Below are 57,671 nucleotides of genomic sequence, written 5' to 3' on the forward strand. Positions count from 1 at the left end.
GCCACCCGCTATGACAAGACCCGCGAGTCCTACCAGGCCGCCGTCACCATCGCCTCGATCCTGCTCTGGATCTGATCTTTGAAGACGATCTCTAGGAGGGCCACCCGTGCCCAGCACCACGTTCGCGTCCCTCACCACGCTGCGACTCGGGGGCCCCGCCGAGCACGTTCTGACGATCTCCACCCCCGCCGACTGGGCCGACGCCGTCAGGACGATCGGGCAGCGCCACGAACAGGCACCCGTGGTGCTGGGCCACGGCAGCAACGTCATCGCCTCCGACGCCGGACACCCCGGCACCGTCGTGGTCATGAACACCCGGGGCATCACCGCCACCCGCGCGGACGACACCACGGTCGACGTCACCGTGCAGGCCGGACACCCGCTCACCGACCTCACCGCCTGGGCCGCCACCGAGCACCTGGCCGGGATCGAGTGCCTGGCCGGGATACCCGGCACCACCGGCGCCGCCCCCGTCCAGAACGCCGGCGCCTACGGTCAGCAGATATCCGACACCCTCGACCACCTGACGGTGTGGGACTGGGAGATGGGCCGCATGCGGACCCTGCCCGCCGAGGCGTGCCGCCTGCGCCACCGCGACAGCCGGTTCAAGAGCAACCCCGGCCGCTGGACCGTCCTCACGGCGACGTTCCACCTCACCCGCTCACCAGCTGCCCCCATCGCCTACCAGCCGCTCGCGGATGAACTCGGCGCCTCCATCGGCACCCGCCCGCCCGTCGCCGAGGTGACGGCCGCCGTCCTCGCCAACCGCCACCGCCGCGGACTTCTCCTCGACCCCCACGGCCCCGCCGCCCGCCAGGCCGGATCGGTCTTCCTCAACCCGCCCGTCACCGCGACCCAGGCCACCCGCCTGTCCACCACCGGCTGCCCTACCCACGCCGACAGCGACGGACAACTCCGGGCCAGCGCCGATTGGCTGCTGGAACACATCGGCTACCGCCCCGGCTACAAGATCGCAGACGGCATCCGCTGCTCGGAACGCCGCACCCTCACCCTCACCGCCCACGACGACGCCACCGCGACAGGCTTCGCCCAGGCCCTCACCGAACTCTCGGCCCAGGTCGGAATCGCGACCGGCATCGCACTGCAGCTCGAGCCAGTAATGGTCGGCGCCTGGGCATAAAGGTCCTGTGGGAGCCGAGGCCCCCGCGTACTGCCATCAGTCGCCACGACAGCGAGTACCAGCGCTTACGCCTGGGCAACCGCCGACAACCCCAACAGACTAAGGAGACCAGGTGATCGAGGTACGGCCCAGCCAGCAGATGCAGTCCCTCGGCGTCGTCCAGCAGGGCACCCCCATCCTCAACCGCCCTGCTGAGCCCCTCGACCTCCCGGCCGAACGGGCAGCCGCCCAAGCCGTGATCGACAAGCTGTTCGCCGCCGTCGAGCGGATCGGCCAAGTCCACTCCTTCGCCAAGGGCATGGGCCTCGCCGCCCCGCAGATCGGCATCCCCCGCGCTGCCGCCCTCGTCCTGCCCCCGACCACGGGCGCCGAACCGATCATCCTGCTCAACCCGAAGATCACCGCCGTCTCCGACGAGGCCGACGAACAGTACGAGGGCTGTCTCAGCTTCTTCGACGTCCGGGTCATGGTCCCCCGCCCCCTCCGTATGGACGTCACCGCCACCGTCCTCGACGGCACCATCACCACCGTCACGTACGAGTTCAGCCTCGCCCGCCTCATCGCCCACGAGATCGACCACCTCGACGGCCTGCTCTACACCGACCGCATGCGCCCCGACGTCCACCCGATCCCGGTCGAGGAATACCGAGGCACAGGGTCAACCTGGGCCTACTGACCAGCCAGAACACAACCCATACGGGCAGGGGATGGCCGTCCAGGTCCGATGCCCGACACAAATGATCAATTGGCCCGCGAGCCCATACGGTTGGCGATCGCAGTTGCGGCTTCCTGCGACACAAGGATCACCTTGCGCTTGAACATGCGCTTCACGACGAAGAATCGAGCACCAGCGCGGTCATCACTGCGAACTCGCCACTCGTACAGTCCATTCTCCGGAACAGCCCATCCCCATGGCGGACCGGAGCGTGGCAGAAAGTCGCGGGCAAGCCCATACCTCGGGTGCGTTCCACGGATTCGGGCAAGTGTGCCCACTCTGCTCTCCTGCGTGACGAACCGGGGCGTGACTGTTACCCCGGGGGCGATCTCTATGAGGTCCACGACACAACCGTAGAGCCAGCGAAGGCCGGCAAGTGCGAGAGCCGGGCGCGCGTCACCACTCCACCAAGGGTCGCTCGGCCCTGGGGTGTTGGCTCTCACGCCGAACCCGTTACGAACACAGTCGGCGTGCAACAAGCCGGGCAGTCCAGACGGTTCACGCCCGCAGGCTGAGGGCAAGCTCTGCCACGATCCACTCGGGAGGAGAGTGCGTGAACAGGGACCCGGATCTCATCCGTCACGAGGACGGCATTGTCTGGAGCGAGAGCATCGGCAACCTCGACTACGTGCGCGAACATCTGGAGGTGACGGCTGGCACCCGTCGCGGCCCTGTCCGTTGGAACGGGCCTGGCCGGCGGGTGGGGTACTCGGTGCTCAAGCCGGACGCTCCGGCTGGCGAAGCGCCTTTTCGGTTCGCCCGTCGCGTCTTCTGGATCAAGGAGCATGACCGCTCAGAGCAGCCAGATGGCGTGTACAAGGACTGCGCCCCATCCGAGGGCGTAGATCCCCGCACCATCGCCGCCGGAGTGTGGGGTGAGCTCACCGAGCGCGCTTGGGGAGGACCGCTGCCAACCGCCGGCACGCGATCGGCCACCACCTCCAAGTCCGGACCTCAACAGAAGTTGATCAAGGTCGGCGAGTCGTTGGCGAGCGGCACTGCGTTCATTGGGGTGGCGCCGACCAAGCGAGGTCTCGTCGACGTCTTCATCGACTGCGCGAGCGGGAGCCAGCTCGGCGACGGCAGCCATGTGGTCTCGGAGCTGCTCCCGCCTGACCAGGCGCGCCAGCTTCTCACCGAGATCATCAAGACCACCCCCTGGCTCCAGGAAGCCCTTGCACTCTCAGTGGTGGATGGGTGGCTTGCCGGCGACTTCCCGAAGTAGGCCCCTCGGCCGCCATGGTCTGCCGCCGCCGGTCTCCTGGGCAGACGAAGACCCCAACCACAGTGCGGTCGGGTCTTCGTCGTCTGTGTTGCGCCCGCTACGACGAGCGTGGGCTACGCGGCCACGCATTCACCGCTTCTTCAGGGGGGTGTCGCTGCAACCACTTGCGCGCAGCCGCCTCCCCGAAGCCGCGCGACCGAAGCAGGCCAAGGGCGAGAGCGCGGATCTCCCGCGTATTGTCCACGAGGTCAAGGTGAGCCTTCATGCGCGCCACCACCTCGGCCTGCTCGACGTCGTAACGGCCATTGACCTTCTGCGCGAACAGGGGCAGAAGCTTGTAGTAGCGACGTTCGCTGATCCCAACTTGAGTCCATGGGTAGCGGTCCGGCGCCTCGCGTTTCTTGTGCTCTTTGATCGCGATGTTTGCCTTCCGGCGCACGTAGCGGCGGGTTGCCTCCGCGCCTTGAGCCGGGTCGAAGCCGGGACGGACCAGTTGTTCAAGCAGCGTCGCTGCTGCTGACGTTAGGTTCGGAGCGCGGGTCTCGCGCTTGATCCGCTCGACCTGCCGCCGGTACGCAATGGCGAGGGCGTTGGCCAGGGCTGGCTCATCACCGCCGATATAGCCATGCCAGTACCCCTTCAGAAGCAGCTGGCAAGCGATCTCGTACGGAGTCGAGGCGGGGTCGAGGGTGACGGTCGGTATCCCGTTGCCGTGAATGGCTTTGGCGATCTTGACCCAGGGCCGGTTGATGGACTGCTGAACCCCTTCGGTCCAGACGCGCGCGGTGAATGCCCACTCGGCTGGTTGCCGTGTCATTGGAGCCATGATCAAAACTGGCTCAGTGGCAACGAGCGGGATCGGATCGCTGCCGGTTACCTCTTCGTCCAGCAGCAGTTCGACGAGCCGTCCTTCATCCTCGGTCTCGCTCGTCACCCATATGAGGCGGCGGGAGATCTGGATCCACCAGCCACCGACAGCAACACCGAGGATCGGGATGCTGAAGCGAACTGCAGGGTCCATTGCCCGCCGCATGATCTCCATACGCTGCTCAGCGTCCACTGCGCCGAGCCCACTCAGGACGAAGCCTCTGGAAAGGGAACCCCTTTGCGACGCCTCCGCAAGCAACTGGCCAGAAATCCAGAGCGCATCAGCGACGGGCGCGGCAGTCGGGGCTGGAACGGGCAGCGATGCCACCTGCAGGACAGCCGCAAGCTCTGGGTTAACCGGATCGGGGATCGGCCACACTCCGTCCACTGGATCCATCGAGCCGACCCGCAGGCCTGGGACTTCGACGAACGGTAGGCCGTTGGGTTCGAAGGTCGATGTCGTCCGACGCACCGCGTGGAAACTGCGGCCTGAGAGCGTGTCTATCTCACGACCGACCCGGCCGAGTATCTCCACGATTCGGCTGCGGTCAGGGTTGCCGCCGACCTGCCGGGAAACCTCGCCTACAAGGCTCTCGGACCAATGTCCCATCTGGGCAGTATACGAGGGCATGGAAAACACTCACAGGCACACCGAACACCAAACGCTTTGCCCTTCTTGCCGCGTTGCGCGGGATCAGGAGCGCAGCGATTGGGCGGCGATCACCAAGCGGGGGCATGCCTACGGATTCTGGGCCCTGGTCCTTACGCTTGCAGCAGTCGTGACGCTCGTGGCACTCGGCCAGCCTTGGGTGGCTGGCATCGTGACCACCACGGCGGTGCCGACCATCCTTCCGATCTTCGCGGCCAGCGGCTGTCGTCACGCTCCAGCCGCCTGGGCGGGCCAGATGCCCAAACCTGCTGTGCAGGAGCCGCCTGGTTCGCCCCCTCTCCCCGAAGGCACCAACGGGTAGGCATATGGCGGCCCCAGCCCGTGGCGGAGTGCACGTCAGTGGCGTACAACGCCTTGTGCGACAGACTGAGCGTGCAGCTATGCCGAGGACGTTCCGTTCGGTGTCAACGAACAGCCGCTCTGCCGCTCTTTCCGGTGATCACCACCCAGATCGACACCGCAGAGGCCGGGGTATCGCAACACTCGTCGAGTGGCCGACCCAACAACTCACGCAGCGGGCGAACCCGGCCAGCCCCGGGAAGACCAGCTCAGACCAGTAGGAGACGTGGCCGCTGGCGTCGCCCGTGTGCGGTTCCCCCTCACGCGCTGGATCCTCGCGCCTCGGACGACATGGCGCGCCCGCCACTTGGCCGCCGATTTCGGGGCTGGGATAGATGCGCGTACCGCTTGGGTGATGGCGCGGCTGGCACGACACCCGGAGGAGTACGACTACGCGATGGCGCACCTGGACGGCGAGGAGCAGACCGACTGAGACTGCGGCGTATCACCGGAGTTGAGAAGGTTCTTCGACGTGTCTACTCGGCCAGTGAAGCTGATTCGTTGGCTGGGCGCTCGACGAGACCGCTGAAGAGGATTTCTGCGAGCCGCCGCGTCTTCCACTCCGGCCACTCTTCGTTCTCCAAGTGGACCTCAGTCTCGCCGTTCTTCCAGCAGTTGTACTGGCCTACGGACGTCCCCTGAGGGTGGTCGCACCCGGCTGGCTCCTTCGTCATTCCTGGAGCATCGCACAGCCCAGGTCTCGGGATCAGAGGATCAACTGAACGCAACCCGTTGCGTTCACGGGTTCCGGTAGCGGGCATGGGCATATCTGCCGTACGGAGGAACGCCCGCCAAGCACCGCCCCAAAACACACGACATCGGGCACACCGCCGTGACAATCGCCGCTATGACATCCATGACAGCAACCTTCCACCAGGCCCTGCAGACTGCGCTGGCCAGCCGGGAGGCGGTGAGCATCCGCAGGACCCTGATCGAAATGCTCGAACGGGAGCCCTCCAAGTCAGAGATCGGGGCGGCCAGCAGGGTGGCCCGAAGGATCGCCGAGAGCGGGGACGCGGTCCTCATCTCCCTGCTTCCCGACCAAGCCGGTGCCGACGCGTACGTACCCACGGCCCGGGGAAGCGAAAGGCGTGCATCGAACTACCTGACTGTGGACGAGAAGATCATCAAGGACCTGCCCTGCCGCGTCGAGCTCGCCACCGAGAAGTGGGACGCCGTCATCGACGAAGGCATGCGGTCCACCCAGCAGATGATCGAAAGCAACCCGCTTCTGTCGAGGTTCCTGCCCGGTTGGAAGGCCGAACCACGTGCTGAGGAGCGGGCTCGCCTCATGGCGGAGGCGGCAGGAGCCAGCTGACCAGAGATGTCGCGAGCAGGGGATGTCGGGTCCGGTGAGCGGAGCCAGCTGGTCTCAGTTTTGGTCTCATTCACCCTGGTCCAGGCGGGTCCGGCCACTGCTCAGCGTTTCGCTTCGCCGCAGTTCAGGACGGGTGCGGACCCCGGCGGACGGGGTTCGGGAGAATTGGAAAGCGTGTTGAGGTAACCCCTCGCGAGTCCGGACCTCCCTACCTGGCCTGAGCCCAACGTCGCGTCTGTAGGGAGCCCGAGTCGGCCTCGGGGAGGGGAACAGGTGCTGGCATTCCGCCGCCTTGTGGGTCGGATCGTGTCACGATGGCGGTCGGTCACCACGGGGGAGCCATGCGGGACGCACTTGTCGAGGACTTGGATGCTCGGCTTGCCGAGTACGCCTACCAGTCGGAGACAGAAGCGCTACTCGACGAAGCGGGGCGCGAGTCTGCCATGAGACTCGTGGCCCTCCTCGCCGAGGAGGTTCAGGGGTCACGCCACGTTGACACCAAGGCTCTGTACACAGCGGCTGCGTTCCACTGGGCGCGAGCAGTTGTGCTTGGCGATGGTGACCGTGCGCAGATGGAGCACGAGATGGCGATCCATCTCTTCGGTCTGCTATTCCTCGCGGACCGCAGGAAGGTCCCGCGTGAGCTCTGGCCCAGGCTGGTGCAGGAGACCAGGCACGACCCGTGGGCCGATCCGCTTGAGCATGCGGCTGACCTGGTGGTGGACTTCGAGGAACAACAGGACTGGGCTGCTCTGGACGAGGCTCTTGGGCTGCTACACCGCATTCCCCGGGGTAGGGACTGTGCGTACCAGGACACCCTGCTGGGTCTGGCGTACCAGTACCGTGCGACAGCGCTAGCTCGGGACGACCGGGCACGGCTGGCCGACGTGGACCAGGCCGTTGAGCTGTTGAGTGCCGTGGCGGCGCTGCCGGCGCAGTCGGCTTCGCGGACCGCCACGCGTCTGTTGACCCTAGGCAGTGCCCACGTCGGCCGCTACGAGCTGACTGGACTCCCGGCGGATCTGGCTGATGCCGAACGCTTGTACCGTCGCACCCTGGAGCTGGCACAACCGGGGTCTACCGAGCAGGTGTCAGCGATGATCGGCGTAGGGACGGGGTTTGGCCGCCGGGCCGAGTTGCCGGGCACCGAGCGGAGCGACGTCGTCGCCCAGTTGCGGGAGGCAGTCGACTGGCTGCGTCGGGCAGCGGACCTCGACCTGGAGCACGGTCGGCGGCCCGACCGTACGAACCTGGCCAAGGCGACCGGGCTGTTGCTGGAGCACACACTCCGACTGGGGCGCGACAGCGACGCCGTCACCGGCCGGGGCACACAGGACGCGCCAGCTCCAGCACCGCCACCGACCGAGGCCGAGGCAGCGCAAGCACGTCGCCTGATCGCGCTCGGCGACGAGGTGGACCAACAGGTCGTCACCGAGCAGGAGGCACTGCGACGGGTCAGCGAGTCGGGCAGCGAACTGTCGGAGGCCGCCGTACGGATCGTGGTGGCGGTGGCCGTCGACGTGGTCAGGATTGGCACGCCACGGCGGGCGGTTGCCGTGCTGGCCCTGACCCTGGCGGCGGCCGAGCAGCGTTGGGGGACCGATAGGGACGGCCCATGGTGGTGGGTGGCGGACACCTTCGTCGAGGCGGCCCGGCTGACCCTGGCTGAGCAGCCGGACGCGGTGCTGTTCCAGCACGCGCGTGAGGTGGCCGGCCGACAGATCGACGAACTACGTGGCCGTGACGCCATTCAGGACGTCGCCGAACTCGCCGAGACCCTGTTCGCAGACAGCCTGTTGTGCCTGACCCCTTACACCGGGGGGTTAGTGGACCTGTCATTCGCCTCAGCCCAGAAACTCCGGCGCGACCGCGAGGCCCGGTACATGGGCGTCCACACCGTGCGGTGGGAGGGCGTCACCATGCCGGACCTGCGGCATGCGATCGAGGAGGCCGTGGCCCGGCTCGGGGAAGCGGCAGCGCTTGCCACCGGCCACCAGCGCGGCCGAACGCTCAAGGCCCTGGTCGAGGCCCTCTCCATGCTCGCCGGTCTGACCGGGACCTCGTACGACCAGGAGGCGAGGGCGGCGGCCCGGGAGGCAGTCGGGACCCTGGACCCGTTCCGCGATCCGCTCGGCTACCTGTACCTGCTGAAGATCCTCGCCTTGCTTGGTGAACTGGTCCTGCCCCACGAGCTGGACGGCCTGCTGCCAGTCCCGCTCGACGAAGTCCGCGAGCGCCAAGGCGAGCACGAGGCGGCGAGCCTCTTCACCGAGGCACTGGCCCTCGCCACCGAAACGGGGCACCGGGATCTGGAGGTCGCACTCATTGAGGCCGCTGACGGGGCGGGTCTCCGGCTCCGGAAGCCCGACCAGCAGCGGGTGCGCTGGGCCAGCGAGGTACACCTGCTCCATGAGGACACGCTCGACTGCCCGGTGCCGGGCGGGGTCCGGGCCGCGATGGAGGAGCTCACCACAGAACCTTCCCGGAAGCCGGCCGAGCAGGCAGCGGCACTGGTCCACCTCGCCGCGCATTGCGGTGAGGACGACGAGCAGGCCCTGGGCCGAACCCTGCTTTTGGAGGCCGCCCGATCGGCTCCGGACTGGGTGGACCAGCACGTCGAGATGGTGGCGCACCTGTACGGCCGGTTGTCCTACGACTTGGCCGTGCGCGCCGACCGCGCGGGGGACTGGGTGACGGCGGCCGAGTGCTTCGCCGTGGCCGGCGCGCAGTACACGATGGCCGACCAGGAGGATCTGGCGCTGGACGCATTCGAAGCCGGGTTGGCCAGCGTCGGGCGCTGTGACCATCCGGCGGCGAGCGGTGCTGCCAACGCACTGCTCAGCAGAATGACTTCGCTCCGAGCGAGCACCGACGAGGGAATCGCCTGGAAGCTCCGAGAGCTGTGCCTCACCCTCGGCAACCTCCTGTCTGCGCATGCCCGTGTCGATGCGAGCACTGTTCTCCTGCTGCACCAGGTGGCCAAGGGCATGGACTTCTCGATCGCAACCGAACGCTCTGGTCCGTTCACACCATCACGTGCGCTCGCCGCCGCGATCGACCGAGCGAGCCTCGACGCCGCCCAACCTCCGCCTGCGGAAGCCACGCTGAGCCCGGACGACGCCATCCTCTGTTACGTCGGAACTGGCGAGGCCGAACCCGAGAGCGATCCTGACGCCCGGCAGCGCAACCTGCAGCGGGCCGTCGACCGCCGGATCAGCATGGAACTCCACCTGAGCCGGAATCTTCCGCGTAACGCCCTCCTGGATCTGGACGAAGTCCAGGCGCTGCTCCCGGAGGACACGGTGCTGCTGTCGTTGTTCCTCGGGCAGTTCCCGGGACCGAATGCGACCGGCCTCCGTACCGGGACGGTTGGCCTGGCGGTGACTCGCGAGGAAGTCCGCCTGCGGACCGTCGCGTTCAACGATGTCGGCGGCGATCTGCTTCGCCTCACCCGCGGTCTCCACACGATGCTGATCCACCCGGTGGCCAGCCCCGTTTCCGTGCTGCGACAAGCCGTTACTGCCGATCCGCTGCACCGCCCGGTGAGCCGGGAGGCGGGCACCGCTCTGGACCACGCTGGCGCACAATGCCTGGCCGGTTTCACGGAGCTGATGGGGCGCTGGCAGGACGAGGGCAAGCGGCATCTGTGCATCTGGCCGAACGGGCCACTCCACTTCGTCCCCTTTCCGCTACTTCCTGTCGCAGACGGGCTGGTGGCGGACGACTGGACCGTGACGCAGCTTTCGAGCCTTGCCTCGCTCCGCACCACCGCCGGAGAGCTGACGCCGCCCACAGCACGCCATGAGCTTGTGGCGTTCGGGTCGGCCAGCGGCGGTGTGCGGCACGGCCTGGTTGCCGAGACGGCATTGGAGCACCATGCTTCCTCGGTCGCGGCGTCGATGGGTGGCCGAGCCGTGCTCGGAGCCGCCGCCACGCCCAGCCGCTTCCTGCGCGAGCTCGGCACCTCGCGCTACGTGCACGTGGCGGCGCACGGCGCGCACAATGAGTGGGCCTCCTGGTACCAGTGCCTCTTCCTGTCGCCCGATCCCGACAACGACGGCCGGGTCTTCGCGCACGACATCCTCAGAACCGACCTGCGTGGCGTCGAACTCGTCACCATGAGCTCGTGCGAGTCGGCGCTGGGCCGCTACGACGTGAACGACAACTTGCGCGGCCTGCCGGCGGCCTTTCTGGCTGCCGGGGCCTCGGCTGTCGTCGGCTGCCTGTGGCCGGTCCATCCCGACGTGGCCACCGACTTCTTCGCCGAGTTGTACGGACAGCTGGCTGGCAATGATGACCGGCGGGCCGCGTTCCGTGCCGCCCAGTGCCACACGCGTATCAAACACCCCGCGTACCGGGACTGGGGTGCGTTCTGTTTCATCGGCGACTGGCGCGCGCCGCACACATCTCGAGGAGTAGTGCAGTGAACCAAATCATCATCGACGCACCTGTCCTCATGGACGTCGAGCTGTCTCCGGTGCCGCGGCTCCATACCCCGACTCCGTCAGCCCCGTTGCGCGGACGGGTCTCCCTGGGGGTGGCCGCGGTGCAGCGGCTCACGGCCGAGCAGGCGTCCCAGGGAGATGAGGAGTGGCTTGGCTACCTTGAGTCGGAGTCCGCCCACAGCGACTACCTGCTGCTCAGCCTGGTCTGCGCCTTTCGGCCAGCCGACAACGAGGACGAATTCGTCGATGCGGGTGTCGGGATCCAGTTGGAGGCTCCCGACGAGCCCGAGGACCGACAACCGATCGCCTGGTCCATCGCCCCGAAGAAGCGGACCAGTCCTGCCGGACGAGTGGGACGGATCGCGTTGACCGCCAAGCTGGCCATCGTCGAGTCCACTCTGGATGTCACTCCCAATCAGCAGCACGAGCACCTGTTCCTGGTGGGTATGGGCGAGCGCGACAGCGACCCTGAGTGGCGATTCAAGGCGACGAGCGCGGCCCCGTTGATCGGGGACGAGACACTGACCATTGTGGTCAAAGCTCCAGCTGGCGCGGCCGTGCGAGCGCACGTCTCCGTCGCCGCCACCGTCAGGCAGCGGCGCCTGGGCCTGATCCCCTACCGCGCGGATCTGCCTCCCGCGCTACGGACAATCGATCTTCAATGAGCTACCAACCTGAGCAGTGCCGCTGATGCACCGCCGCAGCGATGTGAGCAACGGAGTGCGTGAGCGATGCGTGAGCGGACGGGGCGGCACGTGCCGGTTCGGGCGGGATCGTGGATCACGGCGCAACGTCCTGACCTGCGGGTTCATCACCAAGTGATCGATGCTGGCAGCAGCCAGCATGATCACTCTCGGGCTCGTAATGCGTAGGTCGCGGGTTCGAATCCCGCAGGCGGCTCAGGAATGGAAGGCCCGGTCAGATCATCTGACCGGGCCTTTTGGTGTTCTCTTGCGGGGGTGTCGGGGGATGCCGAGAACCCCCCAGGGTGGGTGGCCTGGGGGGTTCTGGGGGTGGGGCGGTTACTTCTGGAGGGTGCGGCCGTAGCGGTCGGTGTCGTGGAAGAAGTCGGGGACGGTGTTGAGGTCCCCGGCGGTGGAGACGGCGTCGTAGACGTGCTTGGCGACGACGAGGTCGAGGACGCCGAGGCCGAAGGGGGAGAAGATGACCGGCTTGTCGGCGGGCGGGGTGATGCGGGAGGAGAGGACGTCGTCGAGGGTGCCGGCGATGAAGTCGCGGTTGCCGGTGGCCTGTTCGGCGAGGTGGGGGGAGGTGTCCGCCTTGAGGCAGTGCTCGATGTCGTCGACCGCGTTCCAGGAGGAGAGGATGATCTCGGTGGAGAGGTCGCGCAGGGAGAGGTGCAGGACCAGGGGGTTGTGGGAGAACCACTCCGGGTCGTGGACGTGGGGCTCGCCGGCGATGGTGGTGAAGACGACCAGGTCGCTGGAGCGGATCAGGTCCTCGGCGGCGGGGTGGATGGTGACGTCCGACGGCTGCGCGCGGCGCAGGTAGTCGGAGAAGCCCTCGGCGTGCTCGGCGGACAGGTCGTGCACGCCGATCTCGTCGAAGGTGAAGCCGGCCGCGGCCAGGTAGGTGTGGACGTAGCGGGCGATCAGGCCGCCGCCGACGAAGCCGAGGCGGCGCGGGGTGGTGCCGCGGGCCTGGCTGATGGTGAGGGCGGCCAGGGCTGCCGAGGCGGCGGTCCTGGCGGCGCTGATGATGGAGCTCTCCAGGACGGCGAACGGGTAGCCGGTCTCGGCGTCGTTCAGGACCAGGACCGCCGAGGCGCGCGGGATGCCCGCGGCGACGTTCTCCGGGAAGCTCGAGATCCACTTGATGCCGTGCACGCCCACCTCGCCGCCGACGGAGGCCGGCAGGGCGATGATGCGCGAGGACGGCCGGTCGGGGAAGCGCAGGAAGTACGAGTCGGGGTTGACGGTGTCACCGGCGCCGTGCAGCCGGTACGCCTTCTCGACCGCCGCGATGACGGCCTTCTCCTGGCCGGCCGTGGCCTGGTGCACCTGGGCGCCGGAGATCACGGCGAAGGTGGGGATGCGAGACAAGGTTCGGTTCTCCACGAGCTAGGGGTGGTAGAGGGGTCAGATGGTGAGGCCGCCGTGGACCTCGAACACCGAGCCGGTCACGTAGGCCGCACGGTCCGACGCCAGGAAGCCTACGAGCTCGGCGACCTCCTCGGGGCGGCCCAGCCGGCGCAGCGGCACGCTCTGCAGGATCTTGCCGATGGCGGCCTCGGAGGCGCCGCCCACCATGTCGGTGTCGATCAGGCCCGGGGCGACGGCGTTGGCCCGCACGCCGCGCGGGCCGAGTTCCTTCGCCAGGCTCTTGGTGAAGGCGATGATCCCGGCCTTGGACGCCGCGTAGTTGGACTGCCCGGCGTTGCCGTAGACCCCGGAGACCGAGGACAGGTTGATGACGCAGCCGCGGCCGCGCTTGGCCATGCCGGGCACCGCGGCCCGGCACAGGTGGTAGACGCCGTTGAGGTTGACGTCGATCACCTGCTGCCAGTCCTCGTCGCGCATCAGGACCAGCGGACGGTCCCGGGTGATGCCGGCGGACGCCACCACGGTCTCCACCGGGCCCAGTTCGGCCTCGGTCTCGCGCACCCAGGCCCGTACGGCCTCGGCGTCCGAGGTGTCGCAGCGGGAGGCGACGACCTTGACGCCCAGCTCCTCGGTCTCCTTCAGCAGCGACTCGGCCGCGCTGTCGTCGGACCGGTAACAGAAGGCCACGTCGTGGCCGTCCCGGGCCAGGCGCAGCACGACGGCCCGCCCGATGCCCCGCGAACCACCGCTCACCAGCGCGGTCATGACGTCACCTCGAGGAGTCGGAGCACGGCGACGGCGGCGGTGCCGTCGCGGTCCACGGCGGAGACCAGGGCCACGCGGCCGGCGGCCGTCGGGTCCTCGCCGGCGACCACGAGCAGCGCCGCGATCTGCAGGCTCGCGGACGCGGCGCCGGTGTCGCCGAGCAGCGACATCGACGGGACGCGGTCCAGGGCCTCGGCGGGCACCAGTTCGGCGAGCGCGGCGCGCTCGGCGACGCCCTCGGGGGTGGGGACGGCGGTGGTGACGGCGGCCCACACCTCCTCCGGCGCGACCCCGGCCCGCGCGAGGGCGCGGCGGGCGCAGTAGTCGACGGTCGCCTGCGGGTCGTCGTCCACGTCGATCGCGGTGGCGACGGTCAGCACCGAGGCGAGCGGCGGCAGTTGGCTGGTGCCGGCCGGCTCGAGCAGCAGCAGGGCGCAGCCCTCGCCGAGCAGCGGGGCGGGCTCGCCGGGGGTGCCGGCGGCCTGCTCCAGCCAGCTGTTGGTGGGAGAGAACTCGTCGCCCGAACCGACCAGGCAGTTGTCGGCCCGGCCCTGGTCGAGCAGGCGTCGGGCGTAGTTGAGGGCGAGCAGCCCGCTCACCCGGCCGCCGCCGACCGTCGCGTTCGGGCCGCGCAGGCCGTGCCGGATCGCGGCCGCCCCCGCCGAGTGGTTCATCACGCAGCCGGGGATGAGGCCCACGTCGACGTAGAACGGTCGCGCGTTGGTCAGCGAACCCCGGATGACCTCGGACATGGACTCCTTGCCGCCCATGGTGGTGCCCATGACGACGCCGGTGCGGTCGTCGGTGCGCGGCACGGGGCCGCCGTCCGGGTCGACCAGCAGCTGGTCCGTGGCGAGCAGCGACATGATCGCCAGCCGGTCGAGCGTGTAGGCGTACTCCTGACCGAGCAGACCGGGGCGGTCGAGGTCGGGGACCAGGCAGGCGTCGGGGCGGGGCAGCTTCTTGCCCTCGGGCTCGGTGCGGGCCGCGGCCAGCCCCGAGCGCACCCCGTCGGCGAACTCCTTGCGGGAGAGGCCGTGCGCGGAGACCGCCGACCAGCCGGTGATGACGAGACCGTCGGCCGGCAGGGTGGCTGCGACCGGGGAGGCGGACATCAGACACGCTCCTTGAGACTACCGAGCATCAGGACGGCGTTGTTGCCGCCGAAGGCGCTGGAATTGTTCTGGACGATCCGCACGTCGGCCGTGACCGCCTCGTTGGGGACGCAGTCCACCGGGCACTGCGGGTCCGTCTCCTGGTGGTTGATCGTCGGCGGGATGAACCCGTTGTGGATCGACAGCGCGCAGGCGGCGGCCGCCAGGGCGCTGGCGGCGCCCATGGAGTGGCCCAGCATGGACTTCAGCCCGATGGTGCGGGGCGGGTTCTCGCCGTAGACGTCGATGATGGCGCCGGCCTCGGCGGCGTCGTTGGCGCGGGTGCCGGTGGCGTGAGCCGAGATGTAGTCCACCTCGTCCTTCTTGACGCCGGCGTCGGCCAGGGCGAGCTCCACGGCGCGGGCGACACCGTCGCGGCTGGGCGCGGTGGGGTGCTGCGCGTCGCAGGAGAGGCCGTAGCCCAGGACCTCGGCGTAGATGCGGGCGCCGCGGGCGAGGGCGGACTCCAGGGACTCCAGCACGAGGACGCCGCCGCCCTCGCCGGTGAGGATGCCCTTGCGGTTCTTGTCGAACGGGCGCACCACGTCGGGGGTGATGGCACCGAGCCGGTGGAAGGTGGCGAACGTCTTGCGGCACGTGGCGTCGGCGCCACCGCACAGCGCGATGTCGGCCTCGCCGGAGCGGATGACGTCCAGGCCGTAGCCGATGGAGTAGTTGCCGGCCGCGCAGGCCGTGGTGAGGGTGACCGCCTCGGCGTCCCGCAACCGCAGCTCGCGGGCGACGGCGGTGGAGAGCCGTCCCGAGCCCAGGCGCCGAGCCAGCACCGGGTCCAGGGCCTCGGGGGAACCGTCCCCGAGCTCCTGCTCGACGAGGGACCCGAGGTCGTGGGACTCGCCGTCGGTGGTGCCGATGCTGATCAGCACGTGCCGGTCGGCGAGCTCCTCGTCCGACAGCGCGGCGTCCTCGACGGCCTGACGGGCCGCCGCGACCGCGAAGTGCCCGGCGCGGCCGGTGTAGTCGAGCGGCATGTTGTGGATCCAGCGGGACGGGTCGAAGTCCTCGACCTCGGCGGCGTTCTTCCGCAGGAACCCGGTGGTGTCGATCCGGGTGAACGGGCGGGCCCCGGAACGGCCCTCCCGCAGCGCCACGGCGTACTCTTCGGCACCCGTACCGATGCTGGAGATGACGCCGATGCCCGTGACAACGACGCGGCGGCGGCCCTGGACCGCCGGCTGGGGAGCAGTGGACACGGGACTCCCTACCATCCCGCCGCGCGCGCCGTGACCCGGTGGATCGCGTCGACGTTGACCATCTCGGGGAGCTCCTCCATGTCGATCACGATGTTGAACTCCATCTCGATCGCGCTGAGGATGTCGATGAGCTTCAGCGAGTCCACGCCCAGCTCGTCGACCAGGTGCGTCGTGTCCCCGAGGGCGGAGGACTCGACGCCGATCTGCTTCGCGACGATCTCCTTGATCTGAACGTGGTGTTCTGGCGTAACGGTGGACATGGTGGTTCTCCTTCGGGCTCGGTGCTTCCGGCGAGGTGGTGCGGACCCGGGGCTTCGGGATGGTGCTTCGGGGTCGGTACTTGAGGCTCCGGTTGTCCCGGAGGCCAAACTAGGGGGCGCCGATGATTGCCAACTGACATCCCGCTGACGCTGGTTCAACGCTCCACGGCGCGCCGGAAACCGCGCAGTGCGGCGGGGACGACGGCCAGCAGGACGACGCCGAGGGAGCAGGCGACGACGAGGCCGGGGTGGTCCGCGGGGAACCCGGACGTGGGTCCGGTCGGCTGGTTCTCCCACAGGACGCGGCAGAGGGTGATGACGGAGCTGACGGGGTTCCACTCGGCCGCCGGACGCAGCCAGCCCGGCAGTCCGCCGACCGCCACGTAGGCGTTGGAGAGGAAGGAGAGGACGACCAGGATCAGCGCCCCGGTGCCGTCGATCGCCTCCACGTTGCGCATGGTGGTGCCGAGCAGGATGCCGACCCAGAGCATGACGAAGGAGAAGGCGAGCAGCACCGCGAAGCCGGCCGCGATCCGCCCCGCTCCTCCGTGGGGGCGCCAGCCGAGCAGGAGGCCGAGGCCGGAGACGGCCGCCAGCGCGACCGCCGAGGTGACCATGTCCGACAGGGCGCGGCCGACCAGCACGCTGCTGGCCGAGATCGGCATCGAGCGGTAGCGGTCGACCAGTCCGTCGCGCAGGTCGATGGCCACGCCGAGGGCGGTGGGCCCGACCCCGGCGAGGGCGACCTGGGCGGCGATCCCGGCCATGATGTAGTCCTCGTACGAGGCGACACCGGGGATGGTGATCGAGTCGCGGAACAGGTAGCCGATGGCGATCAGCATGACGGCGGGGGTCATGGTGACCAGCAGCAGCCTGGCCGGGGACCGGCGCAGGTGGCGCAGATGGCGGCCGGTGAGGACCGCGGTGTCGGCCAGGTAGGCTCCCAGCGCCGTCATGGCTTCTCGGTTCCTTCCACGGAGGCGAGGGCAGAGGCGGGGGCGGAGACGGCGGGCGCCTTGGCCGTGGCCGCGGCCCCGGTGAGGGCGAAGAACACGTCGTCCAGCGAGGGCCGGCGGACCTGGAAGTCGGCGGCGGTGACGCCCCGGCCGCGCAGCTCCGAGGCGGCCGCCGCGACGTCGTCCAGCCCGTGTTCGAGGGGGACGCTGACCTTCAGGCCCTCCTCGTCGGTGGTGGGGACGCGGCCGCCGAGGGCGGCGAGGGCGGCCGCCGCGTCGGCCAGCTGCTCGGGCCGGGCGACGGTCACCTCGAGGCTGTCCGTGCCGACCTTGCGCTTGAGCTCGTCGGGGCTGCCCTCGGCGACGACCTTGCCGGTGTCGATGACCACGACGCGGTCGGCGAGCTCGTCCGCCTCCTCCAGGTACTGGGTGGTGAGCAGGACGGTGACGCCGTCGGCGACCAGGTCCCGCACCACCTTCCACAGCACCGTCCGGCTGACCGGGTCGAGGCCCGTGGTCGGCTCGTCGAGGAACAGCACCTCGGGCTCCCCGACCACGCAGGCCGCGAGGTCGAGGCGGCGGCGCATGCCGCCGGAGTAGGTGCCCACCGGGCGCTCGGCGGCGTCCAGCAGGCCGAAGCGGTCGAGCAGTTCCTGGGCGCGCGCCGCCGCGCCGTTCCTGCCGAGCCGCAGCAGGCGGCCGAGCAGCACCAGGTTCTCCCGGCCGGTCAGCAGGCCGTCCACGGCGGCGTACTGACCGGCCAGGCCGATCCGGCGGCGCACCTCGCGCGGGGCGCGGGCGACGTCGTGTCCGGCGACCACGGCGCGGCCGCCGTCCGGCCGCAGGAGGGTGGCGAGGATGCGGACGGTGGTGGTCTTGCCGGCCCCGTTCGGGCCGAGCACGCCCAGCACCGTCCCGGACGGCACCGACAGGTCGACCCCGTGGAGGGCCGTGTGGGTCGCGTAACTCTTGGTCAGCCCCTCGGCGAGGATCGCCGTATCGGTGCCCATGGGGTCAGCCCCGGTTCCGCAGGCTCAGCGGGCGCATGTCGGTCCAGTTCTGCTCGATGTGCGCGACGGCGGTGGCGCGGTCGGTCTCGTCGAGTGCGACGGTCCAGCCGTCGGGCCGGTCCGCGAAGGCCGGCCACAGCGAGTGCTGGCCCTCCTCGTTGACGAGAACGAGGAAGCGGCCCTCGGTGTTGTCGAAGGGGTTGCTCATGACGCGTCTCCCAGGCTGTCGGAGGTCGTACGGGTGGTGGCTGTGGGGGCGTTCAGGGCGTTCAGGGCGTTCGGGGTGTTCAGGGCGGCCGGCGCGTTCAGCGCGTTCAGCCGGTGCTCGACGACCCGGCCGATCTCGGCGGCGGGGCCGGGGCCCAGCATGTCCGGGTGGGCGCAGTGCACCGGGTGGACGTCGACGCCGCCGGTCACGAACCGCTCCCAGGTCTTGGTGCGGACCTCGATGTCCTCCCCGTCCAGGGAACCGGTGGCGACGACCAGGGTCATCATGCCGTCGAAGGGCTCCGGGGTGTGACCGCGGAACAGGTCGACGTTGGCGCGCATGACCGTGAGCAGCCGGACCAGGGCGGGCTCGTCGAAGGCCGCGAGCGGTCCGCCGGTGGTGGCGAGCAGGGTCGCGACCGTCGGGACGGTGGGGTGGGGCAGGGCGTCGGCGCCGATGCCCGCCTCGGTGAGGAAGTCCGCGAGGAACTCCTCGTCCGTGGGCTGGGTCTCGGGGGCGGAGTCCGGATAGGAGTCGAGGTTGGCGAGGAAGGAGACCTCCTCGCCCTCGGCGCGCAGCCGGACGGCCATCGCCTGCGCCACGATGCCGCCGTAGGACCAGCCGAGCAGCTGGTAGGGGCCGCTGGGCTGGACGGTGCGGATGCGGGCGACGTAGTCCTCGGCGACCGCGGCCAGGTCGGCCGGCGGGGCCTGGTCCTCGCGCAGGCCCGGCGCCTGGAGGGCGTGGACGGGCTGCTCGGGGTCGAGGTGGCGGGCGAGCTCGGCGAACGGCAGGCCGAAGCCGAGGCCGCCGTGCACGCAGAACAGCGGCGTGCGCGTCCCGCCGGCGCGGATCGGCAGCAGCGGGGCGAGCATGTCGACCGGGCCCTCCGCGTCCATGGTGCTTCCCGCCAGGGCCAGTTCGGCCAGGGTGCGGTACTGGAAGACGGCGGCCAGGTCGAGCCGCAGCCCGGCCTGCCCGGCGGCGTTCACCAGGCGGATGGCCTTGAGGCTGTCGCCGCCGAGGGCGAAGAAGCCGTCGTCGGGGCCGACCGCCGTGCGCCCGAGCACCTCGGCCGCCGCCGCGCAGAGCACGCGCTCGGCCGGGGTGCGGGGCAGCGCGGGCTCCTCGCTCAGCGTGGCCGGGGCGGGCAGGGCCGCGGTGTCCAGCTTGCCGTTGGGCGTCAGCGGCAGCTCCGGGAGGAGGACGAACGCGCCGGGCACCGCGTGGGCGGGCAGGGTCGCGCCCAGGTCCCGTCGCAGGTCCGCCGGTTCGGGGGCGGCGTCGGGGTCCGCGGGCACCAGGTAGGCGACGAGCAGCCGGTCCCCGGAGTCGTCGTTCCGGACGGTGACGGCGGCGCGGGCGACGGCGGGGTGCGCGGCCAGGGCCCGCTCGATCTCGCCGATCTCGATGCGGTAGCCGCGGACCTTGACCTGGTGGTCGCTGCGGCCCGTGAAGTGCAGCCGGCCGTCGACGTCCCAGCGCACCAGGTCGCCGGTGCGGTACATCCGGGTGCCGGGCGGGCCGAAGGGGTCCGCGACGAAGTTCCCGGCGGTCAGCCCGGGGCGGCCGAGGTAGCCGCGGGCGAGCCCGTGGCCGGCGACGTACAGCTCGCCGACGGCGCCGTACGGGACGGGCCGCAGGGCCTCGTCCAGGACGTACACGGCAGTGTCGCCGATGGGCAGCCCGATCGGGACGGAGGACGCCTCCGGTGCGAGGGAGCGCACCTGGTGGACGGTGGCGATGACGGCCGCCTCCGTCGGACCGTAGGCGTCCACCACCTCGGTGCCCGGCAGCGCCTGGCGCAGCTTGCGCACGTGCTCCGCGGAGACGGCCTCGCCGCCGGTGAGCAGCAGCCGCAGCGGGGCGAGGCAGGTCGGGTCGAGGTCGGTGATGACGTTGACCAGCCGCGGGGTGATCAGGGAGACGGTCACGCCGGTGTCCCGCAGCAGCGCGCCGAGCCGCTCGGGGTCGGCGGGGCCGGGCGGGTTGACCGCCAGCCGGGCGCCGTGCGCGAGGGCGGTCCACACCTCGAAGACCGAGGCGTCGAAGGCCGGCGAGGCGTTCCACAGGAACGTGTCCGTACGGGCGAAGCCCAGCTCGGGCATGCCGTGGACCAGCCGGGCGGTGGCCCGGTGGGAGACGCCGACGCCCTTGGGGGTGCCGGTGGAGCCGGAGGTGTAGATGACGTACAGCAGGTCGTCCGGGTCGGTCTCGCCCGCGGGGGCGGTCGCCGGGCGGGCGTCGACCTCCGCGCGGACCTGCGGGTCGTCCAGGCGGACGGTGGTGCAGGTGCCCTCCGGGTCCGCGCCCGCGGCCGCCTCGGCCAGGGACTGCTGGGTGAGCAGGACCCGGGTGCCGCTGTCGGTGACCATGTGGTGCAGCCGGGCGGCCGGGTAGGCCGGGTCGAGCGGCAGGTAGGCGGCGCCGAGCCGGGCCGTGGCCAGCATGGCGACGACGGCGTCCCGTCCGCGCTCCAGGCACAGCGCCACCACGTCGCCCCGGCCGACGCCGTGGGCGGCGAGGTGGTGGGCGGTGCGGTTGGCGGCGGCGTCGAGCTCGCGGTAGGTCAGGGCGCCGTCGAGGCGGCTGCCGAGGCCGGTGGCGAACTGCACCGCGGGGGCCTCGGGCGCGGCGGCCAGGTGGGCGTCGAACAGGGCGGTGACGGTGGTGCGGGAGGTGTCCACCGGGCTCTCGCCGAGGGTGGCCAGGTCACGCCTGGTCTCCGGGGTGAGGACCTCCAGCCGGGAGAGCGGGCTGGTGGGCGCCGCGATGGCCGAGGCCAGCAGCTGGATCAGCGCGGAGGCCAGGCGCCGTACGGTCCGCTCCTCGAACAGGTCGCTCGCGTACTCGACGGCCAGGTCGATCCGGTCGGCCGTCGGCTCCGAGGTCAGCTGGACGAACAGGTCCCACTTGGCGGTGCTGCCCTCGGCGGGCACCGGCTCCATGGTCAGGTCCGTGCCGGTGTCGGGCACGGGGTCGGCGTCCCGGCAGTCCAGGATCACCTGGAACAGCGGGTTGCGCGACAGCGAGCGCTCCGGCTTGAGCTCCTCCACCAGCCGCTCGAACGGCAGGTCCTGGTTGCCGTAGGCGGCCAGGTCGAAGTCCCGGACGCGGCCGACGAGTTCGGCGAACGAAGGGTCGCCGGAGGTGTCGGTGCGCAGCACCAGGGTGTTGACGAACATGCCGACCAGGCCGTGCAGCCGGGCGTCGCCGCGCCCCGCCACCGGGCTGCCGACGGGGATGTCGGTGCCGGCGCCGTAGCGGGTGAGCAGGGCGGCGAGGGCGGCCTGCGCGACCATGAAGACGCTGGTCCCGGCCTCGCGGGCGAACGACCGCAGCGAGCGGACCAGTTCGGCCGGGACGGGCAGGTGGACCGTGCCGCCGCGGTGGGTGGCGACGGCCTGCCGGGGCCGGTCGAAGGGCAGCGCGGTCTCGACCGGCAGGCCCTCCAGCGCCTGGCTCCAGAAGGCGAGTTGGCGGGACACCTCGCTCTTCGGGTCCTGCTCGGAGCCGAGCAGCCTGCGCTGCCAGAGCGTGAAGTCGGCGTACTGGACGGGCAGCGGCTCGAAGGCGGGGGCCCGCCCGGCGAGCCGGGAGCGGTACGCCTCGGCGAGGTCGTTCGACAGCGGGCCCAGGGACCAGCCGTCGGCCGCGATGTGGTGCAGGACCAGCGAGAACACGTGGTCGTCGGGCGCGAGGGCGAACAGCTTGGCGCGCAGCGGCGGCTGGGCGGAGAGGTCGAAGCCGCGGACGGCCTCGGCGGCGAGCGCCTGCGGCAGCTCCTCCTCGGTGCACTCCACCAGCGGCAGCGGCAGCTCGACGGCCTCCGGGGCGAGCACGCGCTGCTCGGCGCCGGTGCCGTCGCCGCCCTCGACGGCCGCGAAGACCGTGCGCAGGGACTCGTGGCGGGTGACCAGGTCGCGCAGCGCCGCGTGCAGCGCCCCGACGTCCAGGGCCCCGCGCATCCGCACGCCGAAGGGGATGGAGTACAGCCCCTCGGGCACGCCGAGCCGCTCCAGGAACCAGAGCCGCTCCTGGGCGTGGGAGAGCGGGACGGAGGCCGGCCGCTCCTGCGCGACCAGCTCGGGCAGCGGCGGGAGCTGCTCGCGGCGGGTGCCGTCGCCGTTGCCGTTGCCGTTGCCGTCGCCCTCGTCGTCGCCGGAGCGGGTCAGCAGGGCGGCCAGGGCGGCGGCGCTGGGGGCCTCGAAGACGTCCCGCACCGACACCGGGGTGCCGAGCCGGGCCCGGACCAGGTTGGCGACCCGGGCGGCGAGCAGCGAGTGCCCGCCGAGGGCGAAGAAGTCGTCGTCGGCGCCGACCCTTTCGAGGCCGAGCACCTCGCCGAGGATCGCGCACAGCTCGCGCTCCTCGTCGGTCTCCGGCAGCCGTCCGGCACCGGTGTGCTCGGGGGCGGGCAGCGCCTTGGCGTCCACCTTGCCGTTCGGGGTGACGGGCAGCGTGGGCAGCTCGACCAGGGCGGCGGGCACCATGTGGACCGGCAGGGTCGCGGCGGCGTGCTCCCGCAGCTCCTCCAGGTCCAGGGCGGCGGCGCCGCGCGGCACCACGTAGCCGACCAGTCGGCGGTCGCCGGGCCGCTCCTCGCGGACCGTCACGGCCGCCTGGGCGACGGACGGGTGGGCGCCGAGGACGGTCTCGATCTCGCCGAGCTCGATGCGGAAGCCGCGCAGCTTGACCTGCTGGTCGGCGCGGCCGACGTAGTCCAGCGCGCCGTCCGCCAGCCGCCGCACCACGTCGCCGGTGCGGTACATCCGGGCGCCGGGCGGGCCGAACGGGCAGGCGGGGAACCGGTCGGCGGTCAGGCCCGGGCGGGCGTGGTAGCCGAGGGCCAGGCCGGGGCCGGCCACGTACAGCTCGCCGGCCACGCCGGTGGGCACCGGGCGCAGGGCGGAGTCGAGGACGAAGAGCCGGAAGGCCGAGACGGCGGTGCCGATCGGCGGCTTGCCGGCGCCGCGCAGCGGCTCGCTGACGCTGGCGCAGACGGAGGTCTCGCTCGGGCCGTACGCGTTGCACAGCTCGACGCGGCCCGACCAGCGCTCGGCCAGGGCGGCCGGGAGGGCCTCGCCGGCGGTGAACAGCCGCAGGTCGGCGGGGAGTTCGGCGTCCTGGGGCAGGCCGGCCAGGACGGTCGGCGGCAGCACCGCGTGGTTGATCCGGTGCGCGGCGAACAGCCGGGCCAGGGCCTCGCCCGACATCCGGCTCTCCGCCGTGGCCAGCACCATGGCGCCGCCGGTGTAGAGCGAGGCGCACAGCTCCCACACGGTGGCGTCGAAGCTGAACGAGGCGAACTGCAGGGCTCGGGCGCCCGGGCCCGCGTGCAGCCGGGCGGCGTGGTGGACGGCCAGGTTGACGGCGCCCTCGTGCGGGACGACGACGCCCTTGGGGCGGCCGGTCGAGCCGGAGGTGTAGACGACGTAGGCGGGGCTGCCCGGCTCGGCGACGGGGGTGCGCGCCGGCTGCGGGGCCTGCTCGTAGCCCTCGTCGCTTTCGTCGCTCTCGTCGCCGGGCAGGTCGAGGTCGACCCGGCGGGCGGCGCAGCCCTCCGGCAGCACCGTCCCGGAGGTGGTGACGATGAGGGCGGGGGCCGCGTCCTCGAGCATGAAGGCGATCCGCTCGGGCGGATAGGCCAGGTCGACGGGCAGGTACGCGGCGCCGGTCTTGAGGACGGCGAGCAGCGCGACGATCATGTCGGCGCCGCGCGGCAGGGCCAGGGCCACGAAGGCGCCGGGGCCCGCGCCGGAGCCCTCCAGCCGCCGGGCCAGGAGGTCGGAGGCGGCGTCGAGCTGCCCGTAGCCCAGGGTGAGCGCCGCGGCCGGGTCCTCCGGGCGGCCCTCGTCCGGGACGATCAGGGCGGGCGCCTGCGGGTTCCGCCCGGCGTGCCACCGGAACAGCTCGTGCAGGGTGGCGCCGCGGGTGAAGTCGTCGCGCAGGTCCGGGCCGGCGTCCTCGACGGCCTCGTCGGCGCCGCCGAACCCGGCCAGCAGGCTCTCGGGGTCCGCGGCCGTGCGCTCCAGGGTGTCGGTGAACAGCTCCAGTGCCCGGGCGGCCGTACGGGCGCCGTCGCCCTCCTCCTCGAAGGCGCTGGGCGCGTGGGCGAGGGAGAAGTCCAGCCCCTCGCCCGGCGTGACGGTCAGGCCCAGCGCGAAGTGGGTGGCGGTCCGCACCTGGATCTCGTCCAGGATGAGGCTGCCGTCGGAGGGCATGGCCTCGGCCATCGGGTAGCTCTGGAAGGCGACCGCGGTGTCGAACAGCTCGCCGCGCAGCCCGGCCGCGGCCTGGACCTCGGCGAGCGGCAGGTGGGTGTGCGGCATCAGCCGCACCTGCTGCGCGGCCATGGCCCGGATCAGGTCGGCGACGGTGCGGTCGGGGCGCAGCTCGGCGCGGACGGGCACCGTGTTGGCGAACAGGCCGATCATCGTCTCGACGCCCGGCAGTTCGGCGGGCCGCCCGGAGGTGACCGTGCCGAAGACCACGTCCTGACGGCCGGACAGGTAGCCGATCGTCACCGCCCAGGCCGCCTGGACGGCCGAGTTGAGGGTGACGCCCTCGGTGGCGCACCAGGAGGAGAGGGCCCGGGTCAGCTCGGGGGAGAGGGAGGCCGAGCCGACCTCGGGCAGCTCCCCGCCGGTGTGCTCCACGGCGCGCGGCGCCAGGCGCAGCGGTCCGTCCAGCCCGGCCAGGTTCTCGGCCCAGGCGGCGCGGGCGGCCTCCTGGTCCTGCCCGGCCAGCCAGCGCAGGTAGGTCTTGTACGGGACGGGCTCGGCCAGCGGCTCGGGCCCGGCGAGGCCCGCCAAGGTGAGCAGCTCCTGCGCGGCGAGCGGCATCGACCAGCCGTCCAGCAGCAGGTGGTGCACCGACCAGAGCAGCCGGTAGCGGCGCCGGCCCATGCAGATCGCGGTGAAGCGCATCAGCGGCGGGCGCGCCGGGTCGAAGCGGGCCTGGCGGTCCTCGTCGGCGATGCGGTCGGCCGCGATCTGGCGCTTGCGGTACGGAAGGTCCGTCAGGTCCAGCTCGCGCCAGGGCACCTGGACGGAGTCCTCGTCCAGGACCACCTGCACGACCTCGCCGTTGCGGCGCGGCCGGAAGCAGCTGCGCAGGTGCGGCTGGCGGGCCAGCAGGGCCGCCGCCGCCTCGCGCAGGCGCTCGACGGGCAGGTCGCCCTCGACCCGCACCGACAGCTGGAGGATGTAGGGGTCGGGGCCGCTGCCCTCGGCGGCGAGGTAGTGGAGTCCCTGCTGGAGCGGGGAGAGCGGCAGCGCTTCGACGATCCTCGGCTTCCCGGTCACAGCATGTCCTCGTTCAAGTCGATCTCCATAAAGGCGAGTTCGTCGTCGTCCAGAGCCAGCAGGGGCTCGTCCGCGGCGGCCGGCTCCGCGGGCCGGTCGGCCTCGCCGGGGTGGTGCGCCTCGGCGAGTCCGGCCAGCGCCGCGACGGTCCGGCCGGCGAAGACGTCCTTCACGGCGAACACCAGGCCTTCGAGGTGCGCCCGGCTGACCACCTGGATGGCCCGGATGCTGTCCCCGCCGAGGGCGAAGAAGTCGTCGTTCGCACCGACCTGCTCCACACCCAGGACCTCGGCGAAGACGGCGCACAGCGCCTCCTCGCCGGTGGTCCGCGGCGCGCGCGGCGCGGTGTCGGCGCCGCCCGGGGCGCCGAGGACGGCCGCCGGGCCTTGGAGCGCCGCGCCGGGCGCGGGCTCCAGCGGCGTGCCCAGGCGGGCCAGCGTGGTGTCGGGGGCGGTGGCGGCGAGGCGCAGCAGCGTGGTGAAGCGCTCGGTGAACGCGGCCACCTGGTCGCGGTCGAAGGCGGCGGGCAGGTAGTCCAGCCGCAGTCGCAGCCGCTCGCCCTCCGGCAGGACGGCCATGCTCAGCGGGTGGTGCCGGGCGTCGCGCGCCTCGGCGTGCACCACGCGGACCTTCCCCGGGGCGGCGGACGCTCCGGACCCGATCGGGAAGTTCTCGAACAACAGGACCGTGTCGAAGGCCTCGCCGACCAGCCCGGCGGCCCGGTGGATCTCCGCCACGCCGAGGTGCTCGTGCGGCAGGAGCTCTGCGCGCTCGTCCTGGAGGGTGCGCAACAGGGCGCCGAGGGTGGCGTCCGGGTGGAGCCGCACGCGCACGGGCACGGTGGTGAGGAACATGCCCACCATCGACTCGATCCCGGGCACCTCCGCGGGCCGGCCGGCCGTGATCGCGCCGAACACCACGTCCGGGGAGCCGGTCAGCTCGCTGAGCAGCAGCGCCCAGCAGCCCTGCACCACGGTGTTGACGGTGAGGCCCGCGCCGCGGGAGGCGGCGTGGAGGTGGGCGGTGAGCTCCTCGTCGAGGTCGAGGTGCAGGGACTCCGGGAGGGAGACGGCCTCGGCGACGGCCGCCGGGGCGACCAGCGTCGGGCCGGGGAGCTCGGCGAGCGCCCGCTTCCAGGCGTCCCGGGCGGCCTCGCGGTCGCGGGAGGCGAGCCAGGCGTAGTACGAGCGGTGCGGGGCGGGCCCGGCCGGCTCGGCCACGGTCCTGACCTCGGCGCCCTCCTCGGCCTGCTCGTTCAGCAGGCCGAGCAGCTCCTCGACCAGGATCGGCATCGACCAGCCGTCGACCAGCAGGTGGTGGCAGGTCCACAGGAAGCGGTACTGCTCCGGCCCGGTCCTGATCAGGGTGAAGCGCAGCAGCGGCGCCGAGGCCAGGTCGAAGCGGTGGGTGCGCTCCTCCTCGGTCAGGCGGGCGGCCTCGGCCGCCCGCTCGGACTCCGGCAGGTGCGTCAGGTCGGCCTCGTGCCACGGGAGCTCGGCGTCCGAGGGGATCAGCTGGACGGGGTCGCCGGAGGCGCGGTGCAGGAAGACGGCCCGCAGCGCCGGGTGGCGCCGGAGCAGGGCCTGGCCCGCGGCCCGCAGGGCCGCGGGGTCGACCTCGCCCTCGAGGTCGGCGGCGATCTGCAGGGTGTAGACGTCGACCGCGTCCGGGTCGGCCGCGTGGTGGAAGAGCATCCCCCGCTGGAGCGGGGTGAGCGGCAGCACGTCCGAGAGCGCCTGGCCCGCGGTGAGCGCGGGGTTCGCCGAGGTCAGCGCGGCCTCGTACGTCTCGACCTCCTGCTGGTCGAGGCCGACCAGCGGGAAGTCGGACGGGGTGGCGCCGCCCGCCTCCGGGGAGAGGGCGTACTCGGTCAGGGCGCGCAGCGCGCGGAACCAGGCGTCGGCCAGCTCCGCGACGGACTCCCGGTCGAGGATGCCGTCGGCGAAGGTCCAGTTGGCGACCAGGTGCGGGCCGTCGGCCCGGTCCTCGGTCGCCGGGGTGAGCTGGAGCACGTGCTCCAGCGGCATGGCCGGCTGCATGCCGGTGCCGACGATGCCGTCACCGGTGACCGGCGACCACAGGACGTCCTCCCGGGCGTCGAACCGGCCCATGTAGTTGAAGCCGAGCTGCGGCCGCGGGTACGCGGAGAGCAGCCGCGCGGCCTGCGGGTTGAGGTGGCGCAGCAGGCCGTGGCCGATGCCGTGCTCGGGCACCTCCCGGACCTGCTCCTTGACCAGCTTGAGCGCCCGGCCGAGCGCCTCCTCCGGGCGCGGGCCCGGGTCGAGCCGCACCGGGTGGATGCTGGTGAACCAGCCGACCGTGCGGGAGAGGTCCTGGCCGTCCGAGAGCTCCTCGCGGCCGTGGCCCTCCAGCTCGATCAGCGTGGCGCTCGAACCGTCGCCGCAGCGCAGGCGGCGCCACTCGGCGACGGCGACCGCGAGGGCGGTCAGCAGCACGTCGTTGATCTCGGCCCGCAGGGCGGCGGGGACGCTGGTCAGCAGCAGCTGGGTGACCTCCGGGGGGAGCTCGACGCGCAGGGTGTCGGCGGTGGCCTTCACATCGCGCGCCGGGTCCAGCCGGCGGGGGCCGAGCAGCGGGTCGGCGCCGGTCAGGACGCGCTCCCACAGGGCCAGTTCGGTGCCGCGCACCTCGGTGCGGGCCTGCTCGGTGAGCAGCTTGGACCAGGCGCGGAAGGAGGTGCCGACGGGCTGCGGCTCGGGCCGGCGGCCCTGGGCGAGGGCGTCGCAGGCGGCGGACAGGTCGGTCAGCAGGATGCGCCAGGAGACCCCGTCCATCACCAGGTGGTGCGCGACCAGCAGCAGGATCTGCTCGCCCGGCTCCGCGGAGGGGCCGGGGATCAGGACGCCGCGGATCATCCGGGCCGCCGCCGGGTCGAGCCGGTTGCGGGCGGCCGCGGCCTGGCGGTCGATCAGCTGGAGCAGCGCCGCGCCGTCCCCGGCGGGACGCTCGTCCGACAGGGAGAGGACCAGGCCCTCGTCGGCCGGGACGGCGCCGCGCGGGAGCACCTCCATCTGCCACAGGCCGGGAGAGGGCTCGGTGAGCCGCGTCCGGAGGGCGTCGTGGTGCTCGATCAGGGCGTGCAGCGCGGTGGTGAGCCGTGCGGCGTCCAGCCCGGCGGGGATCCGGACGGCGATGTGCTGGCTGAAGCCGGCGGCGGGGCCGGTCGTCGAGCCGGTGTCCTCCTGGAGGCGGGCGGCGATGGGCGTCATGTCGAGCACGCCCACCGGCTCGATCTGCCCGCTCTGCCGGCCGGCCTGCCCGTCGGCGGGGCGGGCGACCTGGGCGAGGACGCGGACCGTACGGCCCGTGAACACGTCGCGGGTGCTGAGCACCAGGCCCGCGCGGCGGGCCGCGCCGACCACCTCGATGGCGCGGATGCTGTCGCCGCCGAGGGCGAAGAAGTCGTCGTCCGCGCCGACCCCGGGCAGGCCCAGGATCTCGGCGAACACGGCGCCCAGCGTCTGCTCCGCGTCGGTCTGCGGCCCGCGGGCCGTCATGACCGGTCCGGCGGGCGCGCTCGCGGCCGGGGTGGCCGCGCCGGGCTTGGGCAGCGCCTTGCGGTCGACCTTGCCGTTGGCGGTCAGGGGCAGCGTGTCCAGGACGATCCACCAGCCCGGCACCATCCAGCCGGGCAGCACGGCGCCGACGCGGTCGCGCAGCAGGTCGGCGTCGACCTCGCCCGGGGCGGCGGCCACGTAGCCGGCCAGCCCGGAGCCGTGCGCGACGACCACGGCGTCCAGGACGCCGGGCACCGCGCGGACGGCGGCCTCGATCTCGCCGAGTTCGACGCGGCGGCCGCGGACCTTCACCTGGAAGTCGCGCCGTTCGACGAACTCCAGCTGCCCGTCCTTGCGCAGGACCACGCGGTCGCCGGTGCGGTACATCCGGGTGCCGCCGCCCGCGAACGGGTCGGCCGGGAACACGGACGCCGTCCGGACCGGGTCGCCCACGTAGCCGCGGCCCACTCCGACGCCGCCGACCCACAGCTCACCGGGCACGCCGACGGGCATCGGGCGCAGCCCGTCCCCGAGGACGTACAGCCGGGTGCCGCGCACGGCGCGCCCGATCGGGATGCGGCCGGTGGCGGCGTCCTCGGCGGTGACGAAGGCGTGCGTCACGTCGTCGGAGCACTCGGTCGGCCCGTAGGCGTTGACCATGCCGATCGACGGGAAGCGGGAGTACCAGCGGCCGACCAGGTCGGCGGGCAGGGCCTCGCCGGTGACCATCAGCTGCCGCAGGCCCGGAAGGCGGGGGTTCTCCCCGCGGGCGTCCCACAGGTCGAGGGCGGCGCGCAGCAGGGAGGGCACGACCTCCAGCACGGCGACGCCCTCGTCGACGGCCAGCGCGAAGAGGGCGTCCGGGTCGGAGGCCGTCTCGGGGCTGGCGACGACGGTGCGACCGCCGACCAGCAGCGGGGACAGCAGCTGCCAGACGTGCACGTCGAAGGTGAGCGGGGCGTTGGCGACGACGCCCTCGCCCGGCTGCAGGGTCAGGTCGTCGACCTTGGCCCACAGGTGGTTCAGCATGCCGGCCCGGTGCACCATCGCGCCCTTGGGGCGGCCGGTGGAGCCCGAGGTGAACATCACGTAGGCGAGGTCCTGGCCCGATCCGACGGGCCGGGGAACGGCCGGGCCCTCCGCCGCCCGGTCGTCCGACTCCGTCTCGAGCGGGAGGACGAGGACGTCCCCGGCCAGCTCGGCGGCCTCCCGGCCCTGCTCCTCGAAGCCCTCGCCGACGAGCAGCGCGCGGACCCCGGCGTCGCCCAGCAGCGAGGCCGTACGGGCGGCGGGCGCGGCGACCTCCAGCGGCAGCCAGGCGGCGCCGACCTCCTGGGTGGCCAGGATCGCGGCGACGTAGCCGGCGCCGGGGCGGGTCATCAGGGCGACGACGGTGTCCGGGCCGCAGCCCGCCTCGCGCAGCCGCTCGGACACGCCCTCGATGCGGCGCTGCAGTTCGGCGTGGGTCAGCCGGCGGTCGCCGTCGACCACGGCGATCTCGTCGGGGGTACGGGCGGCGGCGGCCCTGATCAGGCCGATCACGTCGCCCGGAGCTTCGGAGTCCTGCGCCTCGGAGTCCCGCGCTTCGGAGTCCTGCGCCTCGGCCGGCCGGGCGGCCTCGAGGTCGGCGGCGATGAGCATGCCGCTCGGCTCGCCGTCCAGGACCACGTCGAGGCGGTCGACGACGGTGTCCCCGGGGCAGCTCGCGAAGGCGGTGAGGAAGGCGCGGAACCGGGCGGCGTGCGCGGCCAGTTCGTCGCCGTCGTAGAGCTCGCTGTTGCCGTCGAGGTGCAGTTCGAGGGAGCCGTCGCCCAGGTTGAGGACGGTCAGGATCAGGTCGTTGACGATGCCGGTGGACAGGTTGACCACCTGGCCGCGGCACGTGCCGAAGTCCAGGACCGGGTCCTGGTCCAGGACGTTGACGAAGGGCCCGAACGGGCGGCGGTCGTCCGTGCGCATGCCGAGGTCGCGGCGGATCTGCTCGCCGCGGTAGCGCTGGTGGCGCAGCGCGTTGGTCATCTCCTTCCACGTGCCGCGCAGCAGCTCGTCACGGGTGGCACCGTGGCGCAGCGGTACGGCCAGCGGGAGGTAGTTGGCGACCATCCCGGGGATGCCGCGGGCGGCGGCGCCGACCCGGCCGGTGACGGGCAGGGTGAGCAGCGGCTCCTCCAGGCCCGTCATCCGCTGCACGTAGGCGGCCAGCGCGGCGGAGACCAGGACGGCGGGGGTGACCTTGGCGGCCACGGCGGCGGTGCGCAGCAGGTCCGCGGCGGCGGTGTCCAGCGACTCGGTGCGGCGCAGCGCGACCAGGCCGGGGGCGGGCTCGCGGGTGGAGAGGGAGGACGGCTCGGGCGATCCCGCGGTGAGGCGGTCGGTCCAGTAGGCGCGGTCCTTGGCGAGGCGGGGCGACTCGCGGTAGGCGGCCTCCGCGTCCAGGAGCAGCCGGAACGGCGGGAGCGCCGAGGAGGCGAGGCCCGCCTCGTCGCCGCCGTCCACGAGGTGGCTGTAGATCGCCGCGAGGCGCGGGTGGACCAGGCTGCGGCTGTACCCGTCGCACAGGATGTGGTGTCCGCACAGGTAGAGCCGGTGGTGCTCGGGGCCGAGGCGCAGCAGCGCGTTGCGCGTCAGCGGCGGCTCGGCGGCCTTCATCGGCAGGTCCAGGTCGCGGAGCATCCACGCCTCGGAGGCTGCCACCGGGTCGGCCTCGGCGGAGAGGTCGACCCGCGCGAGCAGGTCCTCCTCCACCGGGGCGACGAACTGGCCGGGCACCCCGTCGTGCTCGCCGAAGCGCACCCGCAGGCCCTCGGCCTCCACCGCCATCCGGCGCAGGGCGCGCTCGAGCAGGGCGGGGTCGAGCGGGCCGTGCAGGTCGATGTAGTCGCCCTGGGCGTAGCCGAGCGGCCCGGTCGCGAACTGCTCGTCGTACCAGACCTCGGACTGGGCGGCGGTGAGCGGCAGGTGGATGCCAGGGGACACGGTCATCGAGCTGCTCGCCCTTCGTTCCGCTCCTCGTCGCCGGCCAGTGCCGTGGCGCCGAAGGTGTCGCGGACCCAGTTGTCGTCGTACAGGGTGTCGAGATAGCGCTCGCCCAGGTCGGGGGCGATGGTGACGGCCCGGGTGCTGCGGTCGGCGCAGTTCTCCTGCATCCAGGCCAGGGCACCGGCGACGGCCGTACCGGTCGATCCGCCGAAGTGGTAGCCGTTGGCGGCCAGTTGGCGGCAGATCCGCACCGTGTCCGGCTCCTCGACGTGGACGACGGTGTCGACGTAGGACTCGTCCAGGAGGCCGGGGCGGATGCTGGTGCCGAGCCCGGGGATGTGTCGCGGGCTCGGGGCGCCGCCGAAGGTGACGGAGCCGACGGAGTCGACGGCGACGATCTTGACGCCGGGGCGGTGCTCCTGGAAGTAGCGGGCGCAGCCCATGAGGGTGCCGGTGGTGCCGGCGCCGATCACCAGGACGTCGAGCTCGGGGAACTTGGAGGCGATCGCGGGCCCGGTGGTGCTGTAGTGGGCCATCCAGTTCCCCGGCGCCTCGTACTGGTTGAGCCAGACGACCTTCTCGTCGGCGGCGCACATCTCCTGCACGTAGCGGATGCGGGCTCCGAGGAAGCCGTCGACGGGGTGCGGCTCGGTGATGGTGTGGACCTCGGCACCGAACGCCTGCATGGTGCGGCGGGTGGCCGCGTTGCAGCGGGAGTCCGTCACGCACACGAAGCGGTAACCGCGGTTGGCGGCCAGCATGCTGAGCGCGACGCCCATGTTCCCCGAGGAGGATTCGACCAGGGTCGAGCCGGGGCCCAGGACCCCGGCGGCTTCGGCCTGGGCGACGATCTCGCGGGCGGCCTTCAGCTTGATCGATCCGGCGAAGTTGAACCCCTCCACCTTCAGGTAGAGGTGTCTTGCGAAGATCGGATGCAGATCGACGAACAGATCGCTGACGTCGAATTCGTGCGGCGCAGATATGACAGGCATTGCGAAGCTCCCGGCCGTCGGCGGTACGTCGTGACGTCGACAGCAAGAAGGTTCCATTGCGGCTCTGACTGGGCGCTGACACGTTGCTGACGTGATGGCGGCCTTCGCTGACACCATGCTGACGCGACGGAGCCGAGGAGGCCCCGCCCCTTCGCTGGATGTACTGTTCGGGCGTCAGGACACCCTTGGATTCGGCACCTCGACGGCGCCGCCGGGACTCGGGGGGAATGCCGTGCACATCACGATGCTGGGACCGCTGCGGGCCAGGAGCGGAACGGAGACCGCCGCTCTGGGCGCGAAGAAGGCCCGCATGGCGCTGACCGTCCTGGCCCTGCGCGCGGGCCAGGTGGTCGGTTTCGACGAACTCGTCGACGAACTGTGGGGCGAGGCCCCGCTCAAGAACACGCGCAACTCGCTCCAGGGCATCGTGGCCCGGATGCGCGGATCGCTCGGGCGAATCGGACTGGACGGAACCGACCGGGGCGTGGTGCGCACCGTCGGCAACGGCTACGTCCTGGGCATGCCGGCGGACCGGCTCGACGCCAACCGCTTCCTGCAGCAGGCGAGGGAGGGCCGCGCCCTGATCGGGCACTCGCCGCGCAAGGCCGCCGACCTGCTGCGCGGCGCGCTGGCCATGTGGTACGGGCCGGCGCTGGTGGACATCGCGGACGGGCAGCGCTGCCGCGCGGCCGCGCTCCGCCTCGACGAACAGCGCAGGATCGTCCAGGAGGACCTGATCGCCGCCCAGTTGGAGGCCGGCGAGGCCGGGGCGGTCGTACCGGAACTGAAGCAGCTGCACGCCGAGCACCCCGAACGGGAGCGGCTCAGCGAGCAGTTGATGATCGCGCTCTACCGGACGGGCCGGCAGTACGAGGCGATCGACACCTTCCACCGCACGCGCCGGCGGCTCGACGCCGAGATGGGGCTGCTGCCCAGCCTCCACCTGCAGCGGCTCTACCAGGCGATCATCACCCAGGACGCCTCGCTGTCGCGCTGACGTCACCCGCTGACGTCACCCGCTGACGGAACGCGCTGACGGAACGCGCTGACGGAAAACGCGTGGGGCGGGTACCGGATCGTTTCCCGGTACCCGCCCCACGCACTGCTTCAGGAGTGTCAGACCGCTTCGCTCGCGACCGCCGGGGACTTGACGCCGCCCGCCTCGCCCGCGACCGCACCGCCCGCGGCCTCGGCGTTGGTGTGCAGCTTCGACGGCCACCAGATCCACCGGCCCAGCAGGGCGATCACCGAGGGCAGGACCACGATCCGGATCAGCGTCGCGTCCAGCAGCACGGCGCAGGCCATGCCGACACCCAGCTGCTTCATCTCGATGAAGGTCAGCGAGGCGAACAGGGCGAACACCGAGATCATCACCAGGGCGGCGCCGGTGACCACGCCGGCGGAGCGGGTGATGCCCTGCTCGACGGCCTCACGGACGGACAGCCCGTTCTGGGCCGCCTCGCGGATCCGGCCGACGACGAACACGTGGTAGTCCATCGACAGGCCGAGCAGGATGACGAACAGTGTCAGCGGCAGCCACGCCACCACCTTGCCCGTCGAGTGGAAGTCCAGGATCTTGTCGGCCCAGGTGTGCTGGAAGACCAGCTCCAGCACACCGAACGAGGCACCGGCGGAGAGCACGTTGAGCACGACCGTGACCAGGGCCAGCACGAGCGACCGGAAGGACAGCGCCGTGACCACGAAGGTCAGGGCCAGGGCGAAGCCGAGGACCCACGGCATCTTGTCGACCACCTGGGCGCGGTAGTCCACGTCGTAGGCCACGTCGCTGCCGCCGACCGCCCACTTCACACCGGGCACCTTGCCGATGGTGTTGGGCACGAGGTCCGTGCGCAGCCGGCTCAGGGACGTCCGGGCCTCCGCGGAACCGCTGGTGAGCTGGGTGCCGATGGAGACGGCGGCGTACCGGCCCTCGTGCGAGGTGTTGACCTCGGGCGGCGGGGTGGAGGTGAACAGCGGGTCGTGGGAGGTGCGTTCCACCAGGGTGGCGATGGCGGTGCGCAGGTCCGCGGCGCCCTCGGCCGGCACCTGGGCCACGACCAGCTGGGTGTTGGACTGGATCGGGAAGAACTGCGTCAGCCGCGCCTCGGCCTGCATGGCGGGCATGTCCCTCGGCAGGTCGTCCACGCCGGTGGCCTTCAGCTGAAGGTGCATGGCGGGGACGGCCAGCGCCACCAGCGCGATGGTGGACAGCAGCAGGCTGATCGCCGGGTGCTTCAGCGCCGGGCGGAGCAGGGCGGACCACACCCGGCCGTTGGTGCGGCCCTGGAAGCGCCAGATCAGCGGTACCCGGGGCTTCTCCAGCGCCCGGCCGAAGATGATCAGCATGGCCGGGAGCACGGACAGCGAGGCGGACATCGCGATGGCCACCACCAGGATGCTGCCGGTCGCCATGGCGGTGAAGGCCAGGTTCCCGCCCAGGTAGAGCGCCGCCATGGAGAGGATCACGACGGTGCCGGAGACCACCACGGAGTGGCCGGAGGTGGCGGCGGCCACCTCCACGGCGTCGATCTTGCCGAGCCCGCGGGCCCGCTCCTCGCGGTAGCGCTTGAGGTAGAACAGCGAGTAGTCGACGCCGACCGCCATGCCCATCAGGACGATGAGCTGGCTCACCGCGCCCGGGTCCGGGACGAGCTGCGAGGCGGCGCCCCAGAGGCCTAGGCCGGCGAGGACGGCGGACAGGCCGAGCACCACGGGGACGCCGGCGGCGATGATGGCGCCGCAGACGAACATCATCACGATGAGGGTGACGGGGAAGCTCAGCAGCGTCGCCTGCCCCACCTGCTCGTCCAGCAGGGTGTTGAGGGCGGCCTTGATGGTGTCGGGGCCGACCAGTTCGACCCGTACCGAGGGGTTGGCGTCCTGCGCGCCCTTCACGGCGTCGATCAGGGGCTGCACCCGGTCCGGGGCGGTGTCCTGCTCGCCCTTCATGACCACCGGCACCAGCACCGCCTGGCCGTTGGCCGACGGCACCAGGTCACCGACCGAGGCCACGTCGGCCACGCCCTTGAGGCGGCCCGTCGCGTCCGTGGCGGCGCGCTCGGCGGCCGCCTTGTCGAGGTCGCCGTGGAGGGAGGTCACCAGCAGGGCCTCGGTGGGCGGCTGCGTCAGGCCGCCGGCCTTGGCGAGCGCGGTGGCCTGCGCGGACTGGCCGATCGCCAGGTCCGTGTTGGTGGCCACCTTCGTGCCGGTCTTGCCGCCGACGGCGAGCGCCAGCACGACGAAGAGGACCCAGATCACCACGGCCCACCACGGGTGCCGGGCGCTCCACCGCGCCGTTCGCGTCAGTACGTTCTGGTTTGCCACGTCCGCTCCTAATTTCTCGCGGTCTTCCGCGAAGCGACCTGCATCATCTGGGCGGTGGAGAGCAAGACGAGTCCAGGTGCTCCAAGTGCCGGCCCGCAATGGGCATCCCGGCACCCGCCTTCGGTACTTCACGCTATCGATGGACCGTCATGACGACGCGGGGGAAAGTTCCCTGAGGGAGGTGGACTTTTCTCCCCTATTTTCTGCGGCCGGTGGCAGCCAGGATCGAACCGCGACCCGGAAAGGCCCTGATCCGATCAGGGCCACGGCTCCGGCGTACCCCCGTGTCGGAGCCAGATCCGCGACGCGCCACGGACCGTCCAGGGCCCCGCCGCCGCCCTGGACGGTCAGCTGGCCGTCAACGCCCTGCACCGGCAGACCGAGCCCCTGGGTGAGGCGGGCGCCCGCCGCCTTGACGCACGCCTCCTTGCGCGTCCACAGACGTGCGAAGAGCGCCGCCCGCTCCTCCTCCGGCGCGGCCGCCACGGCGGCGAACTCGGAGGCGGGGAAGTGGCGTTCGGCGATCCTGGTGACGGTGGACGCCTCGCCCAGGCGCTCCACGTCCACGCCGACCGGGCGGGCCGCCAGCGCCACCAGGGCGATGTCGTGCGAGTGGGACAGACTGATGAACAGCCCGTCCTGTCCATCGACTTCGGGCTTCCCGTTCGGGCCCCGGGTGAACCGCACATCCTCGGGCGGGCAGCCCGTTCGCGCCCCCACGACGGCGCGCAGCGCCGCGTGCGCGGTGACGAAGCGGGCCCGGCCGACCGCGTCCCGCAGAAGGCGGGCGCGGGCGCGCTCCCCGTCGTCGAGGTACGCGCCGAGAGCGGGCGGAGGCTGAGGTTCCGCGCCCAGCGGAACGGTCCACACCTCGACGTACGCGGCGTCGATCGCTGTCATGGGGGACAAGGTCCACGGGTCGGCTGACACCGCGCTGACCTCCCGCTGACCGGCGGCCGCGGGCGCTTGCCACTGCTCGGAGCCGCCCAGCAGGATGTGCGCCGTGACAACCTTCCCGAGCGTCGAAGAGTTCACCGCCGCCACTGGCGAACACCTGGGCCACAGCGACTGGGTCGAGATCACCCAGGAGATGGTCGACCGCTACGGCGCCGTCGTCGGCGACGAGCAGTGGATCCACACCGACACCGAGCGTGCGGCCGAGGGCCCCTTCGGCGGGACGGTCGCCCACGGCTACCTGACACTGAGTCTGCTCTCCGGCATGACGGAGACCATCCTGACCATCGACGGCACCCAGCACATGATCAACGTGGGCCTGGACTCGGTGCGCTTCCAGCGGCCGGTGCGCGTCGGGAAGCGGATCCGGGCGGGCGCCACGCTGACCAGCGCCCGGAAGCTGCCCTCCGGCTGCCTGTTCGGCCTGCGGATGGAGGTCGAGGTGGAGGGCGAGCCGGGTGTCGCCTGTGTCGCCGAAACCCGTTCGTTGGCCGTCCCGTGGCCATAAGGTGGATTTTCCTCCCCTGCGGTGGCCGATCACGGTTCCGATAATGGAGGGCAGCGCATCAACGAGGGATGCGGGACCCCAGGGGGAACCGGATGAACGACAGGCAGCACGGCGCATCGGTGATCGGGCGCACGCAACTACCGTCCACCAGCGAGGCGATCACCGGTGTGCGACGCTCCCTGGTGCTGTTCAGACTCTCCCTGTGGGCCATGGTGCTCGGCGCGTGGCTGACCACCGTCTACAGCTTCCTGGCCACCGGCCTGACCGTCGGCCTGCTGCCCGGCAGCCAGCGCGCCGTCCGGCGACTGGTCGACCGGCACCGGGAGTTGGCCCAGCAGTGGTCCGGCGTCGCGGTGTCCTCCAACTACCCCCCGATCCCGGACACCCGGCAGGGGCCGGCGATCCACGCCCTCCTCGTCGCCCGGCACAACCAGGTCTGGCGTGACTGGCGGTTCGTCGTCGTCGACCCGCTGATCGGCGGCGTGATCGCCTGCATCCCGGTGGCGCTGCTGCTCAGCAGCGTCTGGGGGCTGGTGGCCGCGGTGATCGGCCCCATGGTCTCGGAGGACCTGGGCAGCATCTGGTACATGTTCATCCCCGTCGAGGGCCCGATCACCTCGGTGCTCGCCGTCCTGCTGGCCGTCGCGACGGCCCTGCTCGGCCTCTGGGACGCCCCGCGCACCGCCCCGCGCCACGCCCGGTACCTCGCCCGCATCCTGGCGCCGAGCGCCGACGAGGCGATGGCCCAGCGCATAGAGCACCTGACCACCACGCGCTCCGACGCGATGGACACGCAGATGGCGGAGATCCGCCGCATCGAGCGCGACCTGCACGACGGCGCGCAGGCCCGGCTGGTCGCGATGGGCATGACCCTCAACGCCGCCGAGCGGCTCCTCAAGACCAACCCGGACGCGGTGGCGGGCCTGCTCGCCGAGGCCCGCGAGTCCTCGACCAAGGCGCTGGACGAACTGCGGGACCTGGTCCGCGGCATCCACCCGCCGGTGCTGGCCGACCGGGGCCTCGGCGACGCGATCCGCTCCCTCGCCCTGCTCTGCCCGCTGGAGACCGAGGTCACCATCGACCTGCCCGGCCGGCCCGAGCCGCCCGTCGAGTCCGCCGCCTACTTCGCCGTCTCGGAGATCCTCACCAACGCCGCCAAGCACTCCGGTGCCCAGCGCGCCTGGATCGACGTCCGGTACCAGAACGGCATGCTCCGGATGGACATCACCGACGACGGGCGCGGCGGCGCCGACCCGAACCGGGGCACCGGACTGCGGGGGATCGAGCGTCGGCTGGCCGCGTTCGACGGCATCATGGCTGTCAGCAGTCCGCCGGAAGGCCCGACCCTGATCACCATGGAGTTGCCGTGCGCGTTGTCCTCGCCGAAGACCACTTCCTCCTGAGGAACGGCCTGGTGCAACTGCTGACCGCCTACGGCCACGAGGTGGTCGAGGCGGTCGACAACGGCCCCATGCTGCTGCGGGCGCTCACCGAACTGCGCCCGGACGTCGCGGTGGTGGACGTCCGGCTGCCGCCCGACTTCAGCGACGAGGGCCTGCGGGCGGCCGTGGAGGCGCGCACCCGGGTGCCCGACCTGCCGATCCTGCTGCTCTCGCAGTACGTCGAGCCGCTCTACGCCCACGAGTTGCTGACCACCGGCTCCGCGGGCGTCGGGTACCTGCTGAAGAGCCGGGTCACCAACGGCGACCAGTTCATAGACGCCGTCGAACGGGTGGCCGCCGGCGGCACGGCGATGGACCCGGAGGTCATCCAGCAGCTGCTCACCCGCAAGGTGCGCGACGAGCGCCTGACCGCCCTCTCCGGCCGCGAGCGCGAGGTCCTGGAGTGCCTGGCCCAGGGCCGCTCCAACGCCGGTACGGCGGAGGCGCTCTACATCTCGGAGAAGGCCGTGGCCAAGCACATCGGCAACATCTTCACCAAGCTGGGCCTCCCGCCCACCGAGGCCGACAACCGCCGGGTCCTCGCCGTCCTCGCCTACCTCGATCACTGAGCCGTTGGCGCGGCGAGGCCTGCTGCGGATGCGGCAACCGGCTGCGAGAACCAGCCAATTGACGACTTGTCATGGACGCGCGTAGAACGAAGCCGTCGGCGGCCCCCGGGTGAGGAAGAACGGGTGCCGCCGACGACTGCGCGCCGGCCATGGGGCATGCTGCCCATGCCCCAGCGGACTTACAGCGAGGGGTCCTGCATCAGGATCGCCTGGTAGAGGTGGTGGAGCCGGCGGCTCGGCTTGAGCCCGAGCTCGTCGTCGAGCCACTTGCGGGTGCGGTGGAAGATGTCCACCGCCTCCGACTGGCGCCCGCACCGGTACAGGGCGATCATCAACTGCTCACTGAACCGTTCCCGTTCGGGATACTGCCCGAGCAGCTGCTTCAGCTCGGCGACGACCGTTCCGGCCTCGCCGGCCTGCAGCTGAGCGGAGATCAGATCCTCACGGGCGGTCTTGCGCTGTTCGTCGAGTCGCAGTGCGACGGCGCGGCACCATGGGCCGTCGCTGGTGTCCAGCAGAGCCGGTCCACGCCACATCGCCAGTGCGCCGCGAAGGGTGTCCATGGCCTCGTACGGCCGGTCGTTGACCAGGTTCGCGCCCTTTTCCGCTGTGCGCAGGAAGCGGTACGCGTCGACCTCCTGCTCCGAGACGTCCAGCATGTAGCCGTTGTCGACGGTGCGGATGAGTTCCTGCTCCGGCCTCTCAAGGCCGAGTTCGGCCAACGACTTGCGCATGCGCTTGACGTTGGCCTGAAGGGCGTTCCGTGCGTTCTTGAGCGGCGCCTCCCCCCAGAGTTCGTCGATCAGTTCGTCGAATGCGACCACCTGGCCGGCGTTGAGCGCCAGCATGGTGAGCATCACGCGGTTCTTCTTCGCCCGTAAGCCCACGGTTCTCCGACCGTCTCCGATCAGCAGTGGGCCCAATATGGAGATGTGCACCAAATTCCCCGTCCCTAGCGGTGAACTCAAGCCACAAGCTGTCCTGTTTGCAACCTCACGCCCGCCAACAGAGGTCGACATTGTTTGGAACGTCCTGCAAATGGGGAAAGCTCGGGTATCACTCGCGCGGTCAAGTATCCGACGCGCGCACCTCGTCCGGCCATGTACCTTCGTACATGAGTTGGTGAACTTGTGCCACCAGTCCGGCCTGCAGCCGTGACTCCACGCCCAACTTGGCCAGGATGCTGGCGACGTGGGCCTTCACGGTTCTTTCGGTCACGTGCAGCCGGTCGGCGATTCCCCGGTTCGAGTGCCCGGCGCCGATCAGGTCGAAGACCTGCCGCTCCCGCCCCGACAGTGCCCCCACCCGGGTGAGTTCCGCGCGCCAGCGCGCCGACGCGAGGCCGCCGTCACCGTGCAAGCCAACCGCCCCCCGCTTCACGTCCGCCACGAGAACCGCAGCCGCGCCCCCTGGTCCCGGCATGCCCTCCACATGCCGACGAACGCGCTTGCGACTTCACAACTCCCGTAACAAACCACCACAGTGCAGGTGCCGTCAAACCCCTACTCGAGGACGGGCGCGCTCGCGTGCACGCACGATCGGCCGGGCACAGGCCCTGGCCTGGTCCCGACCGATCGTCGTGAGGCTCTTGTTACGGAAGAGTCGTACGCGCCTTAGTCGCCGCCGAGGCCGCCGCCACCATCGCGGGAATCCTCGGTGCGAACCGGGTGCCCTGGCGGGCGAGCCGCGAGGGCCACCAGGTCTTCCAGCCGAGCAGGGTGATCACGGCCGGCAGCACCACGATCCTGATCACCGTCGCGTCCAGCAGCACCGCGCAGGCCATGCCCACGCCCAGCTGCTTCATCTCGATGAAGTTGAGCGAGGCCAGCAGGGCGAACACGCAGACCATGACGACGGCGGCGCTGGTCACCACCCCCGCCGTACGGATGATGCCCTGCTCGACGGCGTCCCGCAGGGACAGTCCGCCGCGCGCCGCCTCGCGGATGCGGCTGACCACGAAGACGTGGTAGTCCATCGACAGCCCGAGCAGGATCACGAACAGCATCAGCGGCAGCCAGGCCACCACCTTCCCGGTGGACTGGAAGTGCAGCAGGTCCTCCGCCCAGGTGTGCTGGAAGATCAGCGCCAGCGCGCCGAAGGAGGCCGCCGCGGAGAGCAGGTTGAGCACCACGGTGATCAGCGCGAGCACCACCGAGCGGAAGGCCAGCATCATGACCAGGAACGTCAGCGCCAGCGCCACCCCGGTCACCCAGGGCATCTTGTCCATGACGTTCGCCCGGTAGTCCACGTCGAAGGCCACGTCGCTGCCGCCCACCGCGAACTCGGCGCCCGGCACCGCGCCCAGGGTCTGCGGGGCGAGCTCCTTGCGCAGCCGGTTCAGCGAGGCGCGGGCCTCCTCGGAGCCGCTGGAGAAGCGGGTGCCGATCGCCACCGTGGTCACGGTGCCGTCCTCCGAGGAGATCACGGCCGGGGCGGGGTCGTGGACGAACAGGTCGTCCCGTTCGGCCCGCTGGATCAGCAGCGCCACCGCCACCCGCAGGTCGTCCGTGCGCGAGGCGGGGACGCGCACCGCCACCGTGTGGGTGTCGGACTGGCTGGGGAAGGACTTCGTGAGGCGCTCGTTGGCCTGCATCGCCGGGATCGACTGCGGCAGGTCGTCGATCCCGGTGGCCTTGAGCTTCAGGCCCAGCGCGGGCAGCGCGAGGAGCAGCAGCGCGGCGACCGAGGCCACCAGGGCCACCACCGGGTGGCGCAGCGAGGGCCTGAGCATGGTGGACCAGAGCCGGGGCTTGACCCCGCCGCCCTGGCGGGTCAGGCGCCAGACCAGCGGCACCCTGGGCGCGTCCAGGTACTTGCCGAAGCGGGAGAGCATCGCGGGCAGGACGGTGAGCGAGGAGATGATGGCGATGGCCACCACGATGACCGCGCCGGTGGCCATCGACTCGAAGGCCAGGTGCCCGGCCAGGTAGAGGGCGCCCATGGACACCATGACGACCACCCCCGAGACGAGCACCGAGTGCCCGGAGGTGGCTGCGGCGATCTCGATGGCGTCGGTGCTGTCGGCCCCCAACGCCCGTTCCTCGCGCTGTCGTTTGAGGTAGAACAGCGAGTAGTCCACGCCTATCGCCATGCCCATCAGCACGATGAACTGCGTGACCGGGCCGGGGTCGGGGATCGCCTGGGAGGTCACGCCCCACAGGCCCAGTCCGGCCAGCACCGAGGACAGGCCCAGGATGACGGGGACGCTCGCGGCGACGATCGCGCCGAAGACGAAGACCATGACGAGCAGCGTGACCGGCAGGCTCAGGACGGTGGCCTTGCCGAGGTCCTTGCTCAGCATGTCGTTCAGCCCGGCCCGGATCGTGCCGGCGCCGACCAGCTCCATCCGGACGTCGGAGTGGTCGGCGTGGGTGCGCTCCACGCTGTCCAGCAGCGGCTGGACCCGGCCGGCGGCTGTCTCGGGGTCCCCGTCCAGGGTGACGGGGACGAGCACGGCCGAACCGTCCGGGGAGGCGACCTGCTCGCCGACCGACTTCACGCCCTTGACGGTCGCCAGGTCGCGGGCGGCGTCCGAGGCGGCGGAGCGGGCCCGGGGGAGGTCGATCCGGCCGCCGTTCCAGGCGGTGACGAGGAGGTTCTCGACGGCGCGATCCTGGAGGCCGCCGCTGCGGGCGATCTGGGCGGCCCGGCCGGACTCGCCGATCGCGAGGTCGGAGTTGGTGGCCTGCCGGGTGCCCGTCATGCCGCCCACGACCAGGGCGCCCACCACGAACGCCACCCAGAGCGCGATCGCCCACCAGGGGTGGACGGCGCTCCACCGGGCGGCCCTGGTGATCACGTTCCTGCCTTCCACGATCACGTTCCCCTCCTCACGAAGACGCACCCGGAATGCGGAGCGACGGGCCGACCCTCGTGAATCTAGTGACGCTCCGGCAGGCGGGCACGGGTACAACTTCGCCGATTCGAAGGGGGGTTTTCTCTACCTGACATCTACCTGACACCGGAACGCGCGCCACGGTGAGCATAGTTACCGGGCGGTACTGGATACCGATACCACATCAGCACCTGAACGTTGAAGGGCAATTCACCAATCGGTGCTACCGATTCGGCATATGTCCCCGGCAACCACGTTTCCACGACCTGCCATTTCCCGCGCCGAACGGGTCCAACGGTTCTACCGGTTCTAACGGGTCCAACAGGTCCAACGGGTTCAACAGGTCCAACGGGTCCAACGGCGCCCATGGGGCCGACCGGTTCAACGGGGCCCCAAGAGGCCCCAAAGAGGCCCTGAGGGGGCCTTGAGCGGCCGACCGGCCGGGTGGGGCCCCACGGGCCCGGCGGACCTACGCGCGGCCGATCTTGCCGTTGTGCAGGCCCTGGAAGAGGTTGAGCTTCTGGATGGTACGGGTGCCCTCCATGAACTCCACCCCCCGGGCGTCCCTGGCGAGCTTGTCGAGCAGCGGGTGGTCCAGCCGCGCGCCGGAGCCGAAGAAGCGCGGCGCGTGCAGCGTGACCTCCTCGGCGAGCTCGCAGGCGCGGGCCTTCGCCGCCGAGGCGAGGTGGCCGTCGGACGGGCGGCGGTCGACGGCGACCGCGGCGCGGTACACGAGCCCGCGGGCCGCTTCGATGCGGCGGCCCAACGTCTCCCACAACTCCCGTTCGGCACCCCGGAGTTCCTTGCGGTTCTCGCCGACGTACTCGTGCGCCGCGCGGGCGATGCCCAGCGCGATGGCCGCGACGCTCGGCCGCAGCTGGTTGAAGACGGACAGGATGCTCCACATGCCCCGCCGAGTCGGCGGCAGGTGCGTGCCGAGGACCCGCTCCGCGGGTACGTGCACCCGTTCCAGGGTGATCCGGGAGAGCTGGACGCCCCGCAGGCCCAGGGTGGGCAGCGGCTCGGCCCGGAAGCCGGGGTCGGAGGTGTCCACGAGGACGGCCATCACCCCGAGCCGCTCGGTGCCGGCGACCCGGGCGAAGACGGCGCCCAGGTCGGCCCTGGCGGCGTTGCCGACGTAGCGCTTCTCGCCGTCGAGCAGGTACGAGCCGTCGCCGACGGGCGTGAGCACGGTGGTCATCTCGCCGATGGCGGAGCCGCGTTCGGGCTCGGTGAGGGCGAAGCACGTCCAGGTGGGCCGCTCGGCGAGGCGGCTGTACATCCAGTCCTTCTGCGCCTGGCTGCCGAGCACGCCGAGCAGCACCCCGCACATGGAGGCGCCGGGGGAGCCGACCATCGTGGCGGCGTCGCCGCGGGCGAGCTCCTCGCTGATGACCGCCTTCTCCAGGGTGGGCATCCCGTGGGCCGGGCCGGCGCCGTGCTCGGGGCCGGTGCGGTTCCAGTCGGGCGGGGCGAGGTGCCCGGAGAGGAGGCGGACGGCGGGCAGGTCGAGGAGGTCGTGGATGGTGTCCGGGTCGCGGTCGAGTTCGACGGCGCCGGCCCGCAGGTCCTCGGCCCACAGCCTGGCGTACCGCTGCGTGGTCAGGAGCGGCTCGGGCAGGGCTTTCACACGTTCCCCCTGGGACACTCTTCGTCGTCGTGCTCGCCGCCGTACACCCCGGCGAGGAGTTCGGAGGCGTACGCCTCGGCGCCGGGCCCGTCGGCGGTGAAGCCGTGCGCGCCGAGCAGGCGCAGCAGGGCCCGGTCGACCGCGGTGATCTGCGCCTGGAGCCGGGCGATCTCGGGCGCGGAGCCCGCCTCCGCGCCGGCCTGCGCCTCGGCGAGGTCGTCGAGGACGCCCTCGATCTCCAGCTGGTCGATCAGCGCGTCCGCCAGGGTGACCTTGACGAACTGCTGCAGCAGCAGCGGGGAGCCCTCGACCTGCCGGGAGGCGAGGTGGGCCACGCAGGTCTCCCGCAGCCGCTCGGAGAGGCCCAGGCGCAGCCAGGCCAGCCCGGTGCCGAAGTGCGGGGTGGCGCTGCGGTCGCTGTCGGTGCTGTGGCCGGAGCCGGGCCGCAGGGCGGCGAGCCCCGGCGGCAGGACGGAGAGGGCTTGTTCCTCCTCCGACTCGTCGAGCCCGTCGAGGAGTTCGCGCGGGGCGATGGCGTGCCCGCCCGGCCCCCGCGGCGTCGCTCCGGGCGAGAGCGCGCGGCTGAGCAGGGTGAGGGCCGGCACGAGGCCGTCGCTGCGGGCGCCGGACCGGGCCTCCCGCCAGGTGTCCCGGACCTCGGCCGGTGCGGTCATGACCGCCTCAACTCCCTCGTGATGAGCGTGCAGTGGGCCAGGAAGTCGCGTTCCCGGTCGTAGTCGGCGAGGACCACCGGCCCGTCCTGCGGGCCGAGGCCGAGCAGCGCCGACCAGCTCCCGGTGGCGGGCAGGCCGCCCTCCACCGTCGTCAACACCTGTCCGTGCGCGGGCAGTTCGACCCCGGCCTCGGAGAATCCGGCCCCGGCCACCACCCCGAAGGGCTCGTCCGGCCAGACCGGCGGCGAACCCGCCCCGGGCCGCCCCTGCGCCTGGCCGCCGAGCGGGCGCCGCCCGCCGTCCCAGTCCACCAGCAGCGCGACCGCCGCGTCCCCGCGCACGGCCGCGCCCTCCGAGGACCCGGGCAGTGCGAAGGGCTGGCTGCCCTGGTCGACGGCGAGCAGCAGCAGCCGTGTCCAGCCGCACCGGCGGGCGTACTCGACGCCCGCCCGCAGCGCGGTGTACGGCGCCAGCGCGCCCTGGTCGGAGACGGCGAAGGCGAGCGGGTCGCCGGGCAGCCTGCGCCGCACGCAGGAGGCGACGAGCTCGGTGTGCTCGAAGTCCGGTGCGGCGTAGGCGATCACGACCATCTGGGGTGCTTCGCCGTCGGCGATCGGGCCGAGGGCGTCGAGCGCGCCGTACGCGAGCTCCACCGAGGTGCGTCGCGGGGAGGCCGCGAACCCTTCCCGGTCGAAGGGCACGCCGTAGGGCTCGGCCAGTTCGCGGTAGTAGTCCTCCGGCGTGGAGGCCGGGTCGTACGGCGCGCCCGTCCCGTCCGGGGCGTACGCGGCCCCCCGGACGAGCCGGGGCAGGGCCGGCACCGCTACGTCGTCGTCCGGCCCGCCGGGGGCCGGGGGCCGGACGGGCGCGCTCGCGCGGAACATGGTCAGGCGCCCGCTTCCGCCGCGACGAAGCCGGCGAGGGAGCCCACGGTCTCGAAGTGGGTCATGTCGAGTTCGTCGGCGTCGAACTGCACGTCGAGGATCTCCTCGATGGTGATGAGCAGTTCGAGGGCGCTGCTGGAGTCGAGGCCCAGCTCGTCGAAGAGCCGGACGCTCTGGTCGACGTCGTTGACGTCCTTGTTGAGGACCTCGGAGAGGCCCTTGCGGACGGCGTCGACGTACTTCGGGTCGGTGTCGCTCATGCTGTACTGCTCCTCGTTCGAGTCGTTCGAGTCGTTCGAATCGCCGGTCGCGAGCCCGGTGGCCGCGAATCCGGGTGTGGTGCCGGTCAGTTGGAGCCCTCGGCGGCGGGGCGGTGCAGCCGCTGGCGGCCGAGCATCGCCTCGACGTCGTCACGCTCGCGGATCAGGTGCGCCTTGCCGTCCAGGACGAGCACCTCGGCCGGGTAGCCGTGGCTCAGGAAGTGCACGGGCGAGGCGGTCGGCCCGTACGCGCCGGAGCGCTGGACGCCGACGAGGTCGCCGGGGCGCAGCGGCGGCATCGGGACCTTCTTGCCGATCAGGTCGTTGGGCGTGCACAGCGGGCCGGTGATGTTCCACGCCTCGGTGGCGGGCTCGTCGAGCCGCTCCAGGGCCACCATCGGGAAGTTGCGCTTGACGTACGAGCCGATGCCGACCGCCGCCATGTGGTGGTTGGTGCCACCGTCGGCGACGGCGAAGTTCTCGCCCATCGAGGTCTTGGTGTAGCGCACCCGGGTGACGTACGTGCCGGAGGCGGCCACGAGGAAGCGGCCGAGCTCCATGATGAGCCGGGTGTCGGGGTGGCGGGTGGAGAAGTCCTCGATCAGCGGGTTGATGCCCTCGGCGAGGACGGCCAGGTCGAGGTCCTTCTCGTTGTCGAAGTAGGCGATGCCGAGGCCGCCGCCGACGTCCACCATCTCGAGCGGGAAGCCGAGTTCGGCGGAGAGCTCCTCGGCGAGGCCGAAGATCCGCCGGGTGTTCTCGACGACCGACTCCTCGGAGAGGATGCGGGTGCCGAGGTAGACCTGGATGCCCATCAGGCGGATGTTCGGGTACCGGCCGGCCAGGCCGGAGCCCTCGGCGCGCAGCAGCTCCTCGTCGGTGCCGAACTGGCGGGGCTTGCCGCCCATGGTCAGGCCCGAACCCTTGACCTGGAAGCTCGGGTTGACGCGCAGCGAGACCGGGGCGACGACGCCGCGCTCGCGCGCCAGCTCGTCGATCAGGCCGAGCTCCTCGACGGACTCGCAGACGATCGAGTAGATGTCCTCGTCCAGGCAGGCTTCGACCTCGTAGCGGCTCTTGCCGGGCCCGAGGAAGATGACGTCCTTCGGCTGGACCCCGGCCCGGCGGGCGGTGACGAGCTCGGTCAGCGAGGACACCTCGGCGCGGGCGCCGGAGTCGTGCAGCAGCGCGCAGATCGCGATGTTGGGGTTGGCCTTGAGGGAGTAGAAGAACTCCAGCGAGGGGTGGACGGCCTCGCGCAGCCCGGCGAAGCGGGTGGTGATCTCCTCGCCGTCGTACAGGTACAGCGGGGTGCCGAACTCCTCGGCCAGTTCGGTGATTCCGAGGCCCTGGACCTCGTAGGGGACGCTCACGATCCGCTCCGTTCCGGGTGGGCCGCCAGGCGGCGGGTGATGTCGGCGTCGATCGCCTCGATGCGGGCGTCGTCGGCGGCGACGAGCACGCCGTACAGGCGGCCCTCGTAGCCGTCCGTCCCGGACTCGTCGGCGGCCGCGGCGTTGACCGTGGCGTAGTTGTTCACGAACAGGCCCTCGGCGCCCGGGCCGGGAGCGGTCAGCAGCAGCCCGTCCAGGAGGACGGCCAGTTCGGTGAAGGGCAGCGGACGGGTGAGCCGCAGCGGCCAGTGCCGGGCCACGGCGACGTCGTCCGCCCCGGCGAGCCCGCCCTCGTGCACCACGTTCTGGTACGTGGACATGTTGTTGCGGGCGTTGATCTCGATGACGGGGTAGAGGCCCTCGTCGGGGTCGACCATCGCGTCCACGCCGACCACGCCGTAGAAGCCGTCGGCGGCCAGCTGGGCGCCCAACTGCTGGGCGGTGGCGGCGATCTCGGCGACCTGTGCCTCGGAGAGCCGGGCCGGGATGCGGTGGCCCTTGTGCACGCCGTTCTCGGTGAGCAGCTCCTTGACGAAGTCGAAGTGCACCGACCCGTCCCGGCCCACCGTGAACTGGTAGTTGAGGTCGCAGCGCTTGGCCACCCACTCCTCGATCACCAGCGCGGTGCGCGGGGCCCCGCCCTCGGCGGCGGCCGCCTTCTCGGCCTGCTGGACGGCCATGCGGTGCAGCCGGCCGAGCCGCTTGGCGGAGTCCAGCACCACGATGCCCTTGCCGGACACGCCGAAGGCGTCCTTGAGCACCACCTTGGTGCCGGCCTCGAGCAGTTCGGACGCGGCGGCCACGGCCTCGGCCAGCTCCTCCAGCGTCTCGCAGGCCCAGCCCTGGGCCTGGCGGATGCCGAGCCGGTCGGAGAGGCGGCGGCTGTACACCTTGCTGTTGACGCGCTTGCAGACCGCCGCGGTGGGCGCGCCCAGGGACAGGCCCGTGCGCTCGGCGAGCTGCTCCTCGATCACGGAGATGCCGTGGGCCGTCAGCCGGGCGCCCTCGGGCGCCAGCGCGGCCAGGGCGCCCAGCAGTTCGGCGTCCTCCAGGGCGTCCTCGCTGACCGTGCGGCGCGGGTCCTGCCCGGCCACCACGTGCACGGTGGGCAGCTCGAGGCCGAGGCCCTCCAGGTAGGCGCGGTAGCCCTCGTCGAGCGGGGTCTTCAGCACGACGTGGTCGTTCTTGCCGCCGAGCAGCAGCGCGAACTCGTCCATGCGGTTCACCACCGCGCTGCCCGCGTGCGAGGCGACCCGGGGCAGTGCCGGCTCGCCGATGGCCCAGTGGTTCTCCACCTCGAAGTTGCCGAGGAACACCAGCGGGGTGTCGGCGGAACCGGTCACGGCGCGCTTGAGGCGCGCGCTGAAGCCGGGGGACGGAAGATGCATGTCGACCTCGCTCGAAAGGTGATCTCGTCAGTGTTCGAGGACCATCGCGGCGAACGTCGCCCCGAGCCCCACGCTGGTCATCAGGTAGCGGTCGCCGGGGCGCAGCCGCCCCAGCTCGGTGGCCTTCTCCAGGTTGATGAAGGGGTCCGCGCCGAAGCAGTGCCCGGTGCTGCCGACCAGGTCGAGGAAGACCTTCTCGATCGGCAGGCCGAGGGCCTTGCAGACGCCCAGCCAGGAGAGCCGGTTGACGTTGTGCGGCAGGACCAGCGCCAGCTCGTCGAGGGAGCAGTCCGCCTCGGCGAGGGCCGCCTCGATCACCTCGTACAGGCCAGGCCCGTACAGGTCCTGGAAGTCCTTGGCGGCGGCCTCGTCCATCGTGAACTGGTCGCCGAAGCGCGGGTACGTACGGCTGGCGTACCCGAGGAGCCGGTTCGGACCGGTGCGGTCGGCGCTCACCAGGACGGCGGTGGTGCCCTCGCCCATCACGGTCACGTCCGGGATCGACTGGGTGTGCACGGTGCACGCCTTCTCGCCGGCCAGGATCAGCGCGAGCGCGTCCGGGTCCGGGTCGGAGGCGAGCAGCGTGCCGGCGAGGTCGAGGGCGAGCAGCCCGGAGGCGCACGCGTGGTGGGAGACGACGAACGCGGAGGCGTGCTCCAGCCCGAGTTCGGCCTGCACCGGCCCGAGGGAGGTCATCGGGTAGGGCAGCGGCGAGGGCATGGTGCGCGCCTGCAGCACGTACCGGACGCGATGCTCCTGGCCTCGCAGTTCCACCAGCTTGGTCGCGGCGCGCAGCAGCAGGTCGGTCTCGCCGGCCGCGGGGTCGCGGCACACCTCGGCGAGACCGTAGAAGCGCTGGTAGCGCCTCAACTGGACGTCCGTGAGCTGGAGTTTCTCCTGGAACCGGGAGATCTGGATCGTGTCGGGAAGGTAGCTGGAGACGGCCGTGATCGACGTCATGCCCACTACGGTCGCTGGCTCCGCTGACGCCCAACTGACGCCGTGCTGACTCCCCGTTCCCCGAAAGCCGCCGGTGGTGGCCGGAAAACGCCGGTAGAACGCCGGGAAACGCCGGGAAACGCAGGAGAACGCCGGGAAACGCGAGGAGGAGCGGGCCCCGGGCCCGCTCCTCCTCCTGCCTGCCGGACCGTCGGGCCCGGCGGATCAGTCCTCGTCGAGGCCGTCCAGCGCGTCCAGCGCGCCCGCGTCGCTCCCGTCCGGGGTCCCGCTGATCGCGTACCCCTGGCGGCGCGCCTCGTAGCAGGCCACCGTGGCCGCCGCCGAGACGTTCAGCGAGCCGACCCGGCCCAGCTGCGGCACGAAGACGACCTGGTCGCAGAGCGCCAGCGTCTCCGGCGTGATCCCGCGGTCTTCGTGCCCGAGCACGAAGGCCACCGCCGGGGTCAGCTCGGCGGCGAACATCGGCACCGCGTCGTCGGCCAGCTCCAGGCCGACGACCTTGAAGCCGTCCGCCTTCGCCGCCGCCACCGCCTCGGCGGCGGTCGGGAAGTGCTCCACCTTGAGGTACTTGTCGGTGCCCATGGCGGCCTTCTGCGCCCCGGAGGAGCGCACCGACGGGGTGTCCCCGGTCAGGTAGAGCTTCTCGGCGCCCATCGCCGCCCCGGTCCGCACGACCGAGCCGACGTTGAACGGCGACTGGAGGTTCTCCAGGATCATCGCGAGCCGGAACTCGTTGCTGCGCCGCCACGAGCGGTGCAGTCGCTTCAGTTCGGTCCCGCGCAACTGCTTCACGACGTCGTACCCCTGCCACTGTCGGTGCCCTCGCCCGTCTCGGGGCGGGGCCGTGCTTCCAGAATCCGGAACCCGTTCACCGAGGTGACCCGGGTGGTCGGGTAGCCCTGCCCGTTCAGCCACGCCTGCAGCGAGTCCGAGCCCAGGTGCTTCTGCACCACCAGGAACGCCGAGCCGTCGGGGGTCAGCCGCCCGAGCCAGTGCGTCAGCAGCCGGCGCAGCTCCGCCTTGCCGATCCGGATCGGCGGGTTGGAGTAGATGGTGGCGAACCGCAGGTCCTCCGGGACGTCCTCGGGCCGCGACGCCTGGACGTTGCCCAGCCGCAGCTCCTGCGCGTTCAGCCGGACGAGCTCCAGCGCCCGGTCGTTCACGTCCACGGCCCACACCGGCAGCCGCTTGCGGCGGCTCGCCCAGGTCAGCGCGATCGGGCCGTAGCCGCAGCCGACGTCCAGGATCGGGCCGCGCACCCGCGGCGGCGGGGCGTGCTCCAGCAGGATGCGGGTGCCCTTGTCGAGGCCGCCGTGGGAGAACACCCCGGTGTCGGTGGTCAGTTCCAGGGTGAGGTCCGGCAGGGAGACCGTGATCGGCCTGCGCTCGCTGGCGACCTCGGGTGCACTGGAGAAGTAGTGCGAGCCGGACATGCGATTCCTGTTGTTCGTGAGCCCTTGGTACGGCACCGATCGTACCCCGGTGGCCCCCACCGGGGTTCCGGTCGGCCTTCGCGCTACAGGGCGCCGGGGGTCTTGCGGGTGGTGATGTTGATCCGGTTCCAGGTGTTGATCGTGAAGCAGACCGAGACCAGGTGCGCCAGCTCCTCGTCCTCGAAGTGCGCGGCCGCCCGGGCGTACGCGGCGTCCGAGACCCCGCCGCCGATCCCGGCGATCTCCTCCGCGAGGGCCAGCGCGGCCCGCTCCTTCTCGCTGTAGACCCCGGCCGGGGCCTCGTGCCACACCGGCAGCAGGTAGATCCGCTCGTCGCTCTCGCCGGCCTTGCGGGCGTCCTTGGTGTGCATGTCCAGGCAGTAGGCGCAGTTGTTCAGCTGCGAGGTGCGCATCTGCACCAGCTCGACCAGCGCCGGGTCCAGGCCCTCCCGGGCGGCCGCGTCCAGGGCGATCATCGCGCGGAACACCTTGGGGACGGTGCGGGCGTAGTCGAGGCGGCGGGCGGGGGTCTCGGTGATCTCGTTCGTCGTCATGACTACGACTCTAGGGGCCGAATGCACCCCTTCCTCGGGTCATTCAAGGACTGCTTTCATGGGTCAATTCGAGCCCGCTGCCGTCGCGCCGGGCGGCACGGCGGCGGATACTGCGAGTACCGCCACCACCGAGGACGGACGCCATGCCGCAGAACCACGAGGACTACCTGATCGACGAGACCGTCGAGACCGTCGAGCCGGACGAGGCGGCCCCCGAGGGCGACGAGTACGACGAGGTCGCCGAGCGCCGTGCCGTCGGCGCCGACCCGGCCACGGACCTCGCGGACGCCGCCGAGCAGAGCCGGGTCGTGCAGCTCGACGAGGACGAGTACCGGGAGTAGGCGCCCTACAGCGCCCGGCGCCGCTGAAGCCAGGCCATCGCCGCCCAGCCCGGCAGCACCGGCAGGATCAGCGTCAGCAGCCGGAACAGCACCACGGACGCCGTCGCGCCCCCCTCCTCCATCGACGCCGTGCTCTGCAACAGCGTGACCAGCGTGAACTCCACCGCCCCGGCCCCGCCCGGGGTCGGGGCCGTGTTCCCCACCGCGCTGCCCACCAGCAGCACCAGCGCCACCGCGGCGTACGACGGCTGCCGGCCGACCGCCTGCGCGCAGCAGTACAGGCAGGTGATCAGGAAGATCGACACCAGCAGCTGCCCGGTCACCCCGACCGCCAGCCGCCCCGGGCTGCGCAGCAGGTCCAGCAGCCGGGGCAGCACCTCGGCGGTCAGCGGCCGCAGCCGCGCCGCCAGCCACCGCCGCGCCGGCGCGATCGCCGACACCACCGTCAGCAGCGCGGCCGCCACGGCCAGCCCGCCCACCACGGTGGGCAGCACCTTGAGCTCCGAGCCGCCGCCGGGCTGGAAGTCCAGCAGGTAGACGAAGGCGCCGATCTGCAGCAGGTGCAGCACCAGGCCGATCAGGTTGCTCACCCCGACGCTGGACAGCGCCTGGGCGGTCGGGATCCCGGCCTTCTGCAGCAACCGGGTGTTCAGCGCGATCCCGCCGACGCCCCCGGGCGAGACCAGCTTCACGAAGGACCCGGCGAGCTGCGCCAGCACCACGTTGCGGAACTCCAGCCGCTCCGGCACGAACCCGGCGAACCCCACCCCCGCCGCGACGTGGCTCGCCGCCGCGGCGAGCACCGCCAGCGCCAGCCACCACGGATCGGCGTCCCCCAGCACCGCGACCGGGTTCTCCTCCGCCGCGAACAGCTGCGGGATCAGCCACCACGCGGCCACCACCCCGCCCACGACGGCCAGCAGCGTCCGCGGCCGCAGCCGCTCCACCCGCACCGGCCGGCCCACCCCCTGCGCCCGCCCGCGCAGCACCTCCGCCCTGATCTCCTCCAGCAGCCCGCCGCCCTCCTCGGAGGGGTGGCGCTTGAGGGCCTGGCGGATCGGGCCGGGGAACGCGATCGGCTGGAGCACGGGCAGCGCGGCGAGCACCGGCTCGGGGCCGAGCACGGCGATGGCGGCGCGGACGGTACGGGCGGCGCCCGCGCGCAGGGCGAGCACGGTGAGCAGCTGGGCGATGTCGAAGGCCAGGACGAGTTCGCCGGCCGCGATGTCCCCGTCCGCGAAGTCGACGAGGTGCACCGCGCCCTCCCCGTCCACGACGACCGCGGTGGGCACCAGCGTCCGGTGGGCGATCTCGCGGCGCTGGAGCAGGGCGAGCTGCCGCCAGGCGTCGGCGAGGAGCCCGTCGGTGAGCTCCTCGTCGTCGAGCCGGTCCAGGGTGCGCCCGGCGAGGGCCTCGTACGCGATGAGCGCGGTGTCGGGCCCGATGCCCGCGGTGGCGGCGATGCGCCGGGTGCGGACGCCCGCGGCGACGGCCGCGTACGTGACCAGGGCCTCGTGCTCCAGCCCGGCGCGCGGGGAGCGCAGCGTGCGCGGGTGCGGCGCGGTGTGCAGCCGCAGCCGGCGCCAGGCGCGCTGGACGGCGGCGGCCTTGACGGCCTGCCGGTCGAGGAGCTGGACGTCGAGCTCGGGCCGGCCGTCGGCCTGCCGGACGCGGTAGCGGTCGGGCCCGGCGGGCTGCGCCTCGACGGGCCGCAGCCCGCTCTCCCGCAGGGCCCGCAGCACCTCCCCGGGCCGGGGCCGGGGGTCGGGGGTGCCGACGGCGTAGAGGGTGCCGTGGGCGACGGTCCAGCCGGTGAGCAGGCCCAGGACCAGCGCGCTGGGCGTGGTGTACCGGCCGGCGAGCCCGGCGGCGCAGGAGAGCGCGAGGACGGCCCAGGGCACCCGGCGCTCCCGGCTGCCGGAGGCGGTCATGAAGGCGAGGACGGGTGCGAGGTACCCGTACACGATGGCGGTGTGCCCGTGGTCGCCGCCCGGCAGCGGCTGGGTGAGCGCGGCGAGGAGCGAGTCCGGGGCGAGCCGTTCGCAGCCGAGGTCGAGCAGGAGGGTGGCCCCGTACGCGAGGACGGCGGCGAGCAGCCCGTCGGAGACCTGCTGGAGGGCCCGCCGCCGGTCGGGCCCGAACAGGCGCCGGGCGGCGAGCGCGACCGGGACGAGCAGGGCGGCGCCCGTGGTGAGGCCCTCGGCGATCCGGGCGAGCGGCCGCGGTACGAGGGCGGCGGCGTCCGCGACGTCGGAGGCGAGGCCCCCGGTGGTGGCGCGGGCGTAGTCGGCGAGCAGCAGGGCGAGCGCGACGACGGCGAGCCCGGTGAGCAGCCGGATCAGCGCGGCGGGCTGCCGGACCCGGCCGTTGCCGGCCTCCGGTATCCCCCCGGCCCCCTGGCCGCCCTGAACGGCGCCCTGAACCGCGCCCTGATCCTCGCCGCGGACCTCGTCCTGCACGCCGCTCGTTCTCCCCGTCACGATCGCCACGGGGGGCATGCTGTCATGCCGCCGGGGCAGGGCGTGTCGTGAACGGGCGGGGCGGGGGCCGTCACTACCCTCGTCGACCATGAGCGCCTGCGAAGACCTCGCCGCGGCACCCCGGACCATCGATCCCCTCCCGCCCGTCGACGGCTGCGCCGACTGCCTGGCCCACGGCAGCCGGGACTGGGTGCACCTGCGGATCTGCCTGGACTGCGGCCACATCGGCTGCTGCGACTTCTCGCCGCAGCGCCACGCCACCGCCCACTTCCACGACTCCTCCCACCCGGTGATCCGCTCGTACGAGCCGGGGGAGGACTGGCGCTGGTGCTTCGTCCACGAGGTCATGGGCTGACGGCCCGGCCCCGGGGCCGTTCGGGTGGCGCGGGCGCCCCGGCTCGGTAAAATCCGGACATAACGCCCGTGCGGGCCCGCCCGACGCCTCCGTCCGGCCGGCACCCGCCGAAGGGAGGCCGACGATGACCAGACGATCACCGGGCAGCACCGCCCAGCTCCGCCAGGGCACCCAGGACCTGCTGCAGCGCCGGGGCATGGAGAGCACCCCCAGCAGGCTCGGACCGCAGCCGGGCGCCGGCGTCACGGCCGCCGCCTCCGCCGGACCGGGCGGCGCCGACGCCTTCCGCCACGGCGGACGCGACGCGGCGGGCTCCGTGATGCACGCGGCCCCGGCGATGCACGCCGAACTCAAGGGCCACCGCCACCGCGGCGCCGAGAAGCACTCCGCCCACTGACGCGGGCCCGCTCAGGGGCGGGCCGACCGGAAACCCGCTGGTCGCCCCGCCCTTGACGCCCGTTCGGGCCGTTGTCGGTGCCGTGCGCTACGTTCGTCCGGCAGATCGGATCGAGAGAGCACGACGGGGGCGCAGGATGTCCGAGGTCATCACCGAGGAGCCGGTCGAGGTCCAGCTGGAGCGGCACCGCACCGAGCTGACGGGGTACTGCTACCGCATGCTCGGCTCGGTCTTCGAGGCCGAGGACGCGGTGCAGGAGACGATGATCCGCGCCTGGCGCCACCACCAGGGCTTCGAGGGCCGTGCCGCCCTGCGCTCCTGGCTGTACCGCATCGCCACCAACGTCTGCCTGGACGCGCTGAACGCCCGCAACGGCCGGGCCCGCCCGATGGACCTGGCCGGCCCGGTGACGGTCGCCACCGCGAGCGACGCCCAGCTGCCCGAGGTCACCTGGATCGGCCCGGCGCCGGACGGCCGGGTGCTCCCCGAGACGGGGGACCCGGCGGACGTCGCCTCCCAGCGCGAGTCGGTGAAGCTGGCCTTCGTCGCCGCGCTGCAGCGCCTCGCGCCCCGCCAGCGCGCGGTGCTGATCCTGCGCGAGGTGCTCGCCTGGAAGGCCGCCGAGGTGGCCGAACTGCTCGGCGTCACGGTGGCCTCCGTCAACAGCGCGCTCCAGCGCGCCCGCGCCGTCCTCGCCGCCGAGGGCGAGTCCGCCCGCCCGGCCAGGGAGCTGGACGAGGACCACCGCGCCCTGCTGGACCGCTACGTCCGCGCCTTCGAGGCGTACGACATGGAGGGCCTGGCGGCGCTGCTGCACGAGGACGTCACGCTCAACATGCCGCCGTTCGCGATGTGGCTGCGCGGCCGGGGCGAGATCGAGGCGTGGATGCTCGGCCCGGGCCACGGCTGCCGCGGCTCCCGGCTGCTCCCCGTGACGGCCAACGGCGGCCCGGCCTTCGCCCAGTACCGTCCGAGCCCCGAGGGCGGGCACGAGCCCTGGGCGCTGATCGTGCCGGAGGTGTCAGAGGGCCGGATCACCGGGCTCACCAACTTCCTCGACACGGACGTGCTGTTCCCGCTGTTCGGCCTCCCGCCCCGCCTTCCCGCGGCCGAGTAGCTCCTCGACCAGCCCGTCGGGCAGCCCCT

General features: G+C 72.1%; 43 protein-coding genes (1 of these 43 running past the window's edge). 14 read left to right on the forward strand and 29 right to left on the reverse strand.

Annotation, left to right across the window (positions count from 1 at the left end; genetic code table 11):
• Positions 1–106: 106 nt before the first annotated feature.
• The 3 genes from ACIBCA_RS10110 to ACIBCA_RS10120 all read left to right on the forward strand — a co-directional run bounded on the left by ACIBCA_RS10110 (position 107) and on the right by ACIBCA_RS10120 (position 3,081).
• Entirely contained in the window at positions 107–1,141 is a 1,035-nt protein-coding gene (locus tag ACIBCA_RS10110) for a UDP-N-acetylmuramate dehydrogenase (RefSeq protein ID WP_396282413.1), read from the forward strand.
• Positions 1,142–1,253: 112 nt separating this feature from the next.
• Positions 1,254–1,817, forward strand: a complete 564-nt coding sequence (locus tag ACIBCA_RS10115; RefSeq protein WP_396282414.1) for a peptide deformylase — start codon at positions 1,254–1,256, stop codon at positions 1,815–1,817.
• A 592-nt stretch (positions 1,818–2,409) separates the two neighbouring features.
• Positions 2,410–3,081, forward strand: a complete 672-nt coding sequence (locus tag ACIBCA_RS10120; RefSeq protein WP_396282415.1) for a DUF6009 family protein — start codon at positions 2,410–2,412, stop codon at positions 3,079–3,081.
• Positions 3,082–3,178: 97 nt separating this feature from the next.
• Here the strand turns inward: ACIBCA_RS10120 and ACIBCA_RS10125 are convergent, their stop codons facing one another.
• The gene (locus tag ACIBCA_RS10125; protein ID WP_396282416.1) at positions 3,179–4,558 is read right to left on the reverse strand and encodes a hypothetical protein; all 1,380 of its coding nucleotides are present in this window, start codon (positions 4,556–4,558) and stop codon (positions 3,179–3,181) included.
• A gap of 1,246 nt (positions 4,559–5,804) precedes the next feature.
• On the opposite strand from ACIBCA_RS10125, the gene ACIBCA_RS10130 reads away from it, so the two are divergent.
• The 3 genes from ACIBCA_RS10130 (at position 5,805) to ACIBCA_RS10140 (ending at position 11,385) form a co-directional block, all read left to right on the forward strand.
• Positions 5,805–6,275, forward strand: coding sequence for a hypothetical protein (locus ACIBCA_RS10130; protein WP_396282417.1), 471 nt, complete (start codon positions 5,805–5,807; stop codon positions 6,273–6,275).
• A 572-nt stretch (positions 6,276–6,847) separates the two neighbouring features.
• On the forward strand, positions 6,848–10,702 hold the full coding sequence (locus tag ACIBCA_RS10135; RefSeq protein WP_396282418.1) for a CHAT domain-containing protein: 3,855 nt from the start codon (positions 6,848–6,850) through the stop codon (positions 10,700–10,702).
• The gene (locus ACIBCA_RS10140) at positions 10,699–11,385 is read left to right on the forward strand and encodes a hypothetical protein (RefSeq protein WP_396282419.1); all 687 of its coding nucleotides are present in this window, start codon (positions 10,699–10,701) and stop codon (positions 11,383–11,385) included. Before ACIBCA_RS10135 ends, ACIBCA_RS10140 begins: the two co-directional genes overlap by 4 nt.
• Positions 11,386–11,742: 357 nt before the next feature.
• Here ACIBCA_RS10140 and sbnB read toward each other — a convergent pair whose 3' ends face one another.
• From sbnB to sbnA, 11 genes are all read right to left on the reverse strand, one after another.
• Positions 11,743–12,783: a 2,3-diaminopropionate biosynthesis protein SbnB gene (gene sbnB, locus ACIBCA_RS10145; RefSeq protein WP_396282420.1), complete on the reverse strand. Its 1,041-nt coding sequence runs from the start codon at positions 12,781–12,783 to the stop codon at positions 11,743–11,745.
• A gap of 36 nt (positions 12,784–12,819) precedes the next feature.
• Complete coding sequence (locus ACIBCA_RS10150; RefSeq protein ID WP_396282421.1) at positions 12,820–13,548, reverse strand: beta-ketoacyl-ACP reductase; 729 nt, start codon at positions 13,546–13,548, stop codon at positions 12,820–12,822.
• Positions 13,545–14,663: a beta-ketoacyl synthase N-terminal-like domain-containing protein gene (locus ACIBCA_RS10155; RefSeq protein ID WP_396282422.1), complete on the reverse strand. Its 1,119-nt coding sequence runs from the start codon at positions 14,661–14,663 to the stop codon at positions 13,545–13,547. The genes ACIBCA_RS10150 and ACIBCA_RS10155 overlap by 4 nt, the downstream gene beginning before the upstream one ends.
• The gene (locus ACIBCA_RS10160) at positions 14,663–15,928 is read right to left on the reverse strand and encodes a beta-ketoacyl-[acyl-carrier-protein] synthase family protein (protein WP_396282423.1); all 1,266 of its coding nucleotides are present in this window, start codon (positions 15,926–15,928) and stop codon (positions 14,663–14,665) included. Before ACIBCA_RS10160 ends, ACIBCA_RS10155 begins: the two co-directional genes overlap by 1 nt.
• Entirely contained in the window at positions 15,922–16,173 is a 252-nt protein-coding gene (locus ACIBCA_RS10165) for an acyl carrier protein (protein ID WP_031072384.1), read from the reverse strand. The genes ACIBCA_RS10160 and ACIBCA_RS10165 overlap by 7 nt, the downstream gene beginning before the upstream one ends.
• 155 nt (positions 16,174–16,328) lie before the next feature.
• Positions 16,329–17,129: an ABC transporter permease gene (locus ACIBCA_RS10170; RefSeq protein ID WP_396282424.1), complete on the reverse strand. Its 801-nt coding sequence runs from the start codon at positions 17,127–17,129 to the stop codon at positions 16,329–16,331.
• Positions 17,126–18,139 (reverse strand): ATP-binding cassette domain-containing protein, encoded by a 1,014-nt coding sequence (locus tag ACIBCA_RS10175; protein ID WP_396282425.1) that lies wholly within the window; start codon positions 18,137–18,139, stop codon positions 17,126–17,128. Before ACIBCA_RS10175 ends, ACIBCA_RS10170 begins: the two co-directional genes overlap by 4 nt.
• A 4-nt stretch (positions 18,140–18,143) precedes the next feature.
• The gene (locus ACIBCA_RS10180) at positions 18,144–18,347 is read right to left on the reverse strand and encodes an MbtH family protein (RefSeq protein WP_396282426.1); all 204 of its coding nucleotides are present in this window, start codon (positions 18,345–18,347) and stop codon (positions 18,144–18,146) included.
• Positions 18,344–25,654 (reverse strand): amino acid adenylation domain-containing protein, encoded by a 7,311-nt coding sequence (locus ACIBCA_RS10185; protein WP_396282427.1) that lies wholly within the window; start codon positions 25,652–25,654, stop codon positions 18,344–18,346. Before ACIBCA_RS10185 ends, ACIBCA_RS10180 begins: the two co-directional genes overlap by 4 nt.
• Entirely contained in the window at positions 25,651–32,154 is a 6,504-nt protein-coding gene (locus ACIBCA_RS10190) for an amino acid adenylation domain-containing protein (protein WP_396282428.1), read from the reverse strand. The genes ACIBCA_RS10185 and ACIBCA_RS10190 overlap by 4 nt, the downstream gene beginning before the upstream one ends.
• Positions 32,151–33,143 (reverse strand): 2,3-diaminopropionate biosynthesis protein SbnA, encoded by a 993-nt coding sequence (gene sbnA / locus ACIBCA_RS10195; protein ID WP_396282429.1) that lies wholly within the window; start codon positions 33,141–33,143, stop codon positions 32,151–32,153. Before sbnA ends, ACIBCA_RS10190 begins: the two co-directional genes overlap by 4 nt.
• A 232-nt stretch (positions 33,144–33,375) precedes the next feature.
• Between sbnA and ACIBCA_RS10200 the strand changes: the two genes are divergently transcribed.
• Positions 33,376–34,140: a BTAD domain-containing putative transcriptional regulator gene (locus ACIBCA_RS10200; protein WP_396282430.1), complete on the forward strand. Its 765-nt coding sequence runs from the start codon at positions 33,376–33,378 to the stop codon at positions 34,138–34,140.
• Between the two features lie 119 nt (positions 34,141–34,259).
• On the opposite strand, the gene ACIBCA_RS10205 is transcribed toward ACIBCA_RS10200, so the two are convergent.
• Together ACIBCA_RS10205 and ACIBCA_RS10210 are read right to left on the reverse strand one after the other, a co-directional pair.
• Positions 34,260–36,467, reverse strand: coding sequence for an MMPL family transporter (locus ACIBCA_RS10205; protein WP_396282431.1), 2,208 nt, complete (start codon positions 36,465–36,467; stop codon positions 34,260–34,262).
• Positions 36,468–36,614: 147 nt separating this feature from the next.
• Positions 36,615–37,367: a 4'-phosphopantetheinyl transferase family protein gene (locus ACIBCA_RS10210; protein WP_396282432.1), complete on the reverse strand. Its 753-nt coding sequence runs from the start codon at positions 37,365–37,367 to the stop codon at positions 36,615–36,617.
• A 103-nt stretch (positions 37,368–37,470) separates the two neighbouring features.
• Here ACIBCA_RS10210 and ACIBCA_RS10215 point away from each other — a divergent pair, with 103 nt between their 5' ends.
• The 3 genes from ACIBCA_RS10215 (at position 37,471) to ACIBCA_RS10225 (ending at position 39,940) form a co-directional block, all read left to right on the forward strand.
• On the forward strand, positions 37,471–37,929 hold the full coding sequence (locus ACIBCA_RS10215; protein WP_396282433.1) for a MaoC family dehydratase: 459 nt from the start codon (positions 37,471–37,473) through the stop codon (positions 37,927–37,929).
• A 92-nt stretch (positions 37,930–38,021) separates the two neighbouring features.
• On the forward strand, positions 38,022–39,332 hold the full coding sequence (locus ACIBCA_RS10220; RefSeq protein WP_396282434.1) for a sensor histidine kinase: 1,311 nt from the start codon (positions 38,022–38,024) through the stop codon (positions 39,330–39,332).
• Positions 39,296–39,940, forward strand: a complete 645-nt coding sequence (locus tag ACIBCA_RS10225; protein WP_396282435.1) for a LuxR C-terminal-related transcriptional regulator — start codon at positions 39,296–39,298, stop codon at positions 39,938–39,940. Before ACIBCA_RS10220 ends, ACIBCA_RS10225 begins: the two co-directional genes overlap by 37 nt.
• A gap of 179 nt (positions 39,941–40,119) precedes the next feature.
• Here ACIBCA_RS10225 and ACIBCA_RS10230 read toward each other — a convergent pair whose 3' ends face one another.
• From ACIBCA_RS10230 to ACIBCA_RS10290, 13 genes are all read right to left on the reverse strand, one after another.
• On the reverse strand, positions 40,120–40,797 hold the full coding sequence (locus ACIBCA_RS10230) for a BTAD domain-containing putative transcriptional regulator (RefSeq protein WP_396282923.1): 678 nt from the start codon (positions 40,795–40,797) through the stop codon (positions 40,120–40,122).
• A gap of 211 nt (positions 40,798–41,008) precedes the next feature.
• The gene (locus ACIBCA_RS10235; RefSeq protein WP_396282436.1) at positions 41,009–41,329 is read right to left on the reverse strand and encodes a helix-turn-helix transcriptional regulator; all 321 of its coding nucleotides are present in this window, start codon (positions 41,327–41,329) and stop codon (positions 41,009–41,011) included.
• Between the two features lie 202 nt (positions 41,330–41,531).
• Positions 41,532–43,760: an MMPL family transporter gene (locus tag ACIBCA_RS10240; RefSeq protein ID WP_396282437.1), complete on the reverse strand. Its 2,229-nt coding sequence runs from the start codon at positions 43,758–43,760 to the stop codon at positions 41,532–41,534.
• Between the two features lie 484 nt (positions 43,761–44,244).
• Positions 44,245–45,405, reverse strand: a complete 1,161-nt coding sequence (locus ACIBCA_RS10245) for an acyl-CoA dehydrogenase family protein (protein ID WP_396282438.1) — start codon at positions 45,403–45,405, stop codon at positions 44,245–44,247.
• Positions 45,402–46,079, reverse strand: coding sequence for an acyl-CoA dehydrogenase family protein (locus tag ACIBCA_RS10250; protein ID WP_396282439.1), 678 nt, complete (start codon positions 46,077–46,079; stop codon positions 45,402–45,404). The genes ACIBCA_RS10245 and ACIBCA_RS10250 overlap by 4 nt, the downstream gene beginning before the upstream one ends.
• Positions 46,076–46,963 carry a hypothetical protein gene (locus ACIBCA_RS10255; protein ID WP_396282440.1) on the reverse strand — a complete coding sequence of 296 codons (888 nt, stop codon included), beginning with the start codon at positions 46,961–46,963 and terminating at the stop codon, positions 46,076–46,078. The genes ACIBCA_RS10250 and ACIBCA_RS10255 overlap by 4 nt, the downstream gene beginning before the upstream one ends.
• A 2-nt stretch (positions 46,964–46,965) precedes the next feature.
• A complete protein-coding gene (locus tag ACIBCA_RS10260) occupies positions 46,966–47,223 on the reverse strand; it encodes an acyl carrier protein (RefSeq protein ID WP_031072414.1) in 258 nt (85 codons plus the stop codon).
• 86 nt (positions 47,224–47,309) lie between these two features.
• The gene (locus ACIBCA_RS10265; RefSeq protein ID WP_396282441.1) at positions 47,310–48,596 is read right to left on the reverse strand and encodes a type III PLP-dependent enzyme; all 1,287 of its coding nucleotides are present in this window, start codon (positions 48,594–48,596) and stop codon (positions 47,310–47,312) included.
• Complete coding sequence (locus tag ACIBCA_RS10270; protein WP_396282442.1) at positions 48,593–50,005, reverse strand: ATP-grasp domain-containing protein; 1,413 nt, start codon at positions 50,003–50,005, stop codon at positions 48,593–48,595. Before ACIBCA_RS10270 ends, ACIBCA_RS10265 begins: the two co-directional genes overlap by 4 nt.
• 27 nt (positions 50,006–50,032) lie before the next feature.
• Positions 50,033–50,965 carry a 3-oxoacyl-[acyl-carrier-protein] synthase III C-terminal domain-containing protein gene (locus ACIBCA_RS10275; protein WP_396282443.1) on the reverse strand — a complete coding sequence of 311 codons (933 nt, stop codon included), beginning with the start codon at positions 50,963–50,965 and terminating at the stop codon, positions 50,033–50,035.
• A 204-nt stretch (positions 50,966–51,169) separates the two neighbouring features.
• Positions 51,170–51,757 carry a TrmH family RNA methyltransferase gene (locus tag ACIBCA_RS10280; protein ID WP_396282444.1) on the reverse strand — a complete coding sequence of 196 codons (588 nt, stop codon included), beginning with the start codon at positions 51,755–51,757 and terminating at the stop codon, positions 51,170–51,172.
• The gene (locus ACIBCA_RS10285; RefSeq protein ID WP_396282445.1) at positions 51,754–52,398 is read right to left on the reverse strand and encodes a class I SAM-dependent methyltransferase; all 645 of its coding nucleotides are present in this window, start codon (positions 52,396–52,398) and stop codon (positions 51,754–51,756) included. Before ACIBCA_RS10285 ends, ACIBCA_RS10280 begins: the two co-directional genes overlap by 4 nt.
• 83 nt (positions 52,399–52,481) lie before the next feature.
• Complete coding sequence (locus ACIBCA_RS10290) at positions 52,482–52,952, reverse strand: carboxymuconolactone decarboxylase family protein (protein WP_396282446.1); 471 nt, start codon at positions 52,950–52,952, stop codon at positions 52,482–52,484.
• 143 nt (positions 52,953–53,095) lie between these two features.
• Here ACIBCA_RS10290 and ACIBCA_RS10295 point away from each other — a divergent pair, with 143 nt between their 5' ends.
• Positions 53,096–53,293, forward strand: coding sequence for a hypothetical protein (locus tag ACIBCA_RS10295; protein WP_396282447.1), 198 nt, complete (start codon positions 53,096–53,098; stop codon positions 53,291–53,293).
• A 5-nt stretch (positions 53,294–53,298) separates the two neighbouring features.
• On the opposite strand, the gene ACIBCA_RS10300 is transcribed toward ACIBCA_RS10295, so the two are convergent.
• Positions 53,299–55,782 (reverse strand): lysylphosphatidylglycerol synthase domain-containing protein, encoded by a 2,484-nt coding sequence (locus ACIBCA_RS10300; protein WP_396282448.1) that lies wholly within the window; start codon positions 55,780–55,782, stop codon positions 53,299–53,301.
• 79 nt (positions 55,783–55,861) lie between these two features.
• Here ACIBCA_RS10300 and ACIBCA_RS10305 point away from each other — a divergent pair, with 79 nt between their 5' ends.
• The 3 genes from ACIBCA_RS10305 to ACIBCA_RS10315 all read left to right on the forward strand — a co-directional run bounded on the left by ACIBCA_RS10305 (position 55,862) and on the right by ACIBCA_RS10315 (position 57,642).
• On the forward strand, positions 55,862–56,128 hold the full coding sequence (locus ACIBCA_RS10305; protein ID WP_396282449.1) for a UBP-type zinc finger domain-containing protein: 267 nt from the start codon (positions 55,862–55,864) through the stop codon (positions 56,126–56,128).
• Positions 56,129–56,252: 124 nt separating this feature from the next.
• Positions 56,253–56,525, forward strand: coding sequence for a hypothetical protein (locus ACIBCA_RS10310; RefSeq protein WP_396282450.1), 273 nt, complete (start codon positions 56,253–56,255; stop codon positions 56,523–56,525).
• 136 nt (positions 56,526–56,661) lie between these two features.
• On the forward strand, positions 56,662–57,642 hold the full coding sequence (locus ACIBCA_RS10315) for a sigma-70 family RNA polymerase sigma factor (RefSeq protein ID WP_396282451.1): 981 nt from the start codon (positions 56,662–56,664) through the stop codon (positions 57,640–57,642).
• Here ACIBCA_RS10315 and ACIBCA_RS10320 read toward each other — a convergent pair.
• On the reverse strand, positions 57,547–57,671 hold the end of the coding sequence (locus ACIBCA_RS10320; RefSeq protein ID WP_396282452.1) for an STAS domain-containing protein. 292 nt of this gene lie beyond the right edge of the window; only the last 125 of its 417 coding nucleotides appear in the window; its start codon lies beyond the right edge, outside the window — the gene reads right to left on this strand; it ends in the stop codon at positions 57,547–57,549. The two genes, ACIBCA_RS10315 and ACIBCA_RS10320, sit on opposite strands and share 96 nt — an antisense overlap.

The sequence above is a fragment of the Kitasatospora sp. NPDC051170 genome, assembly GCF_044455705.1.
In the GTDB taxonomy this organism is placed as follows: domain Bacteria; phylum Actinomycetota; class Actinomycetes; order Streptomycetales; family Streptomycetaceae; genus Kitasatospora.

Bases quoted from the DNA above. Each gene is read 5' to 3' on its own strand.
- ACIBCA_RS10310 (WP_396282450.1), top strand. From the start codon at position 56,253: ATGACCAGACGATCACCGGGCAGCACCGCCCAGCTCCGCCAGGGCACC.
- ACIBCA_RS10210 (WP_396282432.1), bottom strand. From the start codon at position 37,367: ATGACAGCGATCGACGCCGCGTACGTCGAGGTGTGGACCGTTCCGCTG.
- ACIBCA_RS10165 (WP_031072384.1), bottom strand. From the start codon at position 16,173: ATGTCCACCGTTACGCCAGAACACCACGTTCAGATCAAGGAGATCGTC.
- ACIBCA_RS10150 (WP_396282421.1), bottom strand. From the start codon at position 13,548: ATGACCGCGCTGGTGAGCGGTGGTTCGCGGGGCATCGGGCGGGCCGTC.
- ACIBCA_RS10275 (WP_396282443.1), bottom strand. From the start codon at position 50,965: ATGACGTCGATCACGGCCGTCTCCAGCTACCTTCCCGACACGATCCAG.
- ACIBCA_RS10130 (WP_396282417.1), top strand. From the start codon at position 5,805: ATGACATCCATGACAGCAACCTTCCACCAGGCCCTGCAGACTGCGCTG.
- ACIBCA_RS10125 (WP_396282416.1), bottom strand. From the start codon at position 4,558: ATGGGACATTGGTCCGAGAGCCTTGTAGGCGAGGTTTCCCGGCAGGTC.
- ACIBCA_RS10220 (WP_396282434.1), top strand. From the start codon at position 38,022: ATGAACGACAGGCAGCACGGCGCATCGGTGATCGGGCGCACGCAACTA.
- ACIBCA_RS10135 (WP_396282418.1), top strand. From the start codon at position 6,848: ATGGAGCACGAGATGGCGATCCATCTCTTCGGTCTGCTATTCCTCGCG.
- ACIBCA_RS10180 (WP_396282426.1), bottom strand. From the start codon at position 18,347: ATGAGCAACCCCTTCGACAACACCGAGGGCCGCTTCCTCGTTCTCGTC.
- ACIBCA_RS10255 (WP_396282440.1), bottom strand. From the start codon at position 46,963: ATGTTCCGCGCGAGCGCGCCCGTCCGGCCCCCGGCCCCCGGCGGGCCG.
- sbnA (WP_396282429.1), bottom strand. From the start codon at position 33,143: ATGCCTGTCATATCTGCGCCGCACGAATTCGACGTCAGCGATCTGTTC.
- ACIBCA_RS10170 (WP_396282424.1), bottom strand. From the start codon at position 17,129: ATGACGGCGCTGGGAGCCTACCTGGCCGACACCGCGGTCCTCACCGGC.
- ACIBCA_RS10190 (WP_396282428.1), bottom strand. From the start codon at position 32,154: ATGACCGTGTCCCCTGGCATCCACCTGCCGCTCACCGCCGCCCAGTCC.
- ACIBCA_RS10160 (WP_396282423.1), bottom strand. From the start codon at position 15,928: ATGGTAGGGAGTCCCGTGTCCACTGCTCCCCAGCCGGCGGTCCAGGGC.
- ACIBCA_RS10315 (WP_396282451.1), top strand. From the start codon at position 56,662: ATGTCCGAGGTCATCACCGAGGAGCCGGTCGAGGTCCAGCTGGAGCGG.
- ACIBCA_RS10155 (WP_396282422.1), bottom strand. From the start codon at position 14,663: ATGTCCGCCTCCCCGGTCGCAGCCACCCTGCCGGCCGACGGTCTCGTC.
- ACIBCA_RS10250 (WP_396282439.1), bottom strand. From the start codon at position 46,079: ATGACCGCACCGGCCGAGGTCCGGGACACCTGGCGGGAGGCCCGGTCC.
- ACIBCA_RS10230 (WP_396282923.1), bottom strand. From the start codon at position 40,797: ATGCTCACCATGCTGGCGCTCAACGCCGGCCAGGTGGTCGCATTCGAC.
- ACIBCA_RS10290 (WP_396282446.1), bottom strand. From the start codon at position 52,952: ATGACGACGAACGAGATCACCGAGACCCCCGCCCGCCGCCTCGACTAC.
- ACIBCA_RS10270 (WP_396282442.1), bottom strand. From the start codon at position 50,005: ATGCATCTTCCGTCCCCCGGCTTCAGCGCGCGCCTCAAGCGCGCCGTG.
- ACIBCA_RS10260 (WP_031072414.1), bottom strand. From the start codon at position 47,223: ATGAGCGACACCGACCCGAAGTACGTCGACGCCGTCCGCAAGGGCCTC.
- ACIBCA_RS10175 (WP_396282425.1), bottom strand. From the start codon at position 18,139: ATGGGCACCGATACGGCGATCCTCGCCGAGGGGCTGACCAAGAGTTAC.
- ACIBCA_RS10305 (WP_396282449.1), top strand. From the start codon at position 55,862: ATGAGCGCCTGCGAAGACCTCGCCGCGGCACCCCGGACCATCGATCCC.
- ACIBCA_RS10285 (WP_396282445.1), bottom strand. From the start codon at position 52,398: ATGTCCGGCTCGCACTACTTCTCCAGTGCACCCGAGGTCGCCAGCGAG.
- ACIBCA_RS10295 (WP_396282447.1), top strand. From the start codon at position 53,096: ATGCCGCAGAACCACGAGGACTACCTGATCGACGAGACCGTCGAGACC.